The sequence below is a fragment of the Winogradskyella maritima genome (genome assembly GCF_042650215.1).
GTDB classification, from domain to species: Bacteria; Bacteroidota; Bacteroidia; order Flavobacteriales; family Flavobacteriaceae; genus Winogradskyella; species Winogradskyella maritima.
Window position 1 is genome coordinate 1,902,939 of the sequence record NZ_JBHSAT010000004.1, and the last position, 56,516, is coordinate 1,959,454.

A 56,516-nucleotide genomic window follows, 5' to 3' on the forward strand; every position below is an offset into this window, starting at 1 on the left:
TGCTGGAGATTTTCACACCGTCAGAGATTAATGACGAAATCCTCTTGCAGTATTTTGATTTTATAAAGTAAACTTGAAGTCGTCAACTTTCAGCATTCCCTTACAATTCCTATCTTTAACTGTTCAACAAACAATCAAAAATCAAAAAACATGAGTAAACGCGACGAATTAATCACAAAATACGCCTCTGAAATCAAGGATAAATTCAATCAGCAACCCGATATGGATTTACTGACCAAAGTAACGGTCGGCTTGGGTCCGTCAATTTATAACGCCGATTCTGCAACGGTTTCTGGTTCTGATGAGAAGGAAATTGCTACAGTAAAAAATAATTTTCTGATTAAAAAGTTAGGCTTAGAGGATAGCAATAAACTCGATAATGCCATTGATAGCGTTATGGAAACCTACGGAAAATCCAACCGAAATAAATACCGCGCCGTGATTTATTATATGCTAACAAAGCATTTTGATAAAGCTTCGGTGTATAACTAGAAGGTTAAAATTTTGAAGGAGTCGTCCTAAAGGGCGACTTTTTTTATACAGATATTCGTAAGCGATAGAAATAGTAATACCTTTGCGCCATGATACATTTAGGCGAATACAATACACTATATATACTACGAGATACAGAACCAGGTTTGTTTTTGGGTGATGATGAAGCAGGAACAAATGAAGTACTCTTACCCAATAGATATGTCCCGGAAACTTTCGAAATTGGTGATAAAATCGAAGTCTTTGTTTATTTAGATAATGAAGAACGTCCAGTCGCCATCACAGACAAGCCTTACATCACCAAGGGAGACTTTGCTTTACTTCGGTGTAATGAAGTTAGTAAACACGGGGCTTTTCTAGATTGGGGATTGGTTAAGGAATTGTTTTGCCCGTTTAAGGAACAAGCCTTTAAAATGAAAAAAGGAGGTTGGTATTTGGTGCATTGTTATTTGGATGAGGAAACCGATAGACTTGTGGCTTCTAGCAAAACCATGCGCTTTTTGGACAACACTACGTTAGAGGTTGCTCAATTTGATAAGGTAGACTTAATTGTTTCGCATCCTTCTGATATCGGTATGAATGTCATCGTCAATAAAAAACACCACGGCCTTATCTATAAAGACGAAATTTATAAAGACATCAGCGTTGGCGATAAGTTAGAAGGTATCGTGAAAAAGGTACGACACGATAATAAATTGGATATCTCTCTCAGCCAAATCGGGTATAGAAATATTGAACCTAACGCCCAGTTGATTTTAGATGCCTTAAAGGATAACAGCGGATTTATACCTTTACACGATAAATCTAGTCCTGAAGCGATAAAGGAAGAGCTTCAAATGAGTAAAAAGAGCTTTAAAAAAGCGATTGGTTCACTCTATAAAGACAAGCAAATCACCATTAAAGACGACGGAATCCATTTAAACTAAATTGACGTCTGAATTGGCTTTCAAAGTAGTTTGAACCCAACGCTCTGCTGTTTTTAAATCGTGAAACAACTGTCTGTTAAAATTGAAGAATTTATTTTCTAGAGTGAAAATTTTTTCGCCCATAGAGGAGTAGCTGACAACGGCAAAAGCTTTTAGGTTTGGGAACGCCTTGTTGAAAATATGAATGTCAGTGGGATTAATAGAGTATGAGTTCTTGCGATGGACGATATAACCAAAAGGTCTTTCGTTGTATTTTTCAACAAGTTTACGTCCCAGCTCAAAAAAACTATCAAAAGTAAGTACTACGCCTTCATTCATCTCTGCAATGACGTAGTTTTCAAAAAGAAATAATGTGCCAATATCAAAAGAATGGCGTTCAAAATTCTCTGTTAAAGTTTGATTATCAATCATCTACTATTTTTAATAAGGGAGTGCAAAGATACTATGCGTGCATAGCTTTTGTATAGGTGTAAAATGACTTTAACCGTTTTATTGAATTATTTATAATAATATTCATATTTAAATAAAAATCCAATAAGAGATAATAAACTTAGATTGAATATTATGTAACTATTTGCTAAGCAGTATTTTAGATATTAACAAACTCTAACGATATCGTAAATTATGGTGCAATTATTTATGCAAAAATAAATTTTCGAGTTCTCCATCTTCGGGTTTTAGTCTTAGCTAATATTATATGTATTTTTGTTGTTCAAATTTCCAACTGTAAGACATGAAAGACATTCAATGGAAAACCGTTAAGGACTACCAAGACATTACCTATAAAAAAGCCAATGGTGTAGCACGTATTGCGTTTAACCGACCTGATGTTCGGAATGCTTTTCGTCCAAAAACTACGAGTGAATTATACGATGCATTTTATGATGCCAATGAAGACACCAACATAGGTGTGGTTTTATTAAGTGCGGAAGGGCCGTCGACAAAAGATGGTATTTGGAGTTTTTGTTCTGGTGGTGACCAAAAGGCAAGAGGCCACCAAGGCTACGTTGGCGATGATGGCTACCACCGTTTAAATATTTTAGAAGTGCAACGCCTTATCCGTTTTATGCCAAAGGCTGTGATTGCGGTAGTACCGGGTTGGGCCGTTGGTGGAGGTCATAGTTTACATGTGGTTTGTGATTTAACTCTTGCAAGTAAGGAGCATGCTATTTTTAAGCAAACGGATGCTGATGTGACAAGTTTTGACGGCGGTTACGGTTCAGCTTATTTGGCAAAAATGGTCGGACAAAAGAAAGCACGTGAAATATTCTTCTTAGGTCGGAACTATTCAGCTCAAGAGGCGTACGATATGGGCATGGTCAATGCGGTTGTTCCTCATGCCGAATTAGAATCTACAGCCTATGAGTGGGCACAAGAAATATTGGCCAAATCGCCGATATCTATAAAAATGCTAAAGTTTGCCATGAACCTTACCGATGACGGAATGGTCGGTCAACAAGTTTTTGCAGGCGAAGCCACACGTTTGGCTTATATGACCAACGAAGCCAAAGAAGGCCGAGATGCGTTCTTGGAAAAGCGTAAGCCCAACTTTCCAAAACAGTGGATTCCTTAAATTGTAACGCATTATGAATAAATGGAAGTCATGGTTGTCGGCAATGCGTTTAAGGACCTTGCCCTTATCAGTTTCGGGAATTATTATAGGAACCTGTTTGGCGGCCTATAATGGACGATTCAATATTTGGGTTTTAATTTTGGCCATTTTAACGACGATTAGTCTTCAGATTTTATCGAACCTCGCAAACGACTATGGCGACGGTGTAAAGGGTACGGACAATGAAGACCGCGTAGGACCGCAACGTGCTATACAAAGTGGGGCTATTACTCCCGATGAAATGTTCGAAGCCATTAAAAAAAATATCCTCGTTGTTATTTTTCTGACTCTGGCACTAATCTATGCAGCGTTCGGACATACCAATTTTTTATATGTTCTCTTATTTGTGTTTTTGGGTGGAATATCTGTGTATGCGGCGCTAACCTATACCATGGGAGATTCGCCATATGGTTACAGAGCCCTGGGTGATGTTTTTGTATTTGTTTTTTTTGGATTTGTAAGTGTCATCGGAACTTACCTTTTGAATGTAAAAACAGTTGACCATCTTGTTTTTCTACCAGCAACAGCTTTGGGTCTCTTAAGTGTTGGTGTCCTCAATTTGAATAATATGCGAGACATCGAAGCCGATGAAAAAGTTGGAAAAATTACATTGGCCGTTAAACTGGGAAAGCAACGTGCTAAACGCTATCATTATTTTTTGGTTATCGGGGCAATTGTTGTAGCAACACTTTTTGCCATTTTATATTATGTAGAGCCTTATAACCTTTTGTTTTTTGTGAGTTTTGTACCGCTCGTTATGCATCTAAAACGCATCAGTAAGGCAAAACAACCATCAGATTTTGATGGTGAATTAAAAAAATTAGCCCTGACAACATTTGCCTTCTCCATTCTTTTGGGAATTGGCTATTTCCTCTACTAACTAGCGAACCTTATTTTTCAGCACGAATTTGTGTAACAATTTTGGGAAAAATCGCTTTAGGTAAATTCCAAGCACCTCTTTTCGGCCGATGTAGGCTTCAAACTTTTTACGTTCAATCGCCTTTATCATTTTCGTTGAAAAGTCATCGACCTGCAGACCATTTTCCGTGGCATCGTCTTGCGTGTTTTGAGCAGAGCCATCGCCTGTTAATGCATTTTTCGCCACATTGGTATTTACAAATCCAGGGCAAATGAGTGTAACGTCAATTCCATCTCCCTCATGTTCCATGCGCATCACATCAAAAAAGCCATGTAAGGCATGTTTGGCACCGCAATACCCTGAGCGGTATGGAGACCCAAAACGTCCCATTAAACTGGTCACAACTACGTAATGTCCGTTTTTATTGGCTACAAAATGAGGAAGTAAAGCTTTGGACAAGGCGACAGTTCCTAAATAATCCACTTCCATTAACTTTTTGTCGACCTCAATTGAGGTTTCGATAATAAGGGAGCGTTGACTGATACCTCCATTATTGATTAGAATATCAATTTTTGGAAAAAGCGAAAGTGCTTTTTCAACCACAGCATCCATGTCGTTATAATTAGCCAAATCAAACGGCAATACTTTCACTTTTTCAGGGTTTGAACATGCATGTTTAATCGCTTCAAGCTTTTCTGAATTGCGGGCGGACAGTATAAGATTGCAATCTTTTTTGGAAAGTAATTTTGCTAAGGAAGCGCCGATACCGCTTGAGGCTCCAGTTATCCATATGGTTTTAGTTTTTAGTTTCATGGGAGTTGGACGTATTTTGAGCGTCGAGCCATTCTTGTCGTAAATCGTTGGAGATTTTCCCTGTGCCATCATGTCTCCAACCTGGCGGTTTAAAAAGGTATTTTATTCTGTCCGAAGCAGATTTTTTTCCAGAGAAACCATCCTTCAACATATACCACCATTCCAAAAACGCAATTTTAATAGGGTTGTAGGTTTCAATATTCTTTACCAAACCGTAATTGAGCGGTACGGATTTTAATTCGGGTTGAAAGGTCCCGAAGAGTTTGTCCCAAATAATAAGAATGCCCGCATGGTTGCGGTCCAGATAAATGGGATTGCTTCCGTGGTGTACACGATGATGTGAAGGCGTGTTGAAAATCGCTTCAAACCACTTCGGCATTTTGTCTATAGCTTCAGTATGAATCCAAAATTGATATAATAGACTAATAGACATTTGAAGCAGAATCATCGCTGGATGAAAGCCTAACAAAGGTAACCACAGCCAAAAGATAAAGGTGTAAAAACCACCAGACCAAGTTTGTCTCAGCGCAGTACTCAGATTATAATGTTGCGATGAATGATGCACCACGTGCGAGGCCCAAAATAAGCGACACTCGTGGGATATGCGGTGAAACCAGTAATAGGAAAAATCATCTAAAAAAAAGAGTAAAACAAAGGCCCAAGCGTTAATTGGAATAGTAAACAACCTAAAATTATCATAGACAAAAAAGAAAAGTAAAAGCACCAAGGCTTTACTTAAAAAGCCAAGAAACACGTTTCCTAAACCCATAGAGATTGAGGCAAATGCATCCTTGGTTTCATAGGTTTTAAGACCTTGTTTTAGTGTCACATACAATTCCAAAAGCATCGCTATGATGAAGAACGGAATGGCATAAAGAATTATGTTTGGAAAATCGGGCATAATAGATGGTGAATATAAGAAATTCTCTTCGACGATAATTGTAGTCCTTACGACATTGATTAAGATTTATTCCAAATAAATGAGTGCTCTATTAAAATAATTGTTCTATTTCAGTTTTATAATTACTTAATTTAGTTAATAACGAGTTAAATATTAGTCTAACTTTTAAAAATGAAAGTATTACTATTATTTTTGCATTGATTTTAAAAACAACTAATTCTAAAAATTATGAAAAAAATCAGTTATGTAAGTACCGCTTTAGTTTTAATGCTAAGTTTATTGGCTTGTAACAACACAGAAAATGCCGAGAAGTCAAATACAAGTAAAGATGTTTCTGAAGTTATGCCATCTAATGATGTTAATGAAACCCCAGTGAGAAGTATTTTAACGGCTGAAGAGCAAGCCGATATGACTCCAGACGAAATTATTGGTCGTCTTAAAAAGGGAAATGAAAACTTTGCATCTAATAACCTTACACGTAGAGACCATTCTGCACAGAGACGTCAAGCAATGATTGGTCAATACCCAAAAGCTATTGTACTATCTTGTGTGGATAGCCGTGTACCGGTAGAAGATGTATTTGATTTAGGGATTGGCGATATTTTTGTTGCCCGAGTTGCGGGAAATATAGAAAATGCAGACATCGTGGGTTCTATGGAGTTTGCTACTGCCGTAGCAGGTTCTAAATTGGTAATTGTTATGGGACACTCGTCTTGTGGTGCCGTAAAGCACGCAGTTGATAATACTGATGCAGCCTCAATGGAAATGAATGCACTTCAGAATCTTTTAGAAGAAATAAAACCATCCCTGGAAGGTGTTGAGCCTAATGGCGAAGTATCGTCAAAGAATATTGAATTTTTGGATAAGGTAATTTCTAATAATGCTGTACAAACGGTTAAGGATATTAGAAAACAATCCCCAAAAATGGCGGCTTTAGAAGACGAGGGAAAAATAAAAATTGTTGCCGCAGTTTATGATATGGAATCAGGCAAGGTTAAGTTCATGAATTAAACTGTGTAAAAACAAACAAATTAAGTAAAGCATCGACTTAGGTTGATGCTTTTTTTGCTTTTATAGGCACTAATAAAACCATATTTTTGACTAATTCATGAAAGCATCATACGCCAAATACAATCTACAATTTAAACGACCAAGTGGCACGTCGAGAGGTGTCATGACCACTAAGGAAACCTGGTTCATTCAGCTTGAAGCCGATAACCGAAAAGGTATTGGCGAATGTGGCATTTTAAGAGGTTTGTCCGTTGATGACCGACCAGATTATGAAGAAAAACTGAAATCGACCTGCGAAAATATTCAATTGGGATTAAATAGATTGTTGGAAGACCTTATTGAATTTCCCAGCATACAATTCGGGTTGGAAATGGCGTTTAAATCGCTAAAGTCTGAATCTAAGTTTGAATTGTTTCCGTCTGAATTTACCCTAGGTAAAGACCATATTCCGATTAATGGACTAGTGTGGATGGGCGATTCCGATTTCATGAAACAACAAGTTAAGTCGAAGATTGAAGCTGGATTCGATTGTATTAAATTAAAAATAGGTGCAATTGATTTTCAAACGGAGTTGGATATTTTGAAAGGTATTCGAGATGAATTTTCAAAATCCGATATCGAGCTACGGGTCGATGCCAACGGTGCTTTTTCAACTTCTGAAGCCTTGGAAAAATTAAAACGTCTGTCGGAATACGACTTACATTCCATAGAACAACCGATAAAGCCAAAACAATGTGATGCGATGGCTAAACTCTGTGAGGTAACTCCAATTCCTATTGCTTTGGATGAGGAATTGATTGGGGTATTTCAGAATGAGGAAAAAGAAAAATTACTTCAAATTATAAGCCCACAATACATCATATTGAAACCAAGTTTAGTAGGTGGCTTTAATGGCAGTCAGGAATGGATTAATACTTCGGAAAGCCTCGGAATTTCCTGGTGGATAACTAGTGCTTTAGAGAGTAATGTTGGACTTAATGCTATTGCGCAATGGACGTATACGCTTCAAAATGGAATGCCTCAAGGTTTGGGTACGGGCAGTTTATTTACCAATAATTTTCATTCGCCATTACGCGTAAAAAATGGTACTTTGCAATACGATTTAACCCAAGATTGGGATTTTAATTTAAGACTATGAATTACATACAACAAGCCTATAAAGGGCATCCTGACTTTTGGAGATACATCATCGGTTCTGTAATTGCCATCATTGGTGTAGGTATATTTTCTATGCCACATATGATTGCCATTTTTGCGAAGAAAATGAATGGAGAGGTGGATTTAGCTCAATTGAGTGACATAAATTATTTACTCACCCTTTTTGAGTCTAATGAGAATTTGGTGTACCTACTTTTACCATTTGCAGGAGGTTTACTCTTTTTGTTGTTAGCGGTTAAGTTTCTGCATAAACAGTCTTTTGTGAGTTTAACCACAGCACGACAAAAAATAGATTGGAAACGTGTGTTCTCCATGTTTTTTGTTTGGGGAATATTGTCATCGAGCTTGGTGTTGGTAGACTATTACATGGCCCCTGAAGGTTACCAGTGGAATTTTCAACCTCAAAAATTTGCTATTCTAGCGGTCATTGCTATCATACTAGTGCCACTGCAAACCAGTTTTGAAGAATATGCTTTTAGAGGTTATTTGATGCAAGGACTTGGTGTTTTGGCAAAAAACCGATGGGTACCGTTGGTGCTGACTTCTGTATGTTTTGGATTACTTCATATTTCAAATCCAGAAATTGAAAAACTCGGTTATATCCTGTTGGTTTATTATATCGGTACGGGCTTCTTTTTGGCCATTATGACCTTAATGGATGAAGGTTTGGAGTTGGCTTTGGGCTTTCATGCGGCCAATAATTTATTTACAGCCTTGTTGGTTACTGCAGACTGGACGGCGTTTCAAACCTATTCTATTTTTAAGGATGTTTCAGAGCCCGAAGCGGCCGGCTTCTTTGATATTTTCCTTCCGGTGTTTATCATTTTCCCGATTATTTTATTGGTTCTAGGAAAAATCTATGGTTGGAAAAATTGGAAAGACAAACTCTTTGGCCCAATTGTAGAACCGCCAAAAGAAGACTACAAAGTTTTAGATTAGATGACTCCCCATTTTACCAAAATCCATAACCGCTTTAAATTAAATGGACACCATTTTAGTTTCGAAGCGCTAAAGGAAGTGGCCTATAGTTTGGTAAAAGAAGGTGAATCATTTGAGCAGGACATAGGTCAGTTTTTAATGGATTGGCTGGATGCTTCTTCTACAGTATCGGTTAAAACGTCTGGTTCAACGGGTGTTCCAAAAACGATAAAGATTCAAAAACAATATATGGTGAATTCGGCCATAGCGACCGGAGATTATTTCAAATTAGAACCAGGAGATACAGCCTTACATTGTCTGCCTTCTAAATTCATTGCTGGAAAGATGATGCTGGTAAGAGCCTTGGTTTTGGGATTGGAATTAGAGTGTGTACAACCAAGTTCCTCACCTGTTTGGGAGACTGAAAAACACTATGATTTTTCGGCTATGGTGCCATTGCAACTATCCAATGTATTGTCGGCTACTCAAAATATATCCAAACTCATTGTCGGTGGAGCGAAGCTTTCTGACGATTTAAAGACAAGGATTTTACAAACACATCTCAAATGCTATGAAACCTATGGGATGACCGAGACCATCACCCATGTTGCGGTTAAAGCGGTCACATCAAAGGGGCAAAACGGCGATATTTATTTTAAGGCGTTGCCAAATGTCAATTTTTCTCAAGATGAAAGGGATTGCTTGGTGGTTGATGCTCCCACTATTTCAAAAGACACCATCGTAACCAATGATGTTGTGGACTTAAAATCTGAAACATCTTTTGAATGGTTGGGCCGTTATGATAACGTGATTAATTCAGGAGGTCTTAAACTTTTTCCCGAACAGCTTGAGGAACTGCTATCTAAAATTATTACTGAACCCTTTATGGTTAGTTCAATTCCAGATGATGTCTTAGGCCAAAAAGTAGTTCTGATTGTAGAATCCGAAACCCTAGACCATGCGATTTTATTGGAAACTATAAAGTCGAGTAAATTTCTCTCAAAGCAACAATTACCTAAGCAAATTGTGGGTCTTAAAAGGCTTGTCTACACTAAAAACGGAAAGCTACAGCGCCAAAAAACAAAACAATTGGCCATAGACACGTTAACTTAACCAAAGTACCGCTTCCCTCATTATCGATTTTTTTCACAGGCTTTAGTCTATAGTTTTACTTCAACTTTAAAAGCTAAACCCATGAAAAATGTAATGACCTTAGTTGTAATGCTAGGTTTAGCAATGCAACTGACCAGCCAAGAACAGAAGGTAAATACCGAATCGGTAACCTTAGAAAATTTAATCACACACATTGTTGAAAACTATGATGTGATTGAAGACGAAGTGGACTCCGAAGAAGCTCCAAAACACTTGACCTTTATTATCGAAGCTTACGGTAATTTGTTTAATGCTGAAGACAAGACCTTATTAAAACAAGCCTTTAAAATACTGGCAAAGCGAACGTCTGACGCGGATAAACTGAGTCTCGTGGCCTATTCAAAATCTAATGGCGTACTTCTTAATCGCACTGGATGCAAAGACCTAAAGAAGATTCTCAACGTTATTGAATACCCAAATAAGCATCTAAAGAATTCAGAAGCCGATGGTATTTCCGAAGGTTATAGCATAGCTAAGGACAATTACAGCCCAGAAGGCGAAAACACTGTCATTATGGTAAGGTTGCCCAACCGAAAAGCAGAAGTCGTTGCTCAAGCAGAACAGCTTAATCCTAGCAAAAATAAAGGGAATGGCAGTGCCGTGGTATTAACTGCGCTCACTCTATTACCTGAAATTATCGCTGTCATCAAAAACTAACATTTAAATCTTGTATTATGAAACTCCAACTGAACATCTTCACCTATTTTCTATTTCTCAATATCTCGTTTGCTCAGGTATCTCCTAAGCTAGTCTTAAATGACAAATCTGAACTGAAACTTAGCAAGCTATATGTTAATGCAGAGGTTTCGGGCCAATATGTAAAGGTCAGCTATGACATGACATTTTATAACGGCCGAAATAGAGTTTTAGAAGGTGAGTTGTCTTTTCCTTTAGCACAAGGACAAACGGTATCCAATTTAAGTATGGATTTAAATGGTAATCTACGTGACGCAGTAATTATAGAAAAAGAATTGGGTAGGGTTGCTTATGAAAATACCATTGCACAGCACATAGATCCTGCTTTATTGGAAAAAACAAAAGGTAATAATTATAAGGTTAGGGTCTACCCAATTCCTGCCAAAGGCTATAAGCGCATTGTGATTTCATATGAGCAAAACCTTATAGTAACTGACGGTTTTTACACGTTAAATCTCCCTTTTGATTTTAAGCATAAGTTGGATGAGTTTGATTTAAAGATTATTCAGAATTCAGAAAAATCAAGACCTGAAGTGAGTTCCAACTATAATGATGTGCTTAAGTTCAAGACCGTAAGAAACAGTTTGGTCGCAAAATTAAAGACGGATTCAATCACACTTGACGAGAACTTAAGCATAAAATTTCCAGTAACTGATTCGTACAATTTAATTACCGAAGGAGAATATTTTCATTTTGATCAGAATTTTGAAATGCTCCCCAGAAGGAAAGAAAACCCTTCTCGCATTACACTATTGTGGGATGCTTCATTTTCTATGTTCTACAAAGATGAAGATAAAGAACTCAATCTTTTGAATGATTATTTTCAATTTATCGGAAATGTCGATGTTCATTTAATTGTATTTAATAACAGAGTTGTTGAAAACCGAGAATTCAAAATTAAGGATGGTGATTGGAAAGATTTAAAGACAAGATTGCAGAATGTGGTCTACGATGGCGGTACAGCAATGGGGCATTTGCCAATAAAATTATCCGATGAAATAATTTTGGTGTCTGATGGTATGCATAATTTGGGAGAATTAAAGCAAGTTGGTCGTCAACGTTGGTACGCTATCAACTCATTAAAATCTGCAAATCATGATTTTCTTGAGAATATGGTTATAGCATCTGGTGGTAATTATATCAACTTGAATCGTGAGTCCGAAGCTTCAGGGTTAATAAAGCTTCAAAATGAACCATTCCAATACCTTGGTACTCGCGGTAGTAATCTTGTTTTTGAAACCTACCCTAAAGAAAACGAAGTTGTCAATGGAAGTTTCGCACTAAGCGGAAAGTTTTTCGAAGCTGAAAAGTTGGAGTTGCTTTTCGGTTATAATAATGAAATCACAAAGGTTGTAACTATTGATTTTTCTAAAGCAACTCCATCAACTATCGCAGAACGACTTTGGGCAAAACAAAAATTGAGGTTTCTTTCTAAATCTGAAACCAAAAACAAGGATGCTATTATTGCGCATTGTAAATCTCATCAACTTATATCCTCATATACATCAATGATTGTTCTGGATAGGATAGAAGATTACGTTCGTTTTAAAATTGAACCACCTACTGAATTAATGGATCAATACAAGCGTTTAATGACACGCTCAAAGCAAGCTGATATTGCTAGGCAAGAACAGTTGAAATTAAGAAAAGAGCGACTTAAGGATGACTATAAATTGCTTAGAGATTGGTATAATACAGACTTCAGTAGCAAAACAATAATGCCAAAAACTCCAAAAGTTGCTACGACAAACACAGTGACGAACACAACCCAACAAACAATTAGTAATAGAACGCTTTTGGATTCTACAAAGACCATTATTTCAGGTGTTGTCATTTCAGAGAATGAACCCGTTCCAGGTGTGAATGTTTATGTAAAAGGAACTACGATTGGAACACAATCGGATTTTGATGGAAAATTCGCAATAAATGCTGACGAAGGTGATGAATTAGTTTTTTCATTTATAGGTATGAAAACTGTAGAAACTGAGATAGGTAATGCGACGAATTTATCTATAGTCTTAGAAGAAGATGAAGCCGCCCTAAACGAAGTTGTAGTAACTGCATATGGTATAAGTCGAAGATCTACAACTACAACTTCAGTTACTAGCATTAGCGCCGAGTCAATAAGTAATCAACCTAGTGCAGGATTTACTCAAACGTTAAACGGCCAAGTGTCTGGCGTTGAAATTAAAAATGATGATAACAATGGCATTGGTGAAAGGCTGTCTATCCGTGGTTTGTCCTCCATTTCAGGCAATACAGACCCATTAGTTGTAATTAATGGAAAGGTTTCTGATAACGGTAGCTTTAAAAAACTTGCGCCTAGTGATATAGAGTCAATCTCGGTATTGAAAGATGCAGGTGCCACCGCAATATATGGTGGCAGAGGTGCGAATGGAGTTTTGATTGTCACGACAAAAGACGGACGTCGAAAAAACCAAAGAGCCATTAAGCAACTTGAGGCTAAATTGAAAAAGCACACCACATTACAACCTTGGGAAAAGAATTCATCCTATATAGAATTACTTGAAGAGCAGGACAATATTGATATTGCGTACCAACTTTACCTGAAATTACGTCTTAAATTCAGTAATACACCGTCTTTCTTTTTAGACGTTGCAGACTTTTTTGAAAGCAGAAATGCTAAAGACTATGCACTCACAATTGCTACAAACTTAATTGAAATTGAATTAGATAATCATGAGATGATTAGGGCTTTAGGCTATAAACTAACAGAATTTGAAGAAACCGAACTATCAGTTCATGTGTTTAAAGAAGTTTTAGAACTTCGCCCAGAAGAACCACAATCCTACAGGGATTTAGCGTTGGCATATAAAGAAAATGGTGAAATTGAGGAAGCTTTAAAATTATTTAAGATAATTGTTGACGGCGATTTGTTGCATAAAGATGAAACCAGCAAATATCATGGTATTGAGCATATTTCTTATGTTGAATTGTGCGACCTTATTCAGAATGATGATAAGTCGAAAGAATTACAAAACGAATTCGAATCAATAAAAACGGATATTAGGATTATTATGGATTGGAATCATGCCAATACGGATTTAGATTTACATGTTACTAATCCAAATGGTGATGAAATTTACTATTCAAATCCAACATCGACCTTCGGAGGGCGACTTTCAGAGGATTTCACCGAAGGCTACGGTCCTGAAAGTTTTATGCTTAAAGACGCGCCTAAAGGCGATTATAAAGTAGGAGTGAAGTATTACTCGGATAATGTTCAGAAAATAATTGGTCCAGTAAACCTAAAAATTACATTGATTAAGAATTTTGGTAGCAAGAATGAAGAGCGACAGGTAAAAGTTTACCGACTTACTGATAAAGAAGGAATGCTAGATGCTGGAACAATTAGTATTTAGATTACTTATTCTAAACTGAAAACCCTGACTTTCAAAAATCGAAAGTCAGGATTTCTTTTATTGTTTGATCAGAAACTTAGTTCCCTTCTCCAGAGAGGTTTTTCATTTCCTCTTCAATCATAGCATAGAATTGATCAATCTTTGGAAGAACAACAATACGTGTTCTTCTGTTTTTCGCTCTATTTTCTGCCGTGTCATTTTCTACTAATGGTACATGGTAACTACGACCAGCAGCGATAAGTTGCTGAGGATTCACTTCAAGATCTTCTAAAACTCTAACCACAGAAGTGGCACGTTTAACACTCAAATCCCAGTTGTCTAATAACGGAGGCTTGCTGTATGGCACATTGTCTGTATGTGCTTCAACCATAGCTTCAAAGTTTGGCTTACTATTGATGACTTTAGCAACTTTTCCTAAAACTTCTTTTGCTCTTGATGTTACATTGTAGCTACCACTTGTAAACAATAATTTGTCTGCGATAGAGATAAAGACAACACCTTTTTCTACATTGATTTCAATGTCTGGATCGTTGATGCCAACTTCTTTCTTTAAGCTAGATACAATGGCCAACGTAACACTGTCCTTTTTATTTAAAGCATCTTGTAAACGAGAGATTTTTAAATCCTTCTCTTTTAAACTTTCTAAAGATTTCTCTAAGTTGTCAGCTCCTTTTTTGGTCAAGGTGGTTAAATTCCCCTTAGTGTCGATTAAGTCTTGATTTGTTTTTCTTAAATCGGCCAATTGCTCTCTCAATCCTTCTAATCGGGCTTGAGATGCGGCTTGGTCAGATAAACAGGCATTTAACTTCACCGTTGCAGTATTCAATAAATCTTGGGTTTCCTTTTGCTTGGCTTCCAATTCGGCATATTGTTTCTTGGAAACGCAACCAAATGCCAGCACAGCAGTTAATCCCAATAAAATCAGTTTTTTCATAATAGGTTTTTTGAATTAATCAGTTAATAAATAACAGTTCAAAATTATTGAAAAGAAAGTGCAATATTGAAGGGATTAACGAAAATTTTAACAGTTTTATAAACAATTAAAATTCAGTCTTTTGTTTTACAAAATAATCCCAAACAATAGAAATACGTTGGGCATAACCAGAACGTTGATTCAGTTGACGTCTTTTCCTTATTAGTTCGAAAAGATGCCCATAAAATGAGAAATGGGCTTTTAAAATAGCTAGAAAGTGCGAAAATTTCCCTTGTAATAGAAAACGTAATCCAGCTAGACCATCGAGTATCAATCTAAAAAGTACTTTAAAAAACACCCAACCTGATGCGTTTTTAACTAAGGTGAATAAGCTATTTCTAAAATTCAGAAACGTCTTTTTAGGACTTACTTCGCTTAAAGTGGCACCACCAACATGATAAACGGTTGAAGCACCGTTGTATATTACATTTAATCCTTGATTGAAGGCTCGCCAGCACAAATCAATTTCTTCCATGTGTGCAAAATAGCTTTCATCAAACCCTCCTAAATGTTTTAATCTTTCAGTTTTGATAAAAAAACAAGCACCTGATGCCCAAAAAATGGAAGTTTCATCATTGTATTGGCCGTTATCTCTTTCTATGCTATCAAAGATACGTCCGCGACAAAATGGATAGCCGAGAGCATCGACAAAACCCCCGCCAGCACCAGCATATTCAAAATAATCTTTGTTTTTGTAATCTAGGATTTTAGGTTGTACTATCGTTGTTTTCTCGCTGTTATTGAAGGTGTCAATGATGGGGCCTAACCAGTTTTCAGTGACTTGTATATCGCTATTTAAAAGACAAAATAACGATTCATTGACATGTTCTAGCACATCATTGTAGCCTTTAGCATAGCCTCCGTTTACGGTATTTTGAATGATTTTTACATTAGGAAAATGTTCAGATATAAATCCAACCGAATCATCCGTTGAGGCGTTATCGGCAACATAAATTTTCGCACCAGTAGAAAGGGCAACTACCGATGGTAAAAACTGTTCAAGGAGAGCTTTACCATTCCAGTTTAAAATAACCACCGCGATGTCTTTGGTGCTGTACATTAAGGCTTTTGGTATTTTGGTAAATCCTTCAGAAAAATATAAGACTCGGACGTCGTATCCATCTGACAATAATAGTGATTTATTCCGTTGGTCACCATTAAGTAGTCCGCATCTAACTGTTGGTTGTAGCGTGCAATCTGGTCAAACGTGGTTTGATTGATGGTAATCTCGGGAGCTTTGCATTCAACAACAATATTTATGGATCCATCAGGATGAAAAATCACGATATCGTAGCGCTTTTTTAAATCATTTATTTTGAGTTCTTTTTCAACATTAATCAAGGACTTTGGGTAATTGTGCTCCGTCATTAAATGATGCACACAATGTTGCCGTACCCATTCTTCGGGTTGAAGAATGACAAACTTTTTGCGAATCACATCGAATATAGAAATGTTATTTTCGTTACTTTTGAAACGATATTCAAATTGAGGAAAATTGAGTGACTGCACAGGCGGTTTCGAGGTTTTTTCAAAAGTACACCTCAAAGTTAAATATCGCAATTTTCAAACCGTATAATTCCAGTTTTCAGACACCGTAAATGCTAGAAGAGGTAAAGCGAATCGCTACCGATATTAAGAAAGGCAACATCAATCCTATTTATTTTTTGATGGGCGAGGAGCCTTATTATATCGATAAGATTTCGGATTTTATTGAAGATAATGTCTTGGACGATTCCGAAAAGGGGTTCAATCAAATGGTGCTGTATGGACGCGATGTGAGTATTGATGACATTGTGAGCAACGCCAAGCGTTATCCGATGATGGCAGAACGCCAAGTGATTATTGTGAAGGAAGCCCAAGATTTAAGCCGAACCATAGAGCAATTGGTGTCCTACGTAAAACAACCACAGCCGTCCACCGTGTTGGTCTTCAATTACAAATACAAGAAATTAGATAAGCGGAAAACGCTCTACAAGGAGTTGAAAAAGTCTTCTGTACTGTTAGAAAGTAAACCACTTTACGAGAACAAAGTCGCGGATTGGATTCGACGGGTTTTAGCAGGAAAGAACTACGACATATCGCCTAAAGCCTCTCAAATGCTGGTGGAATTTCTCGGGAATGATTTAAGCAAGATTGATAATGAGTTAAATAAGCTGAAAATCATTTTACCTGAAGGCACCCAGATTACACCTGAGCATATCGAAGAAAACATTGGTATCTCCAAAGACTTCAACAATTTTGAATTACGCAAAGCCATAGGAAGTCGTGATACACAAAAGGCATTTAGAATTGCCAAATACTTTGCTGACAATCCAAAAGATAATCCTATGGTGATGACCGTGGCTTTATTGTTTAGTTTCTTTTCGCAAATCCTCACCTTACACGGTTTGAGCGATAAGTCGAACCGAGGGATTGCGTCGGCGTTAAAAATAAATCCTTATTTCGCCGAAGAATACCAAACCGCGAGGCGCAATTATCCCATGCGAAAGGTGAGTGGTATTATTTCTACTTTACGTGAATTTGATGTAAAATCTAAAGGTGTTGGCGCAAATGCCGTTCCTCAAGGTGATTTGCTGAAGGAAATGTTGGTTAGGATTTTTGTTTAGTTTTCAGCTTCGGTTTCGATTTCATCTTCTGTTTTCTTCACCACCATATCCTTTTTATAAATCGGAATCAAGTATGAAAGATTATAGCCAAATCCTGCTCCGATTATACCACTATCATAGGTGCGATTAAATCCAGGAATATAAAGATTCTCATAGCCTGAAGGCTCATCATCACTAATACGTGCTTTAACCTGAAGATTTAATCCCATAAACAAATTGGGCAGAACTTCCGCCTTTATTCCGAGAAGAATTTCTCCCCAGAGTGCTGTTAATCCATCGTCTGTTTGTCCAACTCCCGACGCTTGAATATCCCAATATTCATTATTAACATCATAAACATCAAAACTATCCAAGGTCTGACTAAAGGAACTCGCTCCAATTCTAAATCCTGCATAAATCATGTTCTCCATATCCAACCAATTGGTGTAGAGGTTGTAATCCACTCCTGCTTTAAAATAGCTTCCTTTTGTAGTAGTGATTACAGCATCGGTGTCTAAGGTGCGTTCTTCTGTGCCTAATTCTCCAGCCAAATACCAACGGTTGGTGAGTCGGTAGTCGCCCATGATTTCAAATCCGGAGTAGTCATCATCAATAAACGACCTTACCAACTTGCTCATATCTGCGCCAAGCCGTATGCCGTACTTTTGTTTGTAAACGATAGAATCTGTAGCAGTTTCAGAATCGCTTGTTGCTTGTGCGTTGGTTAGCTGTGTGGTTCCTAAAAGGAACAAACCACTAATGAAATATAAAAACGTGCGCATCGGCTTCATTTTCTACGGTTATGGCATTGACGTTGCCTTCTGAAAATCCTGTGGTGTTCATCCAATTGTCTTCATCATCTACGATTTCCACTTGTAAATCGGTAAAAATAGCTTTAAAACCACAGGCTCTCGACACGAATTCTAACGTCGTGGTGTAGGTGATTTCTAAGATGTCAATATTGTTGTTGTCTGTATTGGAGTCACGTTCAAAAATATACCTTGTGGTTGTTTGCTCTCCGTCTTCCCCAATAATCAATGGCAAGGCCACGGCACTTGTGTTAGCGTTGTTAACTAATAATTTGCTAGTATCTGGATTTTGTGCATTTGGGTCATAAAGGCCTTCACCATAAACAGTAAATCCCAAAACGCTTTTAATAGTTTCTGGGTCAGCAGAATCGTAGAACTCAACGAGAAGTCTAGGTGTTGTTGGGGTACTTTCTGGACAAATATCGTCGCGTTCGCAAGCCACTAGCATAAAGGCTATGACTATCAGCAGTAGTTTTTGAAGTGGGAATTTATTTAGGTGTTTTATCATTGATTGTGGGCGTGGATTCTTTTATGCGCTTATTTGTTTAGTTGATGATTTCTGAGTGCATTTAGCATATTGGTGATTTTTTCAAGCTTTGAACATATCTTTAAATAATCACCTTCATTTATAAAATTTAATTTCTTGCAAATTATTAATTGATTTAGAACTTCCATAGCAGAACTAAAAGCAATTGTAGTAAATCTGGCCTTATCGGCATTTGTACTTCGAGATGTGCCTTCGGCAATATTTGATGAAATAGAAACTGATGCTCTTCGTAATTGACTCACTAAACCAAAACGCTCATTATCTGGAAACCGCTTCGTCAAATCGTAAATATCAACTACAAAATCAACCGATTCATTCCAAACATTTAATTTTTCGAAAGAAAACAATTTCACAGCTTACATTTTAACGGATAAACAAATCAACAAATTAACGCTTTACAGTCGTTCCAAAAGTACAACATTTTCAACATGATGAGTTTGCGGGAACATATCCACAGCTTGCGTTTTTATGATTTTGTAATCCTCTTTCATCAAGGCTAAATCCCGAGCTTGTGTGGCACTGTTACAACTCACGTAAACGATGCGTTGCGCTCCGATTTTCAATAATTGCGCAACAACGTCTTTATGCATACCATCTCGCGGTGGATCGGTTATTACCACATCGGGATGACCATTTTGCGCAATGAAATCATCGTTAAATACAGACTTCATATCGCCAACATAGAAGTCAACGTTTTCTATGCCGTTAAATTGTGCATTGGCTTTGGCGGCAGCGATGGCGTCTGGGACAGCTTCTACACCGACAACATTTTTTGCTTTTTTGGCTACAAATTGTGCAATAGTTCCTGTACCTGTATATAAATCATAGACCAATTCTTCACCTGTCAACCCTGCAAAGTCTCGCGTGATTTTATAGAGTTCATAAGCTTGGTCCGAATTGGTTTGATAGAAGGACTTCGCATTGATTTTAAACTTTAAACCTTCCATATCTTCAAAAATATGGTCGCGACCTGAAAAGCAAATCACGTCTTGGTCATAAATAGTGTCATTCCCTTTGGAATTAATAACATACATCAAGGATGTTATTTCTGGGAATGTGTTTTGAACGTGATTCAATAACAATTCACGCTTCTCTATATCTTCTTTGTAAAATTGAACCAAAACCATCAGTTCCCCAATGCTTGAGGTACGAATCATCAAGGTTCTTAAAAACCCGGACTGCTGTCGTGTATTGAAAAATTCAAGATTATTCGCAATGGCAAAATCCCTGATTTCATTTCTGATAGCATTAGATGGGTCGCGCTGTAACCAACACTTGTTGATGTTCAGGATTTTGTCCCACATGCCTGGAATGTGAAATCCAAGCGCATTTCTGTCACCTAAATCTTCACCCGATGCAATTTCTTCGGGCGTGAGCCAACGGCTGTCGCTAAAACTGAATTCCATTTTATTCCGATAGAAATACTGTTCTGCAGACCCTAGTATTGGCGTAACTTCAGGTAAATCCAGATGGCCAAGACGCTTCAAATTATTAACCACTTCATTCTCCTTGAAGGCTAATTGGTGCTCGTAGCCCATATTTTGCCATTTACAACCACCACAGGTGCCAAAATGTTCGCATTTGGGTTCTACCCGTTTATCAGATAACTTATGAAATGCAATCGCTTTCCCTTCAAAAAAAGACTTTCGTTTTTTGTAGGTTTCAACATCAACAATATCACCTGGCACGGCGTTATTCAAGAAAATAACACGACCATCGTCTGCCTTAGCAATGGATTTGCCTTTGGCACCAGCATCGATGACTTCAACATTGGTAAATACCTTTTTTTTATTCTTTCTAGACATGGCGCAAAAATAGAATAATTGGGACTAAAGATTTATGAATCATTCAAAGATTTGTTAATTTGCAATCTCTTAGGGATGATTTCTCTCCCACGCTGAATTTTCAGTCCCTTTCTTCGGGATTATGAAAGGATAAAGGTACAGTAGGAATAGACATTTTAATCACTTTAAACATTTTGAAAATGGCTATTTTAAACCAGTTAACATCGCAGGAAGCGATAGATTTAGAAAACAAATACGGAGCACATAATTACCATCCGTTGCCTGTAGTATTGAGCAAAGGCGAAGGCGTTTTTGTTTGGGACGTTGAGGGAAAAAAGTATTACGATTTTTTATCAGCATATTCTGCCGTGAACCAAGGACATTGCCATCCTAAGATTGTCAATGCTATGACTGAGCAGGCAAAAACCTTGTCATTGACCTCAAGAGCATTCTACAACGACATACTAGGGAAGTATGAAAAATATGCTTCAGAATATTTCAATTTTGATAAGCTTCTTCCCATGAATACAGGTGCAGAAGCTGTAGAGACCGCTTTAAAAATCTGCCGAAAATGGGCCTATGAAGTCAAAGGAATCGATGAAAATGACGCCGAAATTATTGTTTGTGAAAATAATTTTCATGGACGGACAACGACCATCATCTCATTTTCCAACGACCCTATAGCTCGAAAAAACTTTGGACCATATACTGAAGGCTTTATAAAAATTGAATATGATAATCTTCAGGCTTTAAACGACGCTTTAGAAAGTAACAAGAATGTTGCTGGTTTTCTTGTAGAACCCATCCAAGGTGAAGCTGGTGTTTATGTCCCAAGCGAAAACTATTTGCGAGAAGCTAAGGCGTTATGTGAAAAACATAATGTACTATTTATTGCTGACGAAGTACAAACAGGCATAGCCCGTACAGGGCGTTTATTGGCAACCTGTGGCAACTGTTCTTGTGCTGATAAAAACTGCTCAGGAACGCCAGATGTAAAACCAGATATCCTAATTCTCGGAAAAGCATTGTCTGGAGGCGCATACCCGGTTTCTGCCGTTTTGGCTAACGACCCCATAATGAATGTCATTCGCCCGGGTAATCACGGTAGTACTTTTGGTGGCAATCCAATTGCAGCGGCAGTGGCTATGGCCGCATTAGAAGTCGTTCGTGACGAAGACTTAGCGAACAAAGCCGATGAGTTAGGAGAGTTATTTCGAACTGAAATGAATAAATACATCAAAACAAGTTCTATCGTGAATTTGGTTCGTGGTCGCGGTTTGCTGAATGCCATCGTTATTAATGATGATGAGGATAGTGACACGGCGTGGAATATCTGCCTAAAATTGCGAGACAACGGTTTATTGGCTAAACCAACCCATGGTAATATTATTCGTTTTGCACCACCTTTGGTGATGACGGAAGACCAATTGCTGGATTGTGTGTCAATAATCACTAAAACCTTAAAAGAATTTGAAGATTAAGGTGCTAATTCCGTAAATGGAAACACAGGAATATTTCTGAGTATCCAAAACAAAATAACGAGTATTAAAATGCCTCTTGTAACCTTTGACTGGCGCAAGAGGTTTTCTGTTGGTTGGCCTTTTCTGCTTTTAAGAAAAATATAAAATTGATAACCGAGGACTAATCCTAAGAGCAGGAATAAGTAATTGTGTCTAAATCCCTCAAGGATATTGCCTTGGAGAATGTCATGGACAGCACGCTGACTGCCACAGCCCGGACAATATAAGTTAGTCATTGACAAAAAAGGGCACTTAGGAAAAAGCGCCGTGTCACTTGGGTCTATAAAAAAATATAGCGACAGTATTGAAATCAATACTATCGCTATACTAATATGTATTATTGTTTTAGTCTTAGGCATTTGCCATAGCGCCAAACATCGCAAGTCCAAAGAATAAAATATAAATCGTAATGCCTAAAACACCAATACCAATGGAGACTAAGCCCCAGGTTTTTGCATTTCTAGACGAGCTTTCCGCCTTAGCGTAATCACCATCTTCATAAGCACTATTGACTTGTGTAGCATAAACAATACTTACAATCCCTGTTGGTAAGCAACAAACAATTGTACTGATAATAGCTAAAGCTAAATAGCTATTGGGTCTTGGGGGTTTATTTCCTATTTGTTCCAAAGTTCAAAAAATTATTGTCCCATCATTTCTTGCATACGACGTTGCATTTCCTCTTGGTCTTGTAAGGTTTCCCAACCGAAATAAGAGATAATCCAAATCATGTAAATGACCATAAGGACACTTAATACAACTCCAATAATCCCCATGATTCTACCGGCTTGTACATTGCCGAAACCAGAATAGTTTTCAGGTGCTTCTTTAAAGATTTTGGTCGCTTTATTACCCATTACAATCGCTACGATACCAAAGACAAGTCCAGGTAAACCGTAACAACAGCAACCGATAATAGATAAGATTCCCATAACAAGAACCAGCGTTCCATTAGGTATTTGTTGTTTTTCCATTTTAGTTGATTTAAGTGATTTTGGTTATATAATTGACTACAATAATAACAATATTTAAGATAAATAGCCCTAACAAAATTTTATGACCGTTTTTAAATTGAAATTTAATATGCAATACCAATATCAACACCATGAGCATTAGCGTATATATGGCAGGGTACATAAAAAAAGCTTCGGTGAACTTACCTTGGATTACCAATGAAAATGAACGTTGAATACCACAACCCATGCACTCTACATTGAATGTTTTCTTCCACATGCAGGGCAACATGTAATCATCAAGTTGGGGAACGATTAATCTCATGGTTCAAAAATAAGAATTTATAAATAGTACCTTTGCCATATGAATTTATCTCGAATCATTTCATTGTCATGCATTTTTATAGGTGGTGCCATTGCCATTTATTCTCAGGCAGAAGAAGACCAGAGTACCGTGATATTAATGGTTGGAATTGCACTGCTGATGTTTGGTATTTATAGAGTGTCAAGACATATACCAAGCAAATCAGAATCTTTAGTAGAAGACTCTTTTGTAAAATCTGAAAAAATAGACCCTGAACCTGAAACCTTAGAAGATGAGGAGCTTTAAAGTCGGCGATAGAGTAGAAGCGCTCGATGATAATTTTGAAGGCACCGTCACTAGACTCGAAGGTGCTTTGGTAATTGTTGAAGATGAAGACGGTTTTGAGCTAGAGTTTGATGCGAAAGCTTTAGTGCTTCAGAAGAATGATTTAACAAGATTGTCACAAAATGAGCCTTCTATGGCTGAAGTTATTGCCCAGAAAGAAGCCTCCAATAAACCGGGGCAAACAATAAAAAAAAGAAAAGAACGTCACAGACCGACTTTCGTGGTAGATTTACATATTCATCAATTAACCGACTCCACAAAAGGCATGACCAATTTTGATATGCTCAATCTCCAAGTAGATACAGCGCGTTCCCAATTAGAATTTGCCATAAAAAAACGGATGCCAAAAATGGTGTTTATCCATGGCGTAGGTGAAGGTGTTTTACGCCAAGAATTGAATACTTTGTTAAGCAGGTACTCTAATGTAGCGTTCTATGATGCCGATTTTAGAACCTACGGCGCTGGTGCTACGGAGGTAAAAATTTTTCAGAATTCCGACGTTTAGTTATTCGGGGTTTTGGATTTCTTTGGTATAGGTGCCTAAAGGTATTTCTGTGGCACTGATTATTTCTAAGCCAGCATTTAAAATTTTAACGGTAATATCTCTGACACGTGTAAAGCTGTTGTTTAATAAAGGAGCACCTTCAAACGCATCTGAAACACTAACATCACGATAGCGCGGTAAAGAGTTTGGATCGTTAATATCTACAATGTCTCCATTTTGAGGGCCATCTCCATTTTCATCTTCAAAACGGGTTAAGGTACCGTCATTGTCATCATCGTTATCTAAATAGTCTGGGGTACCGTCATTGTCCGTATCTCTGGGATTAGTGAATGGATTATTGTCGCCATCTTCATTATCGTCTTCGTCTCTAGTTGGGATATTATCGTTATCATCATCCTGATCAATGTAGTCAGCAATACCATCCGCATCTGTGTCTGTTGACATGCTTGGGTCTATTGTATTAAAACCTTCATCTGTAGCCAAGATACCGTCATTATCATTATCGGCAAATACCGTCGTAAACTCAGCAGTGCCGGCACTAGCCTCGAAATCTTCTAAAACTACGGTATTGGGATCATCGATAATATTGCAAAATGAAGGTTCTTGGTTGTAGGTTCTATAATTAAATCTTTCGGTGCTACCATTAATTTGAAGTGTCTTTGAACTTGGTGAAACTGTTGGTTCAAAAATATCGTCATTACCACTCCTTGGAAATACTAAACTCAAGGATTCATCAGGGTTGTCTTTTACATTGTAAAACAAATAGCTCTCAACATTATCCTCGCATAGGCTCAAGGTTTCCTCAAAATCCAACTCAACAGTAATAATATCCCCATCATCACAAGATTGAACCAAAAACGAAAAAATTAAAACAATTAATAAATAGCGCATAAATATGGAGTTTGAAGCAAAAATAATCGATTTGTAAATTTATAACGTGCCATCACTTAAATAATTTTATTTATGATAATTTTGTGCCATGAAACAGGTCTATTTAGACAATGCCGCCACAACAGCGCTACGTCCAGAAGTCGTAGAGAAAATGACCGAGGTGCTCACCAACACTTACGGTAATGCATCATCTACGCATACCATTGGCCGTGGTGCCAAAGCGTTGATTGAACAATGCCGAAAAAATATTGCTGGCTATCTCAATGTTTCAGCTTCTGAAATTATTTTCACATCTGGTGGTACAGAAGCGGATAATTTAGCTTTGCGAAGTGCTGTTAGGGATTTGGGTGTAAAACACATTATTACTTCACGCATTGAGCATCACGCTGTGTTACATACTATTGACCAGTTAAAAGCTGAATATGATATTGCCGTTTCTTATGTCGAGGTTAAGCAAGATGGCCACATCGATTATTCCCATTTAGAAACTTTACTAAAATCATCTGAAAAGACTTTGGTCAGTCTCATGCATATCAACAATGAGATTGGGAACATCCTCGATATAAAGCGTGTTGCCGATTTATGTAAAAAGAATAATGCTTTATTTCATAGTGATACAGTACAATCCATTGGGCATTATCATTTGGATTTATCAGATGTAAAAATAGATTTTTTAGCAGCTAGTGCTCATAAATTCCATGGACCTAAGGGTGTCGGATTTTGTTTCGTAAGAAAAGAGTCTGGTTTAAAGGCTTTGATTTTTGGAGGTGAGCAGGAGCGCGGTGTGCGTGCAGGTACGGAATCCGTACATAATATTGTGGGTATGGATGAAGCTCTAAAAATGGCTTATACTAATCTTGAAAATGAGCAAAAGCTACTTAAGCAGTTAAAACAATATTTCATTGATCAATTAGAAGCCAAATTACCAGGATGCCATTTCAATGGCGCTTCAAACGATTTGGAAGCCTCAACATACACGCTCATCAATGTCTGTTTGCCGTTGCCAGCCGAAAAAGCGGCGATGTTACCTTTCCAACTTGATCTTAAAGGTATATGCGCTTCAAAAGGTAGTGCTTGCCAATCGGGGAGTTCCTTGGCGTCTCATGTATTGTCTCAAATTCAGTCGGAAAACCTTCAAAAAAGACCGTCTGTACGCTTTTCCATGAGTGTATTTAATACAAAGGACGATGTTGATTATGTTGTGGATACACTAACCGAATTGGTTAATTCCTGATAATAATCTTTTGAGTAATTATTTTACCATTGTTCATATTCAATTTAACAATGTAGACTCCAGTATTATAGCTTTGTGTAGGGATTCTATGCTCAGCTACATTAATTTTTTCGCTTTCACCTAAAATTTCCGCTCCTTTTATATCATAGATCGATATATTGTCTATCTGCTCCAAAGCTGGATTGAGTATAATTAATTCTTGGGAGTTGTTATTCTGAATTACGGCGCTATTATTTAAGTCTAAATTTTCAGTGCTGAGTGTACTCTGTGTTTTAAATACAATTTCAAATCGATCATAGTAATAACCACTAGCTAGACTCAAAGTGACCTCAGAATCTTTTAAATCGTAATATGTATTTTCTGATTTATCATGAATGAAAATAGGTTGCGAATCATCAAAATTTTGGATGTCGTCTATATTGAAGGTTACGACCTGACTTTCTTGTAAATAGAGTCCCAGTGGTATGCTCACATCTTCAGAATATTGCAATGCTTGAATCACAAGTGCATCGGTTGATGTTAACCAAAATGCGTCGGTGGTTACGCCACCTGGACTCCGTCCTTCTAAGCCGAAATCAAAATTTGGTGTAGCATCAGGATGAAAATTCATCATTAATTCTCGCGTGTATATGTCGTTAAAATTTGTGTAAATTCTAAATCGTTTTACATTCTCTGGAACCGACTCAAAGTTGTCTTCGGAGTTTGATGAGTTGGCCCTAAAAAACTCACTTTCAGAATCTGTCTGTTTGTAATAAGATCTATGGGAATTTTTAAATGTGGCAACACCTGTCGACGTTGGGCTGCCTTCTATCATAAACCCTTGTCCTATTGGAATGTATCGTCTAACTTGTTTTCCACTTGAGCTGTTGCCACCAGTGGTATTGATAGTACCGTCGGCGTTATATGTATTGTAGGTAGCGGAAACAAATGAGGGTAAACTACCATCACTGTTTATAGTAAATGTAGCGTAACCACCAACATAATCTGCAACATTATGGGAATCTGAATTCTGATCTTGCTCCCAGAAATACAAAGTTCCACTAATAGCATTAAGATTGTCTGTGTCATGTATAAAAGCGGCTGAATCTAAGGCTGAAGGGTACGGATTACCACTCAGCGTCCAGTAATATGGTGTAACGTCAACCGAAATTTCACCATTATTTGGTTTACCAATAAAATCATAAGTCTGACTACTGGAAGAATCTTCTGTACCTTTCATAGTAAATCCAATTCCAGAATTAATAGCCGTATTTTCATTTATGGTTTCCCAGTCACTATAATTATAGCCTGGCCCGACTATTTGCTTGTACGTGTAAAGCCATCTATTTGAAATCTTAAGTGGGCTAGTAGATCCATTAACATCGCTTGTAAAATTTGCCGCTGTACTTGTGGTTATGTCTGAAATATCTCCTAATTGGCTCAATGTAAAGTCGGAATTGCCAAACGCTAAACTTGATTCGCCTACAGGAGAACTCCAATAATTAAACATGAATTCATTTGCCGTTCCTGTTTGGTAGACGCTTAAGCTTCCGAGTCCATGATTACCTGTAGTACCATTTCCTTGTAGTATTTGTGCGCCATTTCTTAAATATAGTTTAGAGCTTGCCTCGTTAAGATTAATATCATCCTCAACATATAAGATATTATCGTCGACAAACACAAATGCATTATTTCTAACAGATAATTGTGCGCTAATTTCAAAACATAGAAATAGGGAAATTATAGGGTAAAAGTATTTCATAGTAGGTAGTTTGGGGATGTAAATTTAGTGATAAAAGTTAACAAAATAAGTATTTTAACAGATTTTTTTGCTTTTAGTCTGTCAATTTCATTAAATTTGTCATCCCTTATCTACTAATTTAACTTTTTAAGACTTATTTATGAGACATTTTTACTTATCACTATTTTCTTTCTTTATTTTTATTATAATCGCTGGAAAATCTAATGCTCAAGTCGGTATAGGAACCACAACTCCAGATAATTCCGCAGTATTGGATATTCATTCTGAGACACAGGGTTTGTTAACACCTAGGTTAACGACCTTACAGCGTGAATCAATTCTTAATCCTGCTACGGGTCTTCTTGTTTTTGATACGGATTTTGGTGTTTTCTTCAATTTTAATGGAACAGAATGGGTACAATTGGTCGCTACCAATGATCCCGATACCAAAAAATCCGGATGGGTTGCCATGACAGATGCCGATACCGAATACACTTTGAATTTTGTTGATTCCCCAGATCTTACCGATTATAGCAACTTTACGCATATTGAGCTAGATTTTAGTAATGATCCAAGTGATAGTACTATAGATTCATTTGCACCGACAGGGACTTCGGCATCAGACTTCTATGATGATGTTAATCATACTTTAACACCTCTAGCCGTTGGTGACGCGGTTTTGCTTAGACTTAATTTTGATGTAGTCCCAGCTAATGGTAATGGTTTTATAGCTATTGCTATTGATATAGGTGATACTAGTGAGATTATTATTTATGAAAAAACTATTCCATTACTCAGGGGATCGGGTCGTAGAAGTAAGGTAAGTGAGTCAATTCTCTTGTATCAGCTTGGTACTTTCTTGGCCAACGGCGCTAAAATTAAGTTAGCTTATTCAAGGCAGAGTCAAAATACTGGAACCACGTGTGTCGTTAATAACTTTGGTTTGGTGGTGACAAAACTTTCAGACAATTAAAAAGGTAATTAATCACTATTACCTAATTTTTGAAGACTTTACTGAACACGTAGAAGAAAAACAAGCAAAACATCCAATCATTGACACCATACACCGAATAGAACATTCCAGCCAAGGTATCTTCGGAGAACACATCGGATAATGAATTGTCAATTAACCAAAAAAACCAATTGAGACCATAGATTAGTTTCTCTAGGGCGAAAACTAGTATTAGCCATTTTACGCTTGCATAACTCTTCGATACTGCAATGTAGCCAATTCCCCAAAGGACAATCATGAGCAATCCGAAATTGGACATTACATCGGGGTCAAACTTTGCAATAGTTGTATTTGTAAATAATTTAGAAAAGACTAAAACTGAAAAATTCATCAGTCCGGCTAATAAAAAACCTAGAGAAATCTGCTTGCTGGTTAGTGTCATGTTGAGCTGGGTGATTAAGTGATTTTGAAAGGTACAACAATGAATTGCAAAAGCTTACAAGTGTATGTCACTTAGTATTGCTCATTTCATCGAGAACTTTTTCAATTGTAGATATACCATACTCAGAAAAAACAGCTATATATCGACCATCAACATTATTGATAACCACAAAACTACCACACATGTAATGATATTGGAAAAACAAACGCTCGAGTACTGCATTTTTATCTAAAATCCAATTAATACGTTTAATCTTATCATAATTGAGATCAGAACCTAATTTGTAAACAAAATAGTTTAATGCATCGAATTTTTTTTGAATCTTTTTTACCTTTCTTAGATTTCGGTTATGATTAGGGTGACTGTTAGGAGCTATATGTCCAACATTACAGATGTCCTTACCTGGGTAATATTGAAAAATAGTAAACTTATGACTTTTAGTCATTTTTGGGTATAAAAATTTCAGTGAATCAAGAACATTCAGGTTAAGACGTCCTAACGCTTTACGACGATGAAGCTTTCTGATATAACAAGTGTCATTTTCAAAGATTAAACTAAAATATCCATACCCATCTGGTTTAGAATGGTATTTTTCAGAAAAAGACTCTTTTGAAAGTCTCTTGCCATCAATATCTTCATAATAAGCAGATTTTTCAATTTGGCTGAATAAAAATGATGTTTTTAGCGCAATAATCAATATTAAAACTGATGTATATGGTACTATTTTCATAATTCAATAAACAATAAACAATAAACAATAAACAATAAACAATAAACAATAAACAATAAACAATAAACAATAGAAAATACCCTTAACTCCCAGCAAACCAAGTTCCAAAAATGCCAACGGCCAGCTCCGCCCAAATCAAAAACAAAAGCCCTAAGACTAATATGATAATGAGGTGTCTCTTTTGTTTTTTCGTTATCACTAAAACTTCGCTGACAAACGCACATTAAACACACGAGGCGTCAAGAAATTAGGAATCGCGAATTGACGTTTACTATAAACATCGCGCACCCAGGTGTTGGTTATCGTATTTTGATTATTGAACATATTATAGATTTCAAAACCAAGCGATAGTTCTTTAAACGCATTTTTCCAATTGGCATTGTAAGTCTTTTCAGGATTTACCAAAACGTAGCTCATACCTAAATCGGCACGTCGGTAATCGCGCAGTCTAATCTGAAAATCATAAGGGTCCGCATAACTCGGAGAGCCACCGGGAACTCCAGTGTTGTAGACCAAATTGAGGTACATTTTTAAATCTGGAATATTCGGCACATAATCCTGAAATAAGATACCAAATTTTAAGCGCTGGTCGGTTGGTCGGGAAATATAACCGCGGTCATCGATATTTTCTTCGGTTTTTAAATACCCGAAACTAAACCAGGATTCCGTGCCAGGAACAAACTCGCCATTCAATCTTAAATCCACACCGTAAGCATAAGCCACCGCATTGTTTCTCGCGCGATAGCGTATTCTCACGTTTTCCAACGTATACGGATTTACATCTGTTAATCCTTTATAATAGGCTTCGGAAACCAATTTGAAGGGACGGTCCCAAATTTCAAAACTGTATTCATTTCCTAAGACAACGTGAAAGGATTTCTGCGCCTTCACATTAGGTTGAACCGTGCCTGAAGAATCCCGTAATTCTCTATAAAACGGCGGTTGGCTGTAAAGTCCTCCAGCAATCCTGAATAACACATCGCTGTCCCAGTCTGGCTTAATCGCGAATTGCCCTCTTGGACTGACCGTGACTTGCGAATTACTTTCAATATTGTCACCGCTCACTGTCCATTGATGCGCTCGTACACCAACATTGTAGAAAATTTCATTGTTGCCCCAATAGCCACGCTTGCTATACTGTGCAAAAGCTTGAAGCCGGTCTATCCTCACTTGGTTAAAAGCCCTGATATCTTCAAAAGCGACTAACGGCCCAGTAAAAGGGGTGTCGGGTTGAAAATTGGGCTGATTCTCACGTGGCGGTCTAATGGAAAAACCAGCCGAATCAATCACTTCCCATTCTACCAATCGGTCGCGGATATCTTCATGGGTGTATTTTAATGACCATTCAATAGTCGCATCATCATCCGTTTTGTAATCCCCACGATGTTCAGCATTAAAAATAAGCGCATCCAAATCGTTTCTTGCGTGGGTGAGTTGCGAACCGATACCTTCGCTGAATTCTACCTCGCCCAAATCTTCGTCGCCGATATTGGTATTGACTTCACCAAGGCGATATTGAGCTAAAATGTCAAAATATTCTTGTTCCGTAGTGTGATAGGCCGAGGCAATAAATTTTAAAGTTGTCTTTTCATTAGCGAAATAATTGGCTTTAAATGCTCCAAAATAGGTTTGGTATTCGTCTTTTTCCTGGCCTTCGTAAAACACCAATAAAGCGATTGGGTCTTGAAGCGTTCCGAAATTAGTCTGTCTATTTTCAGGTTGAAAGTTGTATTGGTTTACTGAAATATTCCCCAAAAAATTCAAATGGAATTTATCTGAAAAGCGGTAGGTTAAAAAGGTTTGGACATCCGCGAATACAGGTTCTACGTTGCCTTCAGTTTCAAGATTATTGAGAATTAAACTGTTATCACGATAGCGAACACCGGCAATGCCTGAAAACTTTCCGTTTTTTGATACCGTTTCCGCAGAGAGACTACCGCCAAGCAAACTTAAATCGGCACGCATGCCAAAACTAACTGGATTTCTATACGTAATGTCTAAAACAGAAGATAATTTGTCGCCATACTTCGCCTGAAAACCACCAGCCGAGAAATCCACATTCTGGACCAAATCCGTATTCACAAAACTTAACCCTTCTTGATTTCCTGAGCGAATCAAAAACGGACGGTAGACTTCAATCTCGTTAACATAAACTAAATTTTCATCGAAATTACCACCTCTAACCGAGTATTGTGTGCTTAATTCGTTTGAGATATTGACGCCAGGGAGCGTTTTTAGAATATTCTCAACCCCAGGTTGAGCGCCTTTTATAGTTCGTAATACTTCAGGAGAAATGGTCGTAACACCTTCAACCGATTGCTTGGTGTTGGTATTGATGACCACAACGGCAATTTGCTCCACATCGGTCTTTAACACAGGATTAAATTCTAGCTCTTGCCCATTCTTCAAATTGAATTTTGCTTCAACCCGTTTATGGCCAATATGAGTAAAGATTAAAACAATGTCTGTATCGGAAGGGACTTTGATGTCGTAAAACCCATTGGTATTTGATATGGTTCCGGCATCCGTTCCAAAGCGAATGCTGACATCAGAAATTGGGTTTTGCGCTTCATCCAAAATCACACCACGAATGGTGGCAGATTGCGAAAAAGCGAAAGTGCTTAGTAATACGGTGAGTAAAGCGGTTAGGTGTTTATGTTTCAATTAGTTCTTAGTCGTTTGTCGTTAGTCTATAGCTGTTGGCTTTCCCTTGAATTTATGCTTCGAAGAATAGTTTAAATTTTTTAGTTTTCATATCTATTGTCTTCCGTCCAAAGACTCAAAACCATTTACTTTCTAAAAAACGTTGCTTCAAATGTAGAACTATTTCCCACATTATCCGTCACGATTATTTTCAGGTTGTTTTCTGTTTCTGTAACGACACCATCATTAAAATCGTGCACCAGCAGATTAGTTTTATAGTCGTATTCCATTAAAATCCATTTGCCGTTAACGGTGGCACGGAAGTTTGAAATTCCTGCCAAATCATCATCAATCTTTACTTTTAAATAACGGTATTTGCTCAGCCACTTTTTATCCTGAAAATTAACCGGTTTAATGGTCGGGGCAATGGTGTCCGTGGCCAAAGTAAACCAGCCTAAATTTTTAGTTCTGGCTGTAAGCGTGTCGCCCTTGCGGACAGTGCCGACATAACTAGGTCTTTTATAATAACCGTATAGTTTTGCAATGAACAATCGGTTTTTGTCCTCGCCACGGTATTTGCTGATGTCGTAATTCAATACGAAATTCTTAAGCAACGGCACTTTGTCTTCGTGAAGTTTTAGAGTGTCCCCGCTATACTGAAAATCGAGAAACTGGTCCTCGTAAAAGGTGTTTTGGTAAAAGGTAGCCGACGCTTTGTTGCCCTCAAAGGTGGTGGTTTCAGTTTCGGGCAAATGTGTGAGTTTTGAATAATCCGTTGAATCTGATGGAATTGAATCTTGAAGCACACCTTCAATAGGTATAGAAATTGTTCGGGTGTTGTTCTGAAAGTCTTTCATTTCAATTTTAAACACAGAAGCAGTGCTGTCTTCAACTTTTATAAATCCTTCGTCTTTCACATCCTTAAAAAGACTGAGCGGATTGTTGGATTCCACAAACAACTTCTGGATGCGTTGTTTTTTCGTTTTATAATATTCAAAATCAATAAAGCGATTAAGGTGTTTGGTCTCGTCAAAACTGAAGCGCTTAAAACTGACTTCTAGCTTTTTGTTGCCATTAAAAAAGGTTTGAATATTGTCTAGACCATTTTTATTTGGTGCCAAATCCATTTGGTCAATAGCCTCAATGCCAAAACCAATGTCGCCTATGGCTGTCACTTTTTCAATATCAAAATCGCCATTGGTTTTGGGTATCAAACGCAGTTTTACACGTTTGTTTTCACCATTAATAAAGGAATTCTTGTCTTTTGGATAGGCATAAACGCTACGCAATGTCGGTGCTTTGGTGTCTTTAATATCTATTCCGAAGAGCATAGGATTTATGGGACGCTCGGCATTGTCCCTGATTTCATAGTGCAAATGTGGCCCGCCAGAACTGCCAGTATTTCCTGAGAAAGCGACAATTTCACCCTTGGTGACTGTCATTTCATCGACGGCCGGAAACATCTCTACTTCAAAGCTTTCCTTTTCATATTGGCATTGTTTGATGTAGGCTTCAATCTTAGGACTAAATTTTTTCAAATGTGCATAAACCGTGGTGTAGCCATTGGGGTGCGTGATGTATAATGCCTTTCCATAACCGAAATGGGCAACTTTAATTCTGCTTACATAACCTTCCGCAGCTGCCAATACATTAAGACCTTCCTTACGTTGGGTTTTAATGTCTAATCCGGAGTGAAAATGATTCGACCGTAATTCAGCAAAACTTCCACCTAAAACCAGAGGAATATCCAAGGGATTCTGAAAATAGTCTTGAGGGTATGGATTTTGTCCGAAAGCAAAAAGGGGAAAGAGGATTAGGAGTAAAAGATGTTTCATTTCAATGGACAATAGATGCTAAAATATTAATTTGAACACGATATGCAAAGCATAAGTAGTCTCTATTTTTTCTAACGATTTGAAAATACATTAATTGCATTTACCAAAATTTATGAGTAAAGAATTGTGTTTTCTCAATTGGTATGTTAACTTTGTTATCATAGTATTGAATTACTGAAATGAGTAAAATTGAAGACCTTGTTGATGCTTTAGAAACCAAAATCAATACGATTTTACATCAGCAGGAAGTATTGCAACAAACCAATGCAAAACTTTCAGAGCAGTTAGAGCAAAAGCAACAAGAAGTGATTAAATATCAAGATGATATAGCTTCATGGTCTGATAAATATGATACGCTCAAAATGGCAAATTCAATGCTTGGTAGTGACGAAAATAAACGAGATACAAAGCTCAAAATAAATACACTAATCCGAGATATAGACCATTGCATAGCGCAATTGGCAGAATAGTGTAAAAACGTTTAAATGGCGGATAAGCTAAAAATAAAACTCTCAATTGCTAATAGAGTTTATCCTTTGACAATCGATCCAAGCCAAGAAGAGGGCTTGCGGAAAGCGACAAAGAAGATTGAAGCAATGATCAGCCAGTTTGAGCAAAGTTATTCCGTAAGGGATAAGCAAGATGTTTTGGCCATGTGCGCCTTACAATTTGCGGCCCAAGTGGAACAGAAATCGATAGATAAAGCGTATGTGAATGAGGAGGTGCAAGACAAATTAAAAGCCTTAAATACCTTATTAAATAATCATATATAACTCGTACGTTCTTTTAAATAAAACTAGGTTACTGCCTACATTAGTTACATTTTTTGATAAACTCAACGTTAATTCTTTAAAAAGGGTGAGTTGAAGTTGTAAAATCGTGCTGTTAATACGAAAGTGTTTAGACAGATTTTTGATCAGCTTGTTAGCCCTAAACTTGTTTTTAAGGAGTTTATACAGAATCCAGAACTGATGTAGGCTTTTTTTATATACTAAACTAAACACTAACATGGATACTAACACAATAATATATGCCGTAGCGGGTATTGTCTTAGGGGTGATTATTGGCTATTTTTTAGCGAAATCATTGGCCAAGGGCAGTGCTTCAAAATTGATTGCTGAAGCAGAGAAGGAAGCCAGCGTCATACTGAAGGAAGCAAAAATAAATGGGGAGAACCTCAGAAAAGAAAAAGAACTCAAAGCAAAAGAAAAATTTATAGAATTAAAAGCGGAGCATGAGAAGGTCATTCTTTCTCGTGATAAGAAAATGGCAGATGCCGAAAAGCGTATCCGCGATAAGGAATCACAGATAAGCTCAGAATTATCCAAAGCTAAAAAGAGTAGCCAGTCTTTAGACGATAAAATCAAGGATTACGATTACCGCATAGAGTTTCTCGACAAGAAAAAAGAGGAATTAGAAAAAGCCCAAAAAAGCCAAATAAAACAGCTGGAAGTCATTTCTTCATTGTCTGCTGAAGAGGCTAAAGAGCAGTTGATTTCTTCACTTAAAGAAGAAGCCAAGTCAGATGCCATGGCGTATGTGCAAGATAGGGTGGAAGAAGCTAAAATGACCGCCCAGCAAGAGGCCAAGAAAATTATTATTAATACCATTCAGCGTATAGGTACTGAGGAAGCTATTGATAATTGTGTTTCTGTATTTAATATTGAATCAGATGATGTTAAAGGACGAATTATTGGTCGTGAAGGGCGAAATATTAGAGCCATTGAAGCGGCAACGGGCGTAGAAATTATTGTTGATGATACGCCAGAAGCGATTATCCTGTCGTGTTTTGATTCTGTTCGTCGCGAAATAGCACGATTGTCCCTACACAAATTGGTGACGGACGGACGTATACATCCTGCAAGAATAGAAGAAGTCGTGCGAAAAACACAGAAACAGATTGAACAAGAGATTATAGAAGTCGGTAAGCGTACGGTTATCGATTTGGGTATTCATGGTCTGCATCCTGAATTGATAAAGATGGTAGGACGCATGAAATACCGTTCGTCTTACGGACAAAACCTATTGCAACACTCTAGAGAAGTTGCGAAGCTTTGTGGCGTTATGGCAGCAGAATTGGGATTAAATCCTAAACTAGCTAAGCGAGCTGGACTTTTACACGATATCGGGAAAGTTCCAGACTCCGAAGCTGATGTAGAAACCCCTCACGCCATTTTAGGTATGAAATGGGCTGAAAAGCACGGTGAAAAGCCAGAAGTATGCAACGCCATTGGAGCTCACCACGACGAGATTGAAATGACCACATTGTTATCACCGATCATTCAGGTGTGTGATGCTATTTCTGGAGCAAGACCCGGCGCGAGACGCCAAGTGCTGGATTCATACATACAACGTCTGAAAGATTTAGAAGATGTGGCCTTTGGATTTACAGGTGTTAAGAAAGCATATGCCATCCAAGCGGGACGTGAACTTCGTGTTATTGTAGAAAGCGAAAAGGTATCAGATGATAAGGCGGCAGCACTATCTTTTGAAATTTCCCAGAAAATTCAAACGGATATGACCTATCCTGGTCAGGTTAAGGTTACTGTGATTCGTGAAACGAGAGCGGTGAATATCGCTAAGTAATTTTTTGACTATATAAGTTAAAAGGCATTCATTTAGTTGGATGCCTTTTTTATTCACAGCTTTTATTTTCTTGGATGAAACTTATTTAAGACTTCACTCAAATGCGAACGATCAATGTGCGTATAGACTTCGGTCGTTGTAATACTTTCATGACCTAGCATCATTTGAATAGCTCTAAGATCTGCACCGTTCTTTAATAAATGGGTAGCAAAGGAATGTCTAAAGGTGTGTGGGGAGATGGTTTTCTTCAACCCGATTTGCTCAGCCAATTTTTTAATAATCGTAAAAACCATGGCACGAGTCATTTGCCGCCCTTTGTAGTTTAAGAATAAGATATCCTTGGATTCTGAATCAATGCTAATATGGTTTCGTTCTTGGCGCCAAATAGTTATGTGCTTTTGTGTATTTTCACTAATAGGCACAAACCGCTCTTTATTTCCCTTGCCCGAAACTTTTATAAAGCCTTCGTCAAAAAAAAGATCTGAAATTTTTAAAAACGTTAACTCACTCACGCGAAGTCCACAACTATAGAGCGTTTCCAAAATGGCTTTATTGCGGTGCCCAAGATTTATACCTCTAAAGGCGTAGCTTAAATCAATAGCATCTATAAGTTGGTCTATTTCATCTTCGGAAAGCGTGTCAGGGAGTTTTCGACCCAATCTTGGGGTTTCAATGAGATCCATGGGATTATCAGTTCGTAAATCTTCAAATACCAAATAATTGAAAAAATTCCGTAAACCCGATATTATTCGAGCTTGGGACCTTGGCGCCACTTTTTTTGAAATGGAATAAATAAAAGTCTGTAATTCTTCCTTATCAATTTTTAACGGTTGATTTGATTTAAGGTCTAAATCTAGATGCCTAATCAACTTTTGAAGGTCAAACCCATAATTTTCAATGGTATTATCAGACAGACCTCGCTCTATTTTTAGATAGGTTTTGTATTGCTTTATGGCGGTCGTCCAATTCAATATACTTGTATTTAGGTAGTTTTATCTGTTATGTCAATTTAAATAAAAAGCCGTTCAAAATAAAATTGAACGGCTTTTCAGACTGAAAATTATAACTTGTGCTTATAGCCCAGGATATGAATCTGTTAGGATTTGCACAATATCAATAATGTGTCCTACCAAGAAAAATCCTAAAGTAAGAATATAAAGAACATTCCAATACCATGGACTTCCAATATACCATCTGTGTGCAGCAAAACCACCTAAAACAAGCCACAAGGCAGCAGCAACCCATTTGTCTTTTTGCCCACTCGCAGCAGGTACGGCTTCGTAGACTTCTTCTGTAACATCTTGTGTCACCGAATTTTGAGTTGTTACAGCAGTTCTTTTTACTGGAAACGAGGCATAAGCCGCATTAAAGCTTAGCATAAGGGCTAAGGCCGATAATAATAATCTTAATTTCATAAAGGTTGATTTAAAGTTTCCGAAAATTAGTAAAAAAAAATTACTTGAAGTTTAATTTGTTTTAAAACAATAAACCATATTTGTTCAAAATATTTCGAAAATGAAATTCATTTACGCAGTTGCTTTCGTGTTTTTTTCAATTTCTATTGGAGCTCAGGATATTAGCAAGTTTGGAGGATTTATAAAAATACAAGACTCTCTTTTTATAAAATATAGAATTGAGTTTACAGAAAAAAATGGTGCAATATCAGGGATTAGTTTCACTGACTTTGGGGGAGAACACGAGACAATGTCTAAAATAGCAGGAACATATTCCGAAGACGACAAGCTTATATCATTTAGTGAAGTGCAAATGATCTATACGAAGTCACCAGTCTCACTTGACAATTTTGATTTCTGTAATGTACATTTTCAACCTTCTAAATTTAAAATAGGATCTGATAAATTATCAGGGGATTTTAAGGGAAAATTTAAAGACGGCTCAAAATGTTTAGATGGCGAGATAGCGATGAGTTCTTATGATAAAATTAATCAGCGTGTCTCCAAATTTTCCAAAAAAGTAGAAAAGTCGAGACGTATCCCTGATTCTATTAAAAACAAAGTTAGAGATATAAAAATTATCGATACGCTTAATTTGAATATCCTTAAACCAAATGATATTACATCAATACCTACAAAATCTAAAAGTTTAAAGTTTGAGATCTATGATGGCGGTCAAATCGATGGTGATATCATCAGTATATATCAGGATGGCAAACTTATTCTGTCAAAGCATAAAATATCAGCTACCAAGGAAACCTTTGAAATTCCAGTTTTAAAAAGAAAAACACAGTTAAAAATTGTCTCGGAATCGGTTGGTAGTATAGGCGCTAATACGGCAATTATTGAGGTGCTTGATAATGGCAATATTATCAAAACCATGACCAATCTCAACAAGGGAGAATCAACACTCATAGACGTAATTAAAATATAGATTACAGCATGCGTTAGGACTTATTTTGTTAATAACTCTATTTTCAAACTACTGTAAATCAATATATTTATTTTTATTGTTGATTAATTTGTTGATAAGTGTCTTTCTTTCATTTCAGGGGAATTGTGATTTATTAATAGTTTAGAATTATCAATTTTAAAACTCAAAAATCATGAAAAAATTAGTTTTGGCTGCATTTGCAGTATTTGCATTAACCTTTGTTAATGCTCAGGAAGATGGTAGCGCATTGTCTAAGGGAAGTTGGGTCGTTGAAGCCAATACAGGTTTTGGTGGCGGTTCTTCTGGCTTGGCTCATAGCGCAAACACAGGGTTTGGACTTTATTCCGTAGATGATTTAACAGTGTGGTCTGTAGGTGGCGAAGCTGGCTATTTTGTTGCTGATGATCTTGCCATTAAAGTAGGTTTAGGTTATAATGATTTTGACGGTGCAAACTCGTTTACTTATAAACTAGGGGCTAAATATTATATCGGTAGTGAATTTCCTGTTCAAGTAGATCTTACTGGCGCATCAGGTGATGATATTTTTGGTGATGAAAAACCATTGTGGCTAGGTCTTCAAGGTGGTTATGCTTGGTTTGTAGCAGATAATATTTCCATTGAGCCTGGATTACGCTACAATATTTCATTGAATGAAGATTTTACTGATGAAGGTGTTTTTGAAGCGCGAATTGGTTTTGCACTTCATTTCTAGAGATTATAGAATAATTTAAAAATTCGTAGTCAATTGATTACGGATTTTTTTATGGATTACGTATTCATTGAATTTCTTAAAAAAGTTAGTTCATTTCGTATATAGTAAAAAATAATTTTGAGCTTATAAGAATTCTATTACATTTGTCCACTCAAATTTTAAAAAACAAATCAATTTTACTTTATGAAAAAATTTTTCACCTTAATTATTGCGGTTGTTGCAATTAGTGTTAATGCACAGTCAGATAAAGGAGACTTTACCATTGCCCCTCAAGCTGGTCTTAATTTATCCAATTATACAAGTTCTGAAAATCTGAACAATAAAATACGAGTAGCCTTTAATGCTGGTGTTGTTACCGAGTATTATTTTAGTGACAGATGGAGCTTAAGATCTGGATTGATTTATGACTCAAAAGGAACAAAACTTGAAGAAGGTTCATTTAACCTTGAAGAAAAGTTGAATTACCTAGTATTGCCGGTACATGCAAATTGGCATTTCGGTAGTAACAGAAACTGGTATCTTAACTTTGGACCAAGTTTTGGGTTTTTATTAAGCGCAAAAGCGGATGAAAACGGTCAGGAATCAGATATTAAAGATCTTGTTAACTCATTTGATCTAGGTCTAGGTTTAGGTATCGGATATAAATTCAATATGGACGATAGAACACAATTCTTTATTGAATACCAAGGCTATAATGGTTTTATCAACATCGCAGAGGAAAGTGATATAAATCTATTAAATGCTACTTCGGCCTTTAATATTGGTGTTATATTCAGACCATAAATCATTTATTATAATTTAAAACCGAAGCGCTGGCTTCGGTTTTTTTATGCCCTAAATTTATATCTTTACTTTATGAAGAAAATCATCATCATCAACGGCCCAAACCTAAACCTTCTTGGCAAACGTGAGCCTGACGTTTACGGCAACAAAAGTTTCGAGGATTACTTTAAAACACTTCAGGAGCGCTATCCTAATATCCAGTTAACCTATTACCAATCTAATATAGAAGGTGAATTAATTGATAAATTACAACAGGTTGGTTTTTCTTGTGATGGTATTATTTTAAATGCGGGAGCTTATACGCATACGTCTGTAGGTATCGGTGATGCCGTTAAGGCCATAGAAACACCGGTGGTTGAAGTGCATATTTCCAATACGTTCTCTAGAGAAGCCTTTAGGCATCAATCTTATATATCTTCACATGCTATGGGCGTAATTCTTGGCTTTGGTTTAAGGAGTTATGATTTAGCAATTAAAAGTTTACTATAAATTATAGACCAATGAAAATAGTCGTTGCCTCCTTTGTTGTCTTGTTTCTTGTATTAACAAATTCTGTTGATGCGCAGACAGATTTTGGCATTAAAGCTGGTACAAGTCTTACATTTTTTAATGAGGATAATGGTGTCTTTGGCGAAGACCCAGAACTCGAAGTTGGTTATTTTGGTGGTGTTTTTTTAGATGTTGTAATTGATAATGGCTTTCACTTTCAACCAGAATTACTATATAAAGGGCTTGGAGATTTCGAGTTTCTGAATTTACCTCTATACCTCAAATACGATGTGGACAACAACTTTCACATTCTTGCTGGGCCAAGTATGAATTATTTCTTCAATTTTTTCGTCAATAAATTTAAGATTCGAGGTGATTTTAGCTTAGCATACGATATCTCGGACGACTTGGACATAAGCTTGAAATACACTATTGGTTTTGAAGAGATTTCGCCCAATGTATTATTCATAGGATTGGGCTACCGCTTATAATTTTTTATACAGTTTACATTTCTTTTTTGAACTTTCCCATTAGTTTAACTTTAGCATTTCTTATCATTTATTTGTGATTTGATTGTGAACTGTTAACACTAATCTCTACTAGATTTGTAGGTATAACCAATCCATCAATCAAATAAAAATGAATAGTAATTTTAAACGTTAGTTAGTGATTTAAAAATGTGTTTTAGTCTCTGGTGTTGGTTACAGAACTAGAACAAAAAAAGACGATTCAATTGAATCGTCTTTTTGTTTTCTAAGTGTATTTGGGTTACAAGTGAATCACTTCATCATAAGCGTCGGCAACAGCTTCCATAACCGCTTCACTCATGGTAGGGTGTGGATGCACAGCTTTTAAAACCTCATGTCCTGTAGTTTCTAATTTTCGACCTAAAACCGCTTCCGCTATCATGTCGGTTACACCAGCACCAATCATATGACAACCTAACCATTCACCATATTTAGCATCGAAAATAACTTTTACAAAACCATCTTTAGCACCACTGGCACTTGCTTTTCCAGAGGCTGAGAACGGGAATTTTCCAATCTTAACATCAAGACCTTGCTCTTTGGCTTGGGCTTCGGTTAGTCCAACACTTGCAATTTCTGGCGAACAATACGTACACCCTGGAATGTTACCGTAGTCTAACTTTTCAACGTGCTGTCCGGCGATTTTTTCAACACAAAGAATTCCTTCAGCAGAAGCTACGTGTGCCAATGCCTGTCCTGGTGTAACATCACCAATAGCATAATAGCCAGGAATGTTGGTTTGGTAGTAATCATTAACGAGGATTTTATCTCTATCTACAGCAATGCCAACATCTTCCAGTCCTATGTTTTCAATATTTGATTTAATTCCAACAGCTGATAATAGGATATCCGCTTCAAGAACTTCTTCACCTTTTTTGGTTTTTACGGTTGCCTTTACACCGTCAGCAGAGGTATCAACAGATGTTACCTCAGCGGAGGTCATTATTTTTACACCACTCTTTTTAAAGCTACGCTCTAATTGCTTAGATACTTCATCATCCTCAACAGGAACGATTTTAGGCATATATTCCACAATAGTGACTTCTGTACCCATAGAGTTGTAGAAGTAAGCAAACTCCACACCAATGGCACCAGAACCGACGACAATCATCTTTTTTGGTTGTTCTTCCAAAGTCATGGCCTGTCTGTAACCAATGACTTTTTTACCATCTTGAGGAAGGCTTGGCAACTCACGAGAACGTGCACCTGTTGCGACAATAATATGGTCGGCTGAGTATTCTTTGCCGTCGACATCTACTTTCTTACCAGGTTTTAGTTTCCCAAAACCTTCAATGACATCGATTTTATTTTTCTTCATTAAGAATTTTACACCATTGCTCATACCATCAGCAACACCACGGCTTCGTTTTACTACGGCATCAAAGTCGTGAGAAGCATCTTTAACATTAAGACCGTAATCTTCGGCGTGCTTTAAATATTCGAAAACCTGAGCGGATTTTAATAGCGCTTTGGTTGGGATACAGCCCCAGTTAAGGCAAACCCCACCAAGACTTTCCTTTTCAACAACAGCCGTTTTAAATCCTAATTGTGATGCTCTAATGGCGGTAACATAGCCTCCAGGACCGCTACCAAGAACAATAATATCGTATTTACTCATGAGTCAATTTTTAGTTGAATTTTGAAGCTACGAATTTACGAAACGTCGGGGGAATATTAAAGGTCTTCCGTAAAATGTCTTCGGGCTTTGGATTTGCCGAATTTTTTAGAATTATAGATTTCAGAATTTCCTTTTGGAATGGATAGTGATTGCCAATCTGTACCTTTTATTGATTTACCTATGAAGACCATTTGTCCTACGTGATAGGCATAATGAATCATTTGGCGATTGATGGCTTCAGTTACGGTGTGACCTTGATTACGAATGTAGATGGTATCTTCAAGTTGGGTTTCAGACAGGTTGTTTAAAGTATGAAACAAACAATTCCAGCCTTTTTCCCAATAACTAATAAGAGTTTCATTTGATTCAAAATCATTAATAAATTCAGAATCGCGATGTCGCCATGATTTTTCACCATCCTCTTCAAGAAAATTAGTCCACCGGCTGAGCATATTACCTGCAAGATGCTTTGCTATGATGGCAATAGAATTATCTTCAGATTGAAAGGTTTGATTTAATTCCGAAAAACTGAGCTGGTCAAACGTTTTGTCTGCAAGGGATTTGTAGTATTCAAACTGTTTTATGACGCTTGAGAGATAGGAGGACATGGGTGTTGTTTGATTATAAAGTTATAGAATATTCAATTATTCAGGAAATTTTCCCATTCAAACCAATAACCAATAACCAATAAAGAATGACTCTTTATTCCTTTTCAGGCTTAAAATCCAAAGCAACTCCATTAATGCAATGACGCTTTCCGGTAGTGTCTCTCGGCCCGTCATTAAAGACATGACCTAAATGACCACCACATGTGGCGCAGTGTTCTTCCGTTCGGGCGTAGCCTAAGTTATAATCTGTAGAGAATGCGACATTACCTTTTATTTCTCGGTCAAAGCTTGGCCATCCCGTACCTGAATCGAATTTATGCTCACTTTTAAACAATGCGGTGCCACAACCTGCACAATGGTAGGTTCCTACTTCGTAGTTTTTATTAAGTGGACTGGTAAAAGGTCGCTCTGTGCCAGCCTTGCGTAGTACGTAAAACTCTTGATCTGTTAATTCTGCCTTCCATTCAGCTTCCGTTTTATTGACGGGAAAGGATTCTGCTTTTTCGGACTTCGCTTTTTGTGCCGAACTGTTGCAACTGAAAAGAACCGTAAGTATAAGTAATGAGAAAAATCGTTTCATGCTTTTTTTTATAAAGTTAAGGCTTCAATCTTGTTTGTGATAAATTTTAACCAATTCTTAATTTTTGTCGGCTTATGAAGCCATCCATTACTAGTTAGGACAACTTATTTGGGCATATAAGTCAATAAGTTGTAAATTAAGGTACTATTTTTGTGTTATAACCATTAAAAATTAAGTCATGAAACATACTATAAAAATCCTAGCGGTTTTCCTTTTGGCCTTTGCCATGTCTTGTAAGACCAATCCTTTTACTGGAAAAAAGACGATAGCGCTGGTGTCTAATTCAGAATTATTCCCAACATCCTTTGCTCAGTATAATCAAGTACTTTCTGAGGAAAAGGTAGTTAGAGGGACAGCAGAAGCCGAAACCATAAAACGTGTAGGGCAGAAGATATCTGTTGCTGCTGAGCGTTGGCTAACGGCCAATGGTTACGAGAGTTATTTAAATGATTATAAATGGGAGTACAGTCTTATTGAGTCAGAGCAGGTCAATGCGTGGTGTATGCCAGGTGGAAAAATTGCTTTTTATACAGGTATACTTCCTATAGCAAAAAATGAGACGGGTATTGCAGCAATTATGGGTCATGAGGTGGCGCATGCATTAGCCAATCACGGCCAACAACGTATGAGTACCGGACTTTTACAGCAGATTGGTGCCGCTGGTGTTGCCGTAGGTACAAGTGGTAAATCTGCCGAAGCACAACAAGCTTGGATGCAAGCTTATGGTGTAGGCTCTACATTAGGAATGTTATCTTATAGTAGAAAGCATGAAACAGAGGCCGATAAAATCGGACTTTACTTAATGGCAGTTGCTGGTTACAATCCAGATGAAGCTTCAGAATTATGGAAACGCATGAAAGCCAATAGTGGAGGACAAGCACCACCACGATTCTTAAGTACGCACCCACATCCAGACGATCGTATTCAGAATTTAAAAGCTTTAGCGCCTCAGGCAAAAGCAGAAGCCGCAAAATATGGTGTGACATCATTTAAGCCGGTGAATTAAAATCTAAAATATATTTGATTACTTTAGAGCTGTCCAATTTTGGGCGGCTTTTTTAGTACCAACCTTATGCAAAACTTTGAAAAGGGGAGCAAAAAACTTCTCAATGCCTGGGCTTTCTACGACTGGGCTAATTCGGTATATACACTAACTATTGCCTCATCCATATTTCCGATATTTTACTCCACTTTATTTAAAGACAAGGACGAATTGGTTTATGCCTTTGGATTTGGTATGAAACAGACGGTTCTTATTTCTATCGTTACTGCATTTACTTTTTTGGTAGTTGCGTTTTCGTCGCCAATTTTATCAGGTATTGCTGATTATGTGGGAAACAAAAAAACATTCATGAAGTTTTTCTGTTATGTTGGTGGTTTAGGATGTATCGGTCTGTATTGGTTTAGCGTGGATGCTGAATTAATCCATGTGAGTCTTTTGTTTTATTTTATGGGATTGATTGGCTATTGGGGAAGTTTGGTGTTCTATAATTCGTATTTGCCAGATATCGCTTATGAAGAACAGCAGGATGCTGTTAGTGCCAAAGGTTTCGCTTGGGGCTATGTAGGTAGTGTTCTATTATTGATTTTAAATTTAGCAATGGTCATGAAACCTGAATGGTTCGGTTTTGATGTAGGTGAGACTGAAGCGTCTAGAAATGTCGCTTCAATATCTGCCATGAAAATCTCGTTTATCACAGTAGGGATTTGGTGGATGCTATTTAGCCAATATACCTTTTATGTATTACCAAAAGGGGTGTCATCTGGTCACAAAGTTACTAAGGATGTTATATTTAATGGCTTTAGGGAATTGAAACAGGTCTGGCAAGAACTGAAAGGCAACTTACGCCTGAAACGTTATCTCAATGCTTTTTTTGTATTTAGTATGGCGGTACAAACCATTATGCTCATGGCGGTATATTTTGGGGAAAAAGAAATTGCCTGGGAAGATGACGGGCAAAAAACAATGGGCTTGATTGTTTGTATTTTGATTATTCAAATCGTAGCTATTCTAGGTGCTTACCTAACATCTAAAGCTTCTGCACGTTTCGGTAATATAAAGACGCTTATCGTTGTTAACGCCATTTGGATGTTGCTCTGCATATATGCGTATTTTATGATTACACCGCTTCAGTTTTATATTGCGGCCGGATTGGTAGGTTTAGTAATGGGAGGCGTGCAGGCACTTGGTCGTTCTACCTATTCAAAATTTTTACCTGATACAGAAGACACTACATCGTATTTCAGTTTTTATGATGTTGCGGAAAAGATAGGTATTGTGATAGGGATGACGATTTTTGCCATTGTAGACCAAATCCAGTCGATGCGGATTGCAATTCTATTTTTGTTTGTCTTCTTTTTAGTCGGAATTATTCTGCTTTTCAGGGTACCAGAAAATAATCCGTCAGAATAATTCTTATGTTTGTGCGCACCAATTTATAATGAATATGAAAAAACTACTTGGACTTATATGCTTCGCCGTATTATTTATGGCGGCCAATTGTGAAAACGAACCGCTAGAAGGCGAATTTTTAACAGAAGCTGAAGTTGCTTGCCTACAAGCTATTGACGCTAGTGCCGAGGCACAAGCCAATTTTGATGTCGCTAGCACTGAAGACGCTCCAGCTTTATGTAGTATGTTAAAAACCGCATTGGAAGCTCAGATAGCGTCCTGTGGTGATGATAATGGATTTTTACAAGCGCGAATTGATAGTTTGGGTGATTGTTCCATTCAGATTGATGAAGAAGCTTGTGCAATGGCTAGGGCAGAAAAAGATACAGCCGAAATTGCATTTAATGATTCTACGGATGAAAATTATACGGAAACTTGTAATGCTTTAAAGGAAGCGCTTGAAGCCGTATTGCAACAATGTGGCCCAGACCAAGCTATTCAAGACCAAATTGATAGTCTAGGGAATTGCTTATTGTCGTCAGAACCTGTTTTGATTAAACAGATTATTTTTACAGAACCATCAGGCGAATCGTATACAAACGACTTCAGTTACGAAGGAAATCGTCTAACGTCTATAACTTCATCCGATGGTGGTATAACAGAATATATTTATGAGGCGGAGGTGATGCAACGTATTGAGAATAGAGGTGCTAATGGAGAAATATTTGATTACACGGAGTTAGAGTACAATGCAGAAAATCAATTATCCGCTTATAGTACTATTATTCCAGATGCCAATCAGGGCTACAGAACAGAGTTGACCTATAATATTGATGGTACTATAACTCAAGAAACATTTATTGGAGATGCGGACACGCAAACCGAGGTATTAGGCACTAGAGTATCGACTTTAGTTAATGGACAAATTACTGAAGAAACAGCTCCTGATGGTTCATTTATAGCATCATATTCGTACGACTCAAGCAATGGAATCTATAAAAATATATTTAAAATAGAACAATTGCATTTAATCAATTTCGATTTTTCACAATTGTTAGGAGGCGCACAAAACAATATCACCGAGTTTACACAAGATGATGGTAGTGGTGGAACAGAGATGGAGCTCTTTACCTATACCTATAATAGTGCTAATTACCCTGAAACGGGACAGTTATTTTATGACGGCGTTTTAAATGTGGATATACAATTCTTTTATGAATAGAAAATTAAAACCATAAAAAAGGTGTCTTAGTATTAAGACACCTTTTTTTATGTTCGCCTAACGTCTACAGTCTAATTCTCCACACTACCAGAACCAATAACCTTGATGTCTTCTTTAGTCGGAGTACCACGATATTCAATATCACCAGAGCCAGTGACTCTTGCTTTAAAATTACCGCTAACCCTAACATCTGCATCGCCAGAACCCGTAACGCTGGCATCCGTATTTACGCTATTTAAGTCAAAACCATGAAAGTCACCAGAGCCAGTAACATTGGCATCTAAGTTGGTTGCACTTCCTTTTAAGGTGAGGTCTCCAGAACCAGAAACACTTCCTTTTAAATCTGTTGCTTCTACATTTAAGATGATATCACCAGAACCAGATAAAGACACGTTGAGGTTTGAGGCTTTAATGGTGCCTTCATTCCAAACGTCACCAGAGCCAGAAAGTGATACTTTGTTCACAGACTCGTAAGGAATGGTAATCACAATCATTTTGTTTTTACTTGGCTTAAGGTTCTTTCCTGTTTTAACGCGAATACTCAAGGCACCGTTTTTTACTTCGGTAATAATGTATTCTTGAAGGTTAGATTCTGCTTCAACCTTAATTGTGCCTTCAGAACCTTGAACCAATTTAAAGTCCATAAATCCGGCACATTTAATGGCGTCATAGTCGCCGACATTTCTGGTGTCTGTGGTCATGTTGCCATTGCCTTTAACGCCTTTTCCGTTTCCCCAATCCCATTGCCCATAAGCTAAGGTTGCCATGCATAAAAATGGAATGATAAGTAGTGATTTGATAGTTTTCATTGTTGTTCGTTTTTATTGATTAATATTTTGTTTTTCCTCTCGCTTCATGTGAAGGCGATAATTATTTTTTCTTGAATGTAATACTCCCATAGTCCGAATTTATCCGCACCTTATTGCCAGACCCAGATTTTCCTTTAAATCCTGAGTAATACTTACTTCCAGAGCTGACCCGCTTTTTACTAAACTCAAATCCATCATCGCCTCGAAGTCCGCCGTAGTCCAAATCAATTTCAAAATCGAAATTATAATCAGCGTCATGGCCAATGGTCATTCCGGCGTAATCTGTGTCAATAGAAATGTTTCCTGCATTGCTTGCCATTCTATCGATTTTAATAGAACCGTAATCAGCTTTGATGGATACGTTTTTAAAGACATTTCCCAATCGAAGGCTAAGGTAGTCGCCGTTTCCATTTAAGTTGTTGATATTAGAGATGGAAAGAGAACCATAATCACAGTTATATTCTACATTCTCAGCCATTTCTATAATCGATTTGGTATAGTCTGCATTGATGACTAAACCTTCAGTTTTAGAGACCGTATAGCTACTGTAATCGGCATTGATTTTACCTGATTTAATGTATTCAAAATAGCATCCGTTGCTATAATCAAAGTTGATGCTATTACCAGACGCCATTAATTCTTTGGTGGTAATTTTGCCATAGTCGCAGTTCAATTCGGCTTTACCTTGTAATTTATCTAAAGTGATATCGCCATAATCATTATTCAGATTTACATTTCCAGTCATCGGCATTTTTATGGTATAGTCAATCTGCATCTTTATATTGTTATTGCTTCCCCAATTCCACCATGAGCGTTTTTCTTTATTGAAAATGGTTTCTACCGAGACCCAATCGCGCGAAGCGGAAAATTTCACATCAATATCATCAAGTTTCTTTTGGGCTTTCTCTTCGCTACTGCTTGTCACTTTAATTGTAACGTCGATTTCAATTCGATTTTCATCCCAAGTAATCACGTTAACATTGCCATAGCTATTATCCACCTTTAAGGTAGCGTTGCTAGATACATCGTATGATTTTTCAATGGTTTTTTCAACAGTTGCCTTCAAAAAAGCAAAGTCAATAGAGGTACTAGATAATAGTACAGCGGGCGCTAAAAAGGCAAATAATAATTTAAAGGGTATACGTTTTAACATCGGTGTTGGTATTTAGTTCTTTAATATTTTCAATTTGTTCTAAGACATTGGTAAGAATGTCTATTCTGGTCTGAAAGTTGCTAATCATCGCATAAACCACGCGCTTGTCTTGACCACTTTCTTTTAAATCTGTTTTTAATTTGGTGTATTGGGTTTCCAAAACTTTCAGTTCGCGCATGGCATCGTAAATAATGTCTTCAGTTAAAGGTGATACTTCCGCATTTAGCTTTTTCAATTCTTCAGCAAGGGTAAGATGAAAGTAATCTTGCGTTTCCGCCATTTCTTGGGAAACACTTGCTAAATCATTGGTTTCGGGTTCAGACTTAAGCGTTGTAAATAGCCCAAAGCAAATCACTACCGACGCCACCATCAGCAATAAAGGCTTCCAAAGTGAGCGTACTTTAGATGATTCATCTTCAAGTACCAGAGTTTTTTTCAAGCGTTGTTCAAAACGTTGTTGGTGTCCTTCGCTTGGAGAATGGACGTCAAACTGGCCTTCCAATTCGTCAAATAAACAGTCTATGTCGTCTCTGTTTGTGTTCATTAGTAGTTTACTTTTTCCGTAAGCAATATCTGTCTCAATTTTTCTTTAGCTCTAGAAATCATCGTTCTGCAGTTGGCATAAGAGATATTCATTATCTCACTGATTTCTTCGTAATCATAACCTTCAATTAAATATAAAGTTAGGCTCAGATTATAATTGGGCTTTAACTGCTTCATGGCGGTCATCACCTGTTTTACTTTCGTACTGCATAAATCCTCTTCTTGCAAGCCAGACGCATCTTCAACCTTGTACAATAAATTGTCTAAAGGTGTCGTATTCACCTTACTGGTTTTATTGTAATCCGCAATACTGGTATTAACTACAATTCGTTTTAACCAGGCACCAAATACGTTGCTGTCATTGAGCGATTCCAACTTTGTAAATGCTGTCAAAAATGATTCTTGCATCACATCCTCAGCTTTGTAGGAATCTTTTACAATCCTATAAGCTGTATTATACATTGCATGGTAGTAGCGGTTGTAGACTTCTTGTTGAGCCTGCGCATTTCCCGAACTACAAAGCAATAGTAACTGTTCTATATTTTGATTGGTCAGTAACAAATAGCAATTGCTTATCTTAAAGAGCGACGAATTTCCGCACTGTTACACTTTTTGAAAAAATCTTTCACTTTTTTTGAATCCATTGGCATAAGAATTGAATTATCTAGGTGATATTAGTTTGAAATACTAGCGCAATAGCTTGAAAATCAATTGGTATCAATTATATCTAATTTTAGACAACAGCGCATTCTGTACCTTTGTGTGACAGAATGACCTACAATATACTATGGGAAAACGAAATTTTATAGAGCTTGACAGTTTGTCATTACAGGATTTTGACGAAAATTCGGAATTAATTCCTTTAATGACGCCTGAAGATGAAGAATTAATTAATAATGAAACCCTTCCGGAAACCCTTCCGATTTTACCTTTACGAAACACAGTATTGTTTCCAGGTGTAGTGATTCCGATTACAGCCGGACGAGATGCATCCATAAAACTTATCAATGATGCCAACAAAGGCGGAAAGGTTATTGGCGTGGTTTCCCAAAAAGACGAGTCCGTAGAAAATCCTTCTGCCGATGATATATATAAGATTGGTACCGTAGCACGAATACTTAAAGTGCTTAAAATGCCCGATGGTAACACTACGGTGATTATTCAAGGCAAGAAGCGCTTTACAATTGATGAAATAACGTCAGAACAGCCTTATTTCACGGCAAAAATTTCAAACCTTTCCGAAACCAAACCAGAAGCCAAAAACGAAGAGTTCACTGCAATCATTGATTCTATTAAGGATTTGTCGTTGGAAATCATCAAGGAAAGCCCAAATATTCCAACAGAAGCGACTTTCGCGATTAAGAATATTGAAAGTAACTCGTTCTTGGTCAATTTTGTCTCTTCCAACATGAACCTTAAAGTTGAAGAGAAGCAAAAATTGTTGGTCATCAACGATTTGAAGGAGCGTGCACTGGCAACCTTAAAATACATGAACATGGAGTACCAAAAACTGGAGTTGAAAAACGACATCCAGTCCAAGGTACAAAGTGACATGAACCAGCAACAGCGCGAATATTTCTTGCAACAACAGATGAAGACCATTCAAGAAGAATTGGGTGGTGGTGTATCATCGGGGCAAGAGATTGAAGAAATGCGAGAGCGCGCCAAGTCCAAAAAATGGGATGATAAAGTCAAAGAACATTTTGATAAAGAGCTTTCAAAAATGCAACGTATGAATCCTCAAGTAGCGGAATACAGCATTCAGCGTAATTATCTGGATTTGTTCTTGGACTTACCTTGGAACGAATACAGCAAAGATAAGTTCGATTTAAAGCGTGCTATGAAAATCTTGGACCGTGACCATTTTGGCTTGGATGATGTAAAGAAGCGTATCATAGAATACTTAGCAGTTTTGAAGTTGAGAAACGATATGAAATCGCCAATACTTTGTTTGTACGGCCCTCCAGGTGTAGGTAAAACCTCTTTGGGAAAATCCATTGCTGAGGCTTTAGGACGCGAATATGTGCGTATGTCTTTAGGTGGTTTACGTGACGAAGCGGAAATCCGAGGACACCGTAAAACCTATATCGGTGCGATGCCAGGACGAATCATTCAAAATTTGAAAAAAGCAGGAACATCGAACCCAGTCTTTGTCTTGGATGAGATTGATAAGTTGTCCACAGGAAGTCAAGGCGACCCATCTTCTGCGATGTTGGAAGTCTTGGACCCAGAGCAGAACAGCGAGTTTCATGACAATTTCTTAGAAATGGGTTATGACTTGTCTAAAGTGATGTTTATTGCCACGAGTAATAGTTTAAATACCATTCAGCCTGCACTTCGCGACCGGATGGAAATCATAAATGTGACCGGTTATACTATTGAAGAAAAAGTAGAAATCGGGAAGCGTCACCTGCTACCAAAGCAGTTGAAAGAGCACGGTTTAGATGACACATCCTTAAAGATTGCCAAACCACAATTAGAAAAAATCGTGGAAGGCTACACAAGGGAATCAGGTGTGCGTGGACTAGACAAACAGATTGCAAAAATGGTGCGGCATGCGGCCAAGAATATTGCGATGGAAGACGATTACAATATCAAAGTTACCAATGAGGATGTCATTGATGTTTTAGGAAGCCCGCGACTAGAACGTGATAAATACGAAAACAACAATGTCGCAGGAGTAGTTACAGGATTGGCTTGGACTAGAGTAGGAGGCGACATCTTATTTATAGAATCAATTTTATCAAAAGGCAAAGGCAATCTTACGATTACCGGAAACTTGGGTAAAGTAATGAAAGAATCGGCCACCATTGCTATGGAATACATTAAAGCGAATGCCGATGAATTTGGTATTAAACCTGAAGTATTCGAAAAGTACAATGTACACATTCACGTACCCGAAGGCGCTACCCCAAAAGACGGGCCAAGTGCAGGTGTAACGATGTTAACCTCCTTGGTATCTTTGTTTACACAGCGTAAAGTGAAGAAAAGCATTGCAATGACAGGTGAGATTACTTTACGTGGCAAGGTATTACCAGTGGGAGGCATCAAAGAGAAAATCTTAGCGGCCAAGCGGGCGCGTATTAAGGAAATCTTGTTGTGCGAAGACAATAAACGCGATATCGATGAAATTAAACCAGAATACCTTAAAGGATTAACTTTTCATTACGTAAGGGACATGTCGGAAGTGTTGCATTTAGCACTCACCAAACAGAAAGTGGCTAATGCGAAGACGCTTTAAGTCATAGTGATTAAATGAAATTCAGACCTGTCAGGTTTCCAAAACCTGACAGGTCTTGTCTTATCATATTTTAATGTTTTTCAATTTCTAAATTTGGTATCATTGTCATGCTGAGCGCTCCCGAAGTTTCGGGACGAAGCACATTTAAGAGAGAGTTTGCTATTTCTTGACTAAGCTAAAAGGGAGAGCTTTTCTCTTAGCCTTAAAAACCTTCCAAAAAATAAACCAACCATATCAACGTTGTAAATAAGATTTAGTTATTTTGCCAACTCTATGATAAAGCAGATTGCGACCCTATTTCTTCTTTGCGTTTCTAGCACATTGTTGGCACAGTTGGGTGGTGAAAGTACCTATCAATTCCTTAACTTAGTTACATCGCCTCGTCAAGCGGCTTTGGGTGGTAAAATCATAACAAATTTCGACCAAGATGTATCTGATGCTTTATATAATCCGGCATCGATAAATGGCGATATGCATAATCAATTGGCACTGAATTTTTCAAGTTATTTGGGTGGCATTGGCTACGGCACCGCTTCTTACGCGTATACTTACGATAGACGTTTGCAAACCTTTCATGCGGGAATCACCTATATTAATTACGGTCAGTTTGAAGGATATGACTTAGACGGAAATTCCACCGGCGAATTTAGTGGTAACGAAGTCGCGCTTTCTGGAGCGTACAATTATAAGATTCCATGGTCTGATTTTTATATTGGAGGTGCTGTAAAAATCATTAGTTCCAAGTTAGAACAATACAGTTCTATCGGTGGTGCTGTGGATGTTGGGATTATGTACGTTAATGAAGACATAGACTTCAATGCGGCGGTAGTCGTTCGGAACTTTGGAACACAGTTTACAACTTACGCAGGTTTGAGAGAGCCTTTACCGTTAGAAGTCAACTTTGGAATGTCACAAACTCTTGAATACGTCCCTATCCGTTGGCACATGACCTTTGAGAATTTACAGCAATGGCCTATCCGGTTTGCGAATCCGGCTCGGACAACCACCGATTTAAACGGAAACCAAACTGAAGAAAAAGTGGGATTTGTATCCGAATTATTGAGGCATACCATTTTGGGTGCGGAATTATTTCCGGATAGAGGCTTTAATCTCAGAATAGGTTATAACTTTAGGCGTTCAGAAGAACTTAGGATTGCCGACCAGCGTGATTTTTCGGGAATTTCATTTGGAGTGGGCATAAAATTGAACAAGATGAAATTCAGTTACACCCACGCCAGATATACCAGTGCTTCCAATACAAGTTTCTTCGGACTTCAAATTGATTTGAATTAAATGCGAAACATCATCATCGCCATTGACGGCTATTCCTCAACCGGAAAAAGTACCATTGCCAAGCAGTTGGCCGACAAACTCAGTTACATCTATGTGGATACCGGTGCTATGTACCGCTCGGTAGCGTTGTATGCTCTTCAGAATGGATGTGTGGAGGATGAAACTATCAATGAAGAAAAATTGATTTCGGACTTAGACTGCATTCAAATCAATTTTAAATATAATCCGCAATTAGGTTTTGCTGAGGTGTATCTCAATGGAGAAAACGTTGAGTCTAAAATTAGAACGCTTGAAGTATCTAAATATGTGAGTCCTGTTGCGACAATTTCCGAAGTGCGTCGAAAACTCGTGGAGCAACAACAAGCCATGGGCGAGGATAAAGGCATTGTGATGGACGGGCGTGATATCGGTACCGTTGTGTTTCCAGATGCTGAACTCAAAATTTTCATGACCGCTTCTGCTGAAACCAGAGCAGAAAGACGCTACAAAGAATTAAAAGACCGAGGCGACGATATTACGTATGAAGCGGTATTGGAAAATGTGGTTACTAGAGACCATATCGATACTACGCGAGAAGATTCCCCATTGGTCAAAGCCGATAATGCTATAGAAATTGATAATTCTAACCTTACGATAGAGGAGCAGTTATTGAAGATTTTAAAGCTCGCGGAGAATTTAATTAAGTAACTTCTTGTCATTCCTGCGTAGGCAGGAATCTATCTTATAATAAGCAACACATCGTATTAAAATCTATTCATAAATTTTCCGTACCTTACGATTATGAATATTCCAGAAGAAGCATATCAAATCATTATTCTTATCATTCTTGTAAGTATTGCTATGTGCTTAGTGGCTTACTTTACCAAGGATAGCAGGAAT

61 protein-coding genes and 1 other RNA gene (2 of these 62 cut by a window edge) are annotated in these 56,516 nt (G+C 37.5%); 33 read left to right on the top strand and 29 right to left on the bottom strand.

Annotation, left to right across the window (positions count from 1 at the left end):
* From menD to ACFOSX_RS09735, 3 genes are all read left to right on the top strand, one after another.
* On the top strand, window positions 1-71 hold the end of the coding sequence (gene menD / locus ACFOSX_RS09725; protein ID WP_386099943.1) for a 2-succinyl-5-enolpyruvyl-6-hydroxy-3-cyclohexene-1-carboxylic-acid synthase. 1,690 nt of this gene lie to the left of the window's left edge; only the last 71 of its 1,761 coding nucleotides appear in the window; its start codon lies beyond the left edge, outside the window; it ends in the stop codon at window positions 69-71.
* A 79-nt stretch (window positions 72-150) separates the two neighbouring features.
* Entirely contained in the window at window positions 151-492 is a 342-nt protein-coding gene (locus ACFOSX_RS09730) for a DUF2853 family protein (RefSeq protein ID WP_386099946.1), read from the top strand.
* 89 nt (window positions 493-581) lie between these two features.
* Window positions 582-1,418 carry a CvfB family protein gene (locus ACFOSX_RS09735; protein ID WP_386099948.1) on the top strand — a complete coding sequence of 279 codons (837 nt, stop codon included), beginning with the start codon at window positions 582-584 and terminating at the stop codon, window positions 1,416-1,418.
* On the opposite strand, the gene ACFOSX_RS09740 is transcribed toward ACFOSX_RS09735, so the two are convergent.
* Window positions 1,410-1,829 carry a hypothetical protein gene (locus ACFOSX_RS09740; RefSeq protein WP_386099951.1) on the bottom strand — a complete coding sequence of 140 codons (420 nt, stop codon included), beginning with the start codon at window positions 1,827-1,829 and terminating at the stop codon, window positions 1,410-1,412. The two genes, ACFOSX_RS09735 and ACFOSX_RS09740, sit on opposite strands and share 9 nt — an antisense overlap.
* 322 nt (window positions 1,830-2,151) lie before the next feature.
* On the opposite strand from ACFOSX_RS09740, the gene ACFOSX_RS09745 reads away from it, so the two are divergent.
* A complete protein-coding gene (locus tag ACFOSX_RS09745) occupies window positions 2,152-2,991 on the top strand; it encodes a 1,4-dihydroxy-2-naphthoyl-CoA synthase (RefSeq protein ID WP_386099954.1) in 840 nt (279 codons plus the stop codon).
* A gap of 13 nt (window positions 2,992-3,004) precedes the next feature.
* Window positions 3,005-3,910, top strand: a complete 906-nt coding sequence (gene menA, locus ACFOSX_RS09750; protein ID WP_386099957.1) for a 1,4-dihydroxy-2-naphthoate octaprenyltransferase — start codon at window positions 3,005-3,007, stop codon at window positions 3,908-3,910.
* Here menA and ACFOSX_RS09755 read toward each other — a convergent pair whose 3' ends face one another.
* Complete coding sequence (locus ACFOSX_RS09755; protein ID WP_386099960.1) at window positions 3,911-4,702, bottom strand: SDR family oxidoreductase; 792 nt, start codon at window positions 4,700-4,702, stop codon at window positions 3,911-3,913.
* On the bottom strand, window positions 4,686-5,603 hold the full coding sequence (locus ACFOSX_RS09760; RefSeq protein WP_386099963.1) for a sterol desaturase family protein: 918 nt from the start codon (window positions 5,601-5,603) through the stop codon (window positions 4,686-4,688). Before ACFOSX_RS09760 ends, ACFOSX_RS09755 begins: the two co-directional genes overlap by 17 nt.
* A 228-nt stretch (window positions 5,604-5,831) precedes the next feature.
* On the opposite strand from ACFOSX_RS09760, the gene ACFOSX_RS09765 reads away from it, so the two are divergent.
* The 6 genes from ACFOSX_RS09765 to ACFOSX_RS09790 all read left to right on the top strand — a co-directional run bounded on the left by ACFOSX_RS09765 (window position 5,832) and on the right by ACFOSX_RS09790 (window position 13,921).
* Window positions 5,832-6,614 carry a carbonic anhydrase family protein gene (locus ACFOSX_RS09765; RefSeq protein ID WP_386099966.1) on the top strand — a complete coding sequence of 261 codons (783 nt, stop codon included), beginning with the start codon at window positions 5,832-5,834 and terminating at the stop codon, window positions 6,612-6,614.
* Window positions 6,615-6,711: 97 nt separating this feature from the next.
* Window positions 6,712-7,752: an o-succinylbenzoate synthase gene (locus ACFOSX_RS09770; protein ID WP_386099969.1), complete on the top strand. Its 1,041-nt coding sequence runs from the start codon at window positions 6,712-6,714 to the stop codon at window positions 7,750-7,752.
* Complete coding sequence (locus tag ACFOSX_RS09775) at window positions 7,749-8,711, top strand: CPBP family intramembrane glutamic endopeptidase (protein ID WP_386099972.1); 963 nt, start codon at window positions 7,749-7,751, stop codon at window positions 8,709-8,711. The genes ACFOSX_RS09770 and ACFOSX_RS09775 overlap by 4 nt, the downstream gene beginning before the upstream one ends.
* Window positions 8,712-9,803, top strand: coding sequence for an AMP-binding protein (locus tag ACFOSX_RS09780; protein ID WP_386099975.1), 1,092 nt, complete (start codon window positions 8,712-8,714; stop codon window positions 9,801-9,803).
* Window positions 9,804-9,884: 81 nt separating this feature from the next.
* On the top strand, window positions 9,885-10,499 hold the full coding sequence (locus tag ACFOSX_RS09785; RefSeq protein ID WP_386099978.1) for a hypothetical protein: 615 nt from the start codon (window positions 9,885-9,887) through the stop codon (window positions 10,497-10,499).
* A gap of 17 nt (window positions 10,500-10,516) precedes the next feature.
* A complete protein-coding gene (locus ACFOSX_RS09790) occupies window positions 10,517-13,921 on the top strand; it encodes a carboxypeptidase-like regulatory domain-containing protein (RefSeq protein WP_386099981.1) in 3,405 nt (1,134 codons plus the stop codon).
* A 76-nt stretch (window positions 13,922-13,997) separates the two neighbouring features.
* Here the strand turns inward: ACFOSX_RS09790 and ACFOSX_RS09795 are convergent, their stop codons facing one another.
* From ACFOSX_RS09795 to ACFOSX_RS09805, 3 genes are all read right to left on the bottom strand, one after another.
* Window positions 13,998-14,855 carry an OmpA/MotB family protein gene (locus ACFOSX_RS09795; protein WP_386099984.1) on the bottom strand — a complete coding sequence of 286 codons (858 nt, stop codon included), beginning with the start codon at window positions 14,853-14,855 and terminating at the stop codon, window positions 13,998-14,000.
* A 106-nt stretch (window positions 14,856-14,961) separates the two neighbouring features.
* Window positions 14,962-15,954: a glycosyltransferase family 2 protein gene (locus ACFOSX_RS09800; protein ID WP_386100269.1), complete on the bottom strand. Its 993-nt coding sequence runs from the start codon at window positions 15,952-15,954 to the stop codon at window positions 14,962-14,964.
* Complete coding sequence (locus tag ACFOSX_RS09805; RefSeq protein ID WP_386099987.1) at window positions 15,954-16,403, bottom strand: type I restriction enzyme HsdR N-terminal domain-containing protein; 450 nt, start codon at window positions 16,401-16,403, stop codon at window positions 15,954-15,956. Before ACFOSX_RS09805 ends, ACFOSX_RS09800 begins: the two co-directional genes overlap by 1 nt.
* A gap of 89 nt (window positions 16,404-16,492) precedes the next feature.
* Between ACFOSX_RS09805 and holA the strand changes: the two genes are divergently transcribed.
* Window positions 16,493-17,500, top strand: coding sequence for a DNA polymerase III subunit delta (holA, locus tag ACFOSX_RS09810; RefSeq protein ID WP_386099990.1), 1,008 nt, complete (start codon window positions 16,493-16,495; stop codon window positions 17,498-17,500).
* Here the strand turns inward: holA and ACFOSX_RS09815 are convergent.
* Genes ACFOSX_RS09815 through rlmD form a run of 4 tightly spaced genes read right to left on the bottom strand, consistent with a single transcriptional unit; the run spans window position 17,497 to window position 20,640 of the window.
* The gene (locus ACFOSX_RS09815) at window positions 17,497-18,261 is read right to left on the bottom strand and encodes a DUF6048 family protein (RefSeq protein WP_386099993.1); all 765 of its coding nucleotides are present in this window, start codon (window positions 18,259-18,261) and stop codon (window positions 17,497-17,499) included. The genes holA and ACFOSX_RS09815 overlap by 4 nt on opposite strands.
* Complete coding sequence (locus ACFOSX_RS09820) at window positions 18,236-18,796, bottom strand: DUF6452 family protein (protein WP_386099996.1); 561 nt, start codon at window positions 18,794-18,796, stop codon at window positions 18,236-18,238. Before ACFOSX_RS09820 ends, ACFOSX_RS09815 begins: the two co-directional genes overlap by 26 nt.
* Before the next feature lie 29 nt (window positions 18,797-18,825).
* The gene (locus tag ACFOSX_RS09825) at window positions 18,826-19,188 is read right to left on the bottom strand and encodes a four helix bundle protein (protein ID WP_386099999.1); all 363 of its coding nucleotides are present in this window, start codon (window positions 19,186-19,188) and stop codon (window positions 18,826-18,828) included.
* A gap of 42 nt (window positions 19,189-19,230) precedes the next feature.
* Entirely contained in the window at window positions 19,231-20,640 is a 1,410-nt protein-coding gene (gene rlmD / locus ACFOSX_RS09830) for a 23S rRNA (uracil(1939)-C(5))-methyltransferase RlmD (protein WP_386100002.1), read from the bottom strand.
* A 179-nt stretch (window positions 20,641-20,819) separates the two neighbouring features.
* Here rlmD and rocD point away from each other — a divergent pair, with 179 nt between their 5' ends.
* On the top strand, window positions 20,820-22,100 hold the full coding sequence (gene rocD / locus ACFOSX_RS09835) for an ornithine--oxo-acid transaminase (protein WP_386100005.1): 1,281 nt from the start codon (window positions 20,820-20,822) through the stop codon (window positions 22,098-22,100).
* Here the strand turns inward: rocD and ACFOSX_RS09840 are convergent.
* From ACFOSX_RS09840 to ACFOSX_RS09855, 4 genes are read right to left on the bottom strand one after another with little or no spacing between them, the layout of a single operon-like run.
* Window positions 22,097-22,498, bottom strand: a complete 402-nt coding sequence (locus ACFOSX_RS09840) for a DUF2752 domain-containing protein (RefSeq protein ID WP_386100008.1) — start codon at window positions 22,496-22,498, stop codon at window positions 22,097-22,099. The two genes, rocD and ACFOSX_RS09840, sit on opposite strands and share 4 nt — an antisense overlap.
* Window positions 22,491-22,769, bottom strand: coding sequence for a CD225/dispanin family protein (locus ACFOSX_RS09845; RefSeq protein WP_386100011.1), 279 nt, complete (start codon window positions 22,767-22,769; stop codon window positions 22,491-22,493). The genes ACFOSX_RS09840 and ACFOSX_RS09845 overlap by 8 nt, the downstream gene beginning before the upstream one ends.
* An 11-nt stretch (window positions 22,770-22,780) precedes the next feature.
* On the bottom strand, window positions 22,781-23,113 hold the full coding sequence (locus ACFOSX_RS09850) for a CCC motif membrane protein (RefSeq protein ID WP_386100014.1): 333 nt from the start codon (window positions 23,111-23,113) through the stop codon (window positions 22,781-22,783).
* 10 nt (window positions 23,114-23,123) lie between these two features.
* Complete coding sequence (locus ACFOSX_RS09855) at window positions 23,124-23,417, bottom strand: DUF2752 domain-containing protein (RefSeq protein ID WP_386100017.1); 294 nt, start codon at window positions 23,415-23,417, stop codon at window positions 23,124-23,126.
* Window positions 23,418-23,456: 39 nt separating this feature from the next.
* Here ACFOSX_RS09855 and ACFOSX_RS09860 point away from each other — a divergent pair, with 39 nt between their 5' ends.
* Window positions 23,457-23,702 (top strand): hypothetical protein, encoded by a 246-nt coding sequence (locus ACFOSX_RS09860; RefSeq protein WP_386100020.1) that lies wholly within the window; start codon window positions 23,457-23,459, stop codon window positions 23,700-23,702.
* Window positions 23,689-24,246: a Smr/MutS family protein gene (locus tag ACFOSX_RS09865; protein ID WP_386100023.1), complete on the top strand. Its 558-nt coding sequence runs from the start codon at window positions 23,689-23,691 to the stop codon at window positions 24,244-24,246. The genes ACFOSX_RS09860 and ACFOSX_RS09865 overlap by 14 nt, the downstream gene beginning before the upstream one ends.
* On the opposite strand, the gene ACFOSX_RS09870 is transcribed toward ACFOSX_RS09865, so the two are convergent.
* The gene (locus ACFOSX_RS09870) at window positions 24,247-25,137 is read right to left on the bottom strand and encodes a hypothetical protein (RefSeq protein WP_386100026.1); all 891 of its coding nucleotides are present in this window, start codon (window positions 25,135-25,137) and stop codon (window positions 24,247-24,249) included.
* Between the two features lie 88 nt (window positions 25,138-25,225).
* Here ACFOSX_RS09870 and ACFOSX_RS09875 point away from each other — a divergent pair, with 88 nt between their 5' ends.
* Window positions 25,226-26,371, top strand: a complete 1,146-nt coding sequence (locus ACFOSX_RS09875) for a cysteine desulfurase family protein (RefSeq protein WP_386100028.1) — start codon at window positions 25,226-25,228, stop codon at window positions 26,369-26,371.
* On the opposite strand, the gene ACFOSX_RS09880 is transcribed toward ACFOSX_RS09875, so the two are convergent.
* Window positions 26,361-28,112: a T9SS type A sorting domain-containing protein gene (locus ACFOSX_RS09880; protein ID WP_386100030.1), complete on the bottom strand. Its 1,752-nt coding sequence runs from the start codon at window positions 28,110-28,112 to the stop codon at window positions 26,361-26,363. The genes ACFOSX_RS09875 and ACFOSX_RS09880 overlap by 11 nt on opposite strands.
* Window positions 28,113-28,251: 139 nt before the next feature.
* Here ACFOSX_RS09880 and ACFOSX_RS09885 point away from each other — a divergent pair, with 139 nt between their 5' ends.
* Window positions 28,252-29,064: a hypothetical protein gene (locus tag ACFOSX_RS09885; protein ID WP_386100033.1), complete on the top strand. Its 813-nt coding sequence runs from the start codon at window positions 28,252-28,254 to the stop codon at window positions 29,062-29,064.
* Between the two features lie 22 nt (window positions 29,065-29,086).
* Here the strand turns inward: ACFOSX_RS09885 and ACFOSX_RS09890 are convergent, their stop codons facing one another.
* The 4 genes from ACFOSX_RS09890 to ACFOSX_RS09905 all read right to left on the bottom strand — a co-directional run bounded on the left by ACFOSX_RS09890 (window position 29,087) and on the right by ACFOSX_RS09905 (window position 34,693).
* Window positions 29,087-29,485 carry a hypothetical protein gene (locus ACFOSX_RS09890; RefSeq protein WP_386100036.1) on the bottom strand — a complete coding sequence of 133 codons (399 nt, stop codon included), beginning with the start codon at window positions 29,483-29,485 and terminating at the stop codon, window positions 29,087-29,089.
* Window positions 29,486-29,552: 67 nt separating this feature from the next.
* Window positions 29,553-30,215: a hypothetical protein gene (locus ACFOSX_RS09895; RefSeq protein ID WP_386100039.1), complete on the bottom strand. Its 663-nt coding sequence runs from the start codon at window positions 30,213-30,215 to the stop codon at window positions 29,553-29,555.
* A gap of 198 nt (window positions 30,216-30,413) precedes the next feature.
* A complete protein-coding gene (locus ACFOSX_RS09900) occupies window positions 30,414-32,879 on the bottom strand; it encodes a TonB-dependent receptor (protein WP_386100041.1) in 2,466 nt (821 codons plus the stop codon).
* A 125-nt stretch (window positions 32,880-33,004) separates the two neighbouring features.
* On the bottom strand, window positions 33,005-34,693 hold the full coding sequence (locus ACFOSX_RS09905) for a M23 family metallopeptidase (protein ID WP_386100044.1): 1,689 nt from the start codon (window positions 34,691-34,693) through the stop codon (window positions 33,005-33,007).
* A gap of 179 nt (window positions 34,694-34,872) precedes the next feature.
* Here ACFOSX_RS09905 and ACFOSX_RS09910 point away from each other — a divergent pair, with 179 nt between their 5' ends.
* The 4 genes from ACFOSX_RS09910 to rny all read left to right on the top strand — a co-directional run bounded on the left by ACFOSX_RS09910 (window position 34,873) and on the right by rny (window position 37,279).
* Window positions 34,873-35,163 (top strand): hypothetical protein, encoded by a 291-nt coding sequence (locus ACFOSX_RS09910; RefSeq protein ID WP_386100047.1) that lies wholly within the window; start codon window positions 34,873-34,875, stop codon window positions 35,161-35,163.
* A 15-nt stretch (window positions 35,164-35,178) separates the two neighbouring features.
* The gene (locus tag ACFOSX_RS09915; protein ID WP_386100049.1) at window positions 35,179-35,466 is read left to right on the top strand and encodes a cell division protein ZapA; all 288 of its coding nucleotides are present in this window, start codon (window positions 35,179-35,181) and stop codon (window positions 35,464-35,466) included.
* A gap of 60 nt (window positions 35,467-35,526) precedes the next feature.
* Window positions 35,527-35,646, top strand: a non-coding RNA gene (ssrS, locus tag ACFOSX_RS09920) — 6S RNA.
* 55 nt (window positions 35,647-35,701) lie between these two features.
* Window positions 35,702-37,279, top strand: coding sequence for a ribonuclease Y (rny, locus tag ACFOSX_RS09925; RefSeq protein ID WP_386100052.1), 1,578 nt, complete (start codon window positions 35,702-35,704; stop codon window positions 37,277-37,279).
* Between the two features lie 62 nt (window positions 37,280-37,341).
* On the opposite strand, the gene xerD is transcribed toward rny, so the two are convergent.
* Entirely contained in the window at window positions 37,342-38,250 is a 909-nt protein-coding gene (gene xerD / locus ACFOSX_RS09930) for a site-specific tyrosine recombinase XerD (RefSeq protein ID WP_386100055.1), read from the bottom strand.
* Window positions 38,251-38,352: 102 nt separating this feature from the next.
* Window positions 38,353-38,694: a TM2 domain-containing protein gene (locus tag ACFOSX_RS09935; RefSeq protein ID WP_386100058.1), complete on the bottom strand. Its 342-nt coding sequence runs from the start codon at window positions 38,692-38,694 to the stop codon at window positions 38,353-38,355.
* A 100-nt stretch (window positions 38,695-38,794) separates the two neighbouring features.
* Here ACFOSX_RS09935 and ACFOSX_RS09940 point away from each other — a divergent pair, with 100 nt between their 5' ends.
* The 5 genes from ACFOSX_RS09940 to ACFOSX_RS09960 all read left to right on the top strand — a co-directional run bounded on the left by ACFOSX_RS09940 (window position 38,795) and on the right by ACFOSX_RS09960 (window position 42,142).
* A complete protein-coding gene (locus ACFOSX_RS09940; RefSeq protein WP_386100061.1) occupies window positions 38,795-39,667 on the top strand; it encodes a hypothetical protein in 873 nt (290 codons plus the stop codon).
* 172 nt (window positions 39,668-39,839) lie between these two features.
* Window positions 39,840-40,379 (top strand): hypothetical protein, encoded by a 540-nt coding sequence (locus tag ACFOSX_RS09945; protein ID WP_386100064.1) that lies wholly within the window; start codon window positions 39,840-39,842, stop codon window positions 40,377-40,379.
* Between the two features lie 183 nt (window positions 40,380-40,562).
* Entirely contained in the window at window positions 40,563-41,162 is a 600-nt protein-coding gene (locus ACFOSX_RS09950) for a porin family protein (protein WP_386100067.1), read from the top strand.
* A gap of 72 nt (window positions 41,163-41,234) precedes the next feature.
* A complete protein-coding gene (gene aroQ, locus ACFOSX_RS09955; protein ID WP_386100069.1) occupies window positions 41,235-41,651 on the top strand; it encodes a type II 3-dehydroquinate dehydratase in 417 nt (138 codons plus the stop codon).
* 11 nt (window positions 41,652-41,662) lie between these two features.
* Window positions 41,663-42,142: a hypothetical protein gene (locus tag ACFOSX_RS09960; protein WP_386100072.1), complete on the top strand. Its 480-nt coding sequence runs from the start codon at window positions 41,663-41,665 to the stop codon at window positions 42,140-42,142.
* A 277-nt stretch (window positions 42,143-42,419) separates the two neighbouring features.
* Here ACFOSX_RS09960 and lpdA read toward each other — a convergent pair whose 3' ends face one another.
* The 3 genes from lpdA to msrB form a co-directional block, all read right to left on the bottom strand.
* Window positions 42,420-43,796 (bottom strand): dihydrolipoyl dehydrogenase, encoded by a 1,377-nt coding sequence (lpdA, locus tag ACFOSX_RS09965; protein WP_386100075.1) that lies wholly within the window; start codon window positions 43,794-43,796, stop codon window positions 42,420-42,422.
* 56 nt (window positions 43,797-43,852) lie between these two features.
* Window positions 43,853-44,404 (bottom strand): DUF1572 family protein, encoded by a 552-nt coding sequence (locus tag ACFOSX_RS09970; RefSeq protein WP_386100078.1) that lies wholly within the window; start codon window positions 44,402-44,404, stop codon window positions 43,853-43,855.
* Window positions 44,405-44,498: 94 nt separating this feature from the next.
* A complete protein-coding gene (gene msrB / locus ACFOSX_RS09975; protein ID WP_386100081.1) occupies window positions 44,499-44,984 on the bottom strand; it encodes a peptide-methionine (R)-S-oxide reductase MsrB in 486 nt (161 codons plus the stop codon).
* Between the two features lie 178 nt (window positions 44,985-45,162).
* On the opposite strand from msrB, the gene ACFOSX_RS09980 reads away from it, so the two are divergent.
* From ACFOSX_RS09980 to ACFOSX_RS09990, 3 genes are all read left to right on the top strand, one after another.
* Window positions 45,163-45,990, top strand: a complete 828-nt coding sequence (locus ACFOSX_RS09980) for a M48 family metallopeptidase (RefSeq protein ID WP_386100084.1) — start codon at window positions 45,163-45,165, stop codon at window positions 45,988-45,990.
* Between the two features lie 66 nt (window positions 45,991-46,056).
* Window positions 46,057-47,397, top strand: a complete 1,341-nt coding sequence (locus tag ACFOSX_RS09985) for an MFS transporter (protein ID WP_386100087.1) — start codon at window positions 46,057-46,059, stop codon at window positions 47,395-47,397.
* A gap of 34 nt (window positions 47,398-47,431) precedes the next feature.
* Entirely contained in the window at window positions 47,432-48,598 is a 1,167-nt protein-coding gene (locus ACFOSX_RS09990) for a hypothetical protein (RefSeq protein WP_386100090.1), read from the top strand.
* A gap of 71 nt (window positions 48,599-48,669) precedes the next feature.
* Here ACFOSX_RS09990 and ACFOSX_RS09995 read toward each other — a convergent pair whose 3' ends face one another.
* From ACFOSX_RS09995 to ACFOSX_RS10010, 4 genes are all read right to left on the bottom strand, one after another.
* The gene (locus tag ACFOSX_RS09995) at window positions 48,670-49,407 is read right to left on the bottom strand and encodes a head GIN domain-containing protein (protein WP_386100092.1); all 738 of its coding nucleotides are present in this window, start codon (window positions 49,405-49,407) and stop codon (window positions 48,670-48,672) included.
* 61 nt (window positions 49,408-49,468) lie between these two features.
* Complete coding sequence (locus tag ACFOSX_RS10000; RefSeq protein ID WP_386100095.1) at window positions 49,469-50,560, bottom strand: hypothetical protein; 1,092 nt, start codon at window positions 50,558-50,560, stop codon at window positions 49,469-49,471.
* The gene (locus ACFOSX_RS10005) at window positions 50,538-51,104 is read right to left on the bottom strand and encodes a hypothetical protein (protein WP_386100098.1); all 567 of its coding nucleotides are present in this window, start codon (window positions 51,102-51,104) and stop codon (window positions 50,538-50,540) included. The genes ACFOSX_RS10000 and ACFOSX_RS10005 overlap by 23 nt, the downstream gene beginning before the upstream one ends.
* A complete protein-coding gene (locus tag ACFOSX_RS10010) occupies window positions 51,104-51,664 on the bottom strand; it encodes an RNA polymerase sigma factor (protein WP_386100101.1) in 561 nt (186 codons plus the stop codon). The genes ACFOSX_RS10005 and ACFOSX_RS10010 overlap by 1 nt, the downstream gene beginning before the upstream one ends.
* A 226-nt stretch (window positions 51,665-51,890) precedes the next feature.
* On the opposite strand from ACFOSX_RS10010, the gene lon reads away from it, so the two are divergent.
* The 4 genes from lon to ACFOSX_RS10030 all read left to right on the top strand — a co-directional run.
* Window positions 51,891-54,344: an endopeptidase La gene (lon, locus tag ACFOSX_RS10015; RefSeq protein WP_386100104.1), complete on the top strand. Its 2,454-nt coding sequence runs from the start codon at window positions 51,891-51,893 to the stop codon at window positions 54,342-54,344.
* A 273-nt stretch (window positions 54,345-54,617) separates the two neighbouring features.
* The gene (porQ, locus tag ACFOSX_RS10020) at window positions 54,618-55,637 is read left to right on the top strand and encodes a type IX secretion system protein PorQ (RefSeq protein ID WP_386100107.1); all 1,020 of its coding nucleotides are present in this window, start codon (window positions 54,618-54,620) and stop codon (window positions 55,635-55,637) included.
* Window positions 55,638-56,324, top strand: coding sequence for a (d)CMP kinase (cmk, locus tag ACFOSX_RS10025; RefSeq protein ID WP_386100110.1), 687 nt, complete (start codon window positions 55,638-55,640; stop codon window positions 56,322-56,324).
* 93 nt (window positions 56,325-56,417) lie between these two features.
* Window positions 56,418-56,516 carry the 5' portion of a hypothetical protein gene (locus ACFOSX_RS10030; protein WP_386100113.1) on the top strand. The gene runs 42 nt beyond the window's last position, so 99 of the gene's 141 nt are visible here — the first part of the coding sequence; it begins with the start codon at window positions 56,418-56,420; its stop codon lies beyond the right edge, outside the window.

What these genes read in the sequence shown, in the direction of transcription:
- ACFOSX_RS09730 (WP_386099946.1), top strand. Translation starts at nt 151, where the DNA reads ATGAGTAAACGCGACGAATTAATCACAAAATACGCCTCTGAAATCAAG.
- ACFOSX_RS09735 (WP_386099948.1), top strand. Translation starts at nt 582, where the DNA reads ATGATACATTTAGGCGAATACAATACACTATATATACTACGAGATACA.
- ACFOSX_RS09740 (WP_386099951.1), bottom strand. Translation starts at nt 1,829, where the DNA reads ATGATTGATAATCAAACTTTAACAGAGAATTTTGAACGCCATTCTTTT.
- ACFOSX_RS09745 (WP_386099954.1), top strand. Translation starts at nt 2,152, where the DNA reads ATGAAAGACATTCAATGGAAAACCGTTAAGGACTACCAAGACATTACC.
- menA (WP_386099957.1), top strand. Translation starts at nt 3,005, where the DNA reads ATGAATAAATGGAAGTCATGGTTGTCGGCAATGCGTTTAAGGACCTTG.
- ACFOSX_RS09755 (WP_386099960.1), bottom strand. Translation starts at nt 4,702, where the DNA reads ATGAAACTAAAAACTAAAACCATATGGATAACTGGAGCCTCAAGCGGT.
- ACFOSX_RS09760 (WP_386099963.1), bottom strand. Translation starts at nt 5,603, where the DNA reads ATGCCCGATTTTCCAAACATAATTCTTTATGCCATTCCGTTCTTCATC.
- ACFOSX_RS09765 (WP_386099966.1), top strand. Translation starts at nt 5,832, where the DNA reads ATGAAAAAAATCAGTTATGTAAGTACCGCTTTAGTTTTAATGCTAAGT.
- ACFOSX_RS09770 (WP_386099969.1), top strand. Translation starts at nt 6,712, where the DNA reads ATGAAAGCATCATACGCCAAATACAATCTACAATTTAAACGACCAAGT.
- ACFOSX_RS09775 (WP_386099972.1), top strand. Translation starts at nt 7,749, where the DNA reads ATGAATTACATACAACAAGCCTATAAAGGGCATCCTGACTTTTGGAGA.
- ACFOSX_RS09780 (WP_386099975.1), top strand. Translation starts at nt 8,712, where the DNA reads ATGACTCCCCATTTTACCAAAATCCATAACCGCTTTAAATTAAATGGA.
- ACFOSX_RS09785 (WP_386099978.1), top strand. Translation starts at nt 9,885, where the DNA reads ATGAAAAATGTAATGACCTTAGTTGTAATGCTAGGTTTAGCAATGCAA.
- ACFOSX_RS09790 (WP_386099981.1), top strand. Translation starts at nt 10,517, where the DNA reads ATGAAACTCCAACTGAACATCTTCACCTATTTTCTATTTCTCAATATC.
- ACFOSX_RS09795 (WP_386099984.1), bottom strand. Translation starts at nt 14,855, where the DNA reads ATGAAAAAACTGATTTTATTGGGATTAACTGCTGTGCTGGCATTTGGT.
- ACFOSX_RS09800 (WP_386100269.1), bottom strand. Translation starts at nt 15,954, where the DNA reads ATGTACAGCACCAAAGACATCGCGGTGGTTATTTTAAACTGGAATGGT.
- holA (WP_386099990.1), top strand. Translation starts at nt 16,493, where the DNA reads ATGCTAGAAGAGGTAAAGCGAATCGCTACCGATATTAAGAAAGGCAAC.
- ACFOSX_RS09815 (WP_386099993.1), bottom strand. Translation starts at nt 18,261, where the DNA reads ATGCGCACGTTTTTATATTTCATTAGTGGTTTGTTCCTTTTAGGAACC.
- ACFOSX_RS09820 (WP_386099996.1), bottom strand. Translation starts at nt 18,796, where the DNA reads ATGATAAAACACCTAAATAAATTCCCACTTCAAAAACTACTGCTGATA.
- rlmD (WP_386100002.1), bottom strand. Translation starts at nt 20,640, where the DNA reads ATGTCTAGAAAGAATAAAAAAAAGGTATTTACCAATGTTGAAGTCATC.
- rocD (WP_386100005.1), top strand. Translation starts at nt 20,820, where the DNA reads ATGGCTATTTTAAACCAGTTAACATCGCAGGAAGCGATAGATTTAGAA.
- ACFOSX_RS09840 (WP_386100008.1), bottom strand. Translation starts at nt 22,498, where the DNA reads ATGCCTAAGACTAAAACAATAATACATATTAGTATAGCGATAGTATTG.
- ACFOSX_RS09850 (WP_386100014.1), bottom strand. Translation starts at nt 23,113, where the DNA reads ATGGAAAAACAACAAATACCTAATGGAACGCTGGTTCTTGTTATGGGA.
- ACFOSX_RS09855 (WP_386100017.1), bottom strand. Translation starts at nt 23,417, where the DNA reads ATGAGATTAATCGTTCCCCAACTTGATGATTACATGTTGCCCTGCATG.
- ACFOSX_RS09860 (WP_386100020.1), top strand. Translation starts at nt 23,457, where the DNA reads ATGAATTTATCTCGAATCATTTCATTGTCATGCATTTTTATAGGTGGT.
- ACFOSX_RS09865 (WP_386100023.1), top strand. Translation starts at nt 23,689, where the DNA reads ATGAGGAGCTTTAAAGTCGGCGATAGAGTAGAAGCGCTCGATGATAAT.
- ACFOSX_RS09870 (WP_386100026.1), bottom strand. Translation starts at nt 25,137, where the DNA reads ATGCGCTATTTATTAATTGTTTTAATTTTTTCGTTTTTGGTTCAATCT.
- ACFOSX_RS09875 (WP_386100028.1), top strand. Translation starts at nt 25,226, where the DNA reads ATGAAACAGGTCTATTTAGACAATGCCGCCACAACAGCGCTACGTCCA.
- ACFOSX_RS09880 (WP_386100030.1), bottom strand. Translation starts at nt 28,112, where the DNA reads ATGAAATACTTTTACCCTATAATTTCCCTATTTCTATGTTTTGAAATT.
- ACFOSX_RS09885 (WP_386100033.1), top strand. Translation starts at nt 28,252, where the DNA reads ATGAGACATTTTTACTTATCACTATTTTCTTTCTTTATTTTTATTATA.
- ACFOSX_RS09890 (WP_386100036.1), bottom strand. Translation starts at nt 29,485, where the DNA reads ATGACACTAACCAGCAAGCAGATTTCTCTAGGTTTTTTATTAGCCGGA.
- ACFOSX_RS09895 (WP_386100039.1), bottom strand. Translation starts at nt 30,215, where the DNA reads ATGAAAATAGTACCATATACATCAGTTTTAATATTGATTATTGCGCTA.
- ACFOSX_RS09905 (WP_386100044.1), bottom strand. Translation starts at nt 34,693, where the DNA reads ATGAAACATCTTTTACTCCTAATCCTCTTTCCCCTTTTTGCTTTCGGA.
- ACFOSX_RS09910 (WP_386100047.1), top strand. Translation starts at nt 34,873, where the DNA reads ATGAGTAAAATTGAAGACCTTGTTGATGCTTTAGAAACCAAAATCAAT.
- ACFOSX_RS09915 (WP_386100049.1), top strand. Translation starts at nt 35,179, where the DNA reads ATGGCGGATAAGCTAAAAATAAAACTCTCAATTGCTAATAGAGTTTAT.
- rny (WP_386100052.1), top strand. Translation starts at nt 35,702, where the DNA reads ATGGATACTAACACAATAATATATGCCGTAGCGGGTATTGTCTTAGGG.
- ACFOSX_RS09935 (WP_386100058.1), bottom strand. Translation starts at nt 38,694, where the DNA reads ATGAAATTAAGATTATTATTATCGGCCTTAGCCCTTATGCTAAGCTTT.
- ACFOSX_RS09940 (WP_386100061.1), top strand. Translation starts at nt 38,795, where the DNA reads ATGAAATTCATTTACGCAGTTGCTTTCGTGTTTTTTTCAATTTCTATT.
- ACFOSX_RS09945 (WP_386100064.1), top strand. Translation starts at nt 39,840, where the DNA reads ATGAAAAAATTAGTTTTGGCTGCATTTGCAGTATTTGCATTAACCTTT.
- ACFOSX_RS09950 (WP_386100067.1), top strand. Translation starts at nt 40,563, where the DNA reads ATGAAAAAATTTTTCACCTTAATTATTGCGGTTGTTGCAATTAGTGTT.
- aroQ (WP_386100069.1), top strand. Translation starts at nt 41,235, where the DNA reads ATGAAGAAAATCATCATCATCAACGGCCCAAACCTAAACCTTCTTGGC.
- ACFOSX_RS09960 (WP_386100072.1), top strand. Translation starts at nt 41,663, where the DNA reads ATGAAAATAGTCGTTGCCTCCTTTGTTGTCTTGTTTCTTGTATTAACA.
- lpdA (WP_386100075.1), bottom strand. Translation starts at nt 43,796, where the DNA reads ATGAGTAAATACGATATTATTGTTCTTGGTAGCGGTCCTGGAGGCTAT.
- ACFOSX_RS09970 (WP_386100078.1), bottom strand. Translation starts at nt 44,404, where the DNA reads ATGTCCTCCTATCTCTCAAGCGTCATAAAACAGTTTGAATACTACAAA.
- msrB (WP_386100081.1), bottom strand. Translation starts at nt 44,984, where the DNA reads ATGAAACGATTTTTCTCATTACTTATACTTACGGTTCTTTTCAGTTGC.
- ACFOSX_RS09980 (WP_386100084.1), top strand. Translation starts at nt 45,163, where the DNA reads ATGAAACATACTATAAAAATCCTAGCGGTTTTCCTTTTGGCCTTTGCC.
- ACFOSX_RS09985 (WP_386100087.1), top strand. Translation starts at nt 46,057, where the DNA reads ATGCAAAACTTTGAAAAGGGGAGCAAAAAACTTCTCAATGCCTGGGCT.
- ACFOSX_RS09990 (WP_386100090.1), top strand. Translation starts at nt 47,432, where the DNA reads ATGAAAAAACTACTTGGACTTATATGCTTCGCCGTATTATTTATGGCG.
- ACFOSX_RS09995 (WP_386100092.1), bottom strand. Translation starts at nt 49,407, where the DNA reads ATGAAAACTATCAAATCACTACTTATCATTCCATTTTTATGCATGGCA.
- ACFOSX_RS10000 (WP_386100095.1), bottom strand. Translation starts at nt 50,560, where the DNA reads ATGTTAAAACGTATACCCTTTAAATTATTATTTGCCTTTTTAGCGCCC.
- ACFOSX_RS10005 (WP_386100098.1), bottom strand. Translation starts at nt 51,104, where the DNA reads ATGAACACAAACAGAGACGACATAGACTGTTTATTTGACGAATTGGAA.
- lon (WP_386100104.1), top strand. Translation starts at nt 51,891, where the DNA reads ATGGGAAAACGAAATTTTATAGAGCTTGACAGTTTGTCATTACAGGAT.
- porQ (WP_386100107.1), top strand. Translation starts at nt 54,618, where the DNA reads ATGATAAAGCAGATTGCGACCCTATTTCTTCTTTGCGTTTCTAGCACA.
- cmk (WP_386100110.1), top strand. Translation starts at nt 55,638, where the DNA reads ATGCGAAACATCATCATCGCCATTGACGGCTATTCCTCAACCGGAAAA.